At 61.5% G+C, this 56125-nt stretch carries 58 protein-coding genes (2 of these 58 cut by a window edge); 30 read left to right on the forward strand and 28 right to left on the reverse strand.

Annotation, left to right across the window (positions count from 1 at the left end; genetic code table 11):
- The 3 genes in view from FFI94_RS25790 to FFI94_RS25800 are tightly spaced (at most 30 nt apart) and all read right to left on the reverse strand, a layout consistent with a single transcriptional unit that may run on beyond the window.
- Positions 1–397, reverse strand: partial view of a PaaI family thioesterase gene (locus tag FFI94_RS25790; protein WP_138870309.1) — the 5' portion only. Its footprint begins 167 nt before the window's first position; the window shows 397 of its 564 coding nt (coding positions 1–397); the start codon lies at positions 395–397; its stop codon lies off the left edge, out of view.
- Positions 375–992: a PaaI family thioesterase gene (locus FFI94_RS25795; protein ID WP_185993321.1), complete on the reverse strand. Its 618-nt coding sequence runs from the start codon at positions 990–992 to the stop codon at positions 375–377. Before FFI94_RS25795 ends, FFI94_RS25790 begins: the two co-directional genes overlap by 23 nt.
- 30 nt (positions 993–1022) lie before the next feature.
- Positions 1023–1949 (reverse strand): TIGR03564 family F420-dependent LLM class oxidoreductase, encoded by a 927-nt coding sequence (locus FFI94_RS25800; protein WP_138870311.1) that lies wholly within the window; start codon positions 1947–1949, stop codon positions 1023–1025.
- A 199-nt stretch (positions 1950–2148) separates the two neighbouring features.
- Here FFI94_RS25800 and FFI94_RS25805 point away from each other — a divergent pair, with 199 nt between their 5' ends.
- On the forward strand, positions 2149–2742 hold the full coding sequence (locus tag FFI94_RS25805) for a nuclear transport factor 2 family protein (RefSeq protein WP_138870312.1): 594 nt from the start codon (positions 2149–2151) through the stop codon (positions 2740–2742).
- Positions 2743–2802: 60 nt separating this feature from the next.
- Here FFI94_RS25805 and FFI94_RS25810 read toward each other — a convergent pair whose 3' ends face one another.
- Genes FFI94_RS25810 through FFI94_RS25820 form a run of 3 tightly spaced genes read right to left on the reverse strand, consistent with a single transcriptional unit; the run spans position 2803 to position 5753 of the window.
- Positions 2803–3585, reverse strand: coding sequence for an enoyl-CoA hydratase (locus FFI94_RS25810; RefSeq protein ID WP_033236979.1), 783 nt, complete (start codon positions 3583–3585; stop codon positions 2803–2805).
- Between the two features lie 10 nt (positions 3586–3595).
- Positions 3596–4771, reverse strand: coding sequence for an acyl-CoA dehydrogenase family protein (locus tag FFI94_RS25815; RefSeq protein ID WP_138870313.1), 1176 nt, complete (start codon positions 4769–4771; stop codon positions 3596–3598).
- Positions 4755–5753 (reverse strand): acyl-CoA dehydrogenase family protein, encoded by a 999-nt coding sequence (locus tag FFI94_RS25820; protein WP_138870314.1) that lies wholly within the window; start codon positions 5751–5753, stop codon positions 4755–4757. Before FFI94_RS25820 ends, FFI94_RS25815 begins: the two co-directional genes overlap by 17 nt.
- Before the next feature lie 176 nt (positions 5754–5929).
- On the opposite strand from FFI94_RS25820, the gene FFI94_RS25825 reads away from it, so the two are divergent.
- From FFI94_RS25825 to FFI94_RS25835, 3 genes are read left to right on the forward strand one after another with little or no spacing between them, the layout of a single operon-like run.
- Positions 5930–6586, forward strand: coding sequence for a TetR/AcrR family transcriptional regulator (locus FFI94_RS25825; protein WP_230590427.1), 657 nt, complete (start codon positions 5930–5932; stop codon positions 6584–6586).
- Between the two features lie 55 nt (positions 6587–6641).
- Positions 6642–7469 (forward strand): acyl-CoA thioesterase II, encoded by an 828-nt coding sequence (locus tag FFI94_RS25830; RefSeq protein WP_138870316.1) that lies wholly within the window; start codon positions 6642–6644, stop codon positions 7467–7469.
- 42 nt (positions 7470–7511) lie between these two features.
- Positions 7512–8591 carry a dihydrodipicolinate reductase gene (locus FFI94_RS25835; protein ID WP_138870317.1) on the forward strand — a complete coding sequence of 360 codons (1080 nt, stop codon included), beginning with the start codon at positions 7512–7514 and terminating at the stop codon, positions 8589–8591.
- On the opposite strand, the gene FFI94_RS25840 is transcribed toward FFI94_RS25835, so the two are convergent.
- The 3 genes from FFI94_RS25840 to FFI94_RS25850 are packed head-to-tail and all read right to left on the reverse strand — an operon-like array spanning position 8588 to position 12102.
- The gene (locus tag FFI94_RS25840; protein ID WP_138870318.1) at positions 8588–9478 is read right to left on the reverse strand and encodes an ArgK/MeaB family GTPase; all 891 of its coding nucleotides are present in this window, start codon (positions 9476–9478) and stop codon (positions 8588–8590) included. The genes FFI94_RS25835 and FFI94_RS25840 overlap by 4 nt on opposite strands.
- Before the next feature lie 46 nt (positions 9479–9524).
- A complete protein-coding gene (locus FFI94_RS25845) occupies positions 9525–10664 on the reverse strand; it encodes a thiolase family protein (RefSeq protein WP_138870319.1) in 1140 nt (379 codons plus the stop codon).
- Positions 10657–12102 carry a class I adenylate-forming enzyme family protein gene (locus tag FFI94_RS25850; RefSeq protein ID WP_138870320.1) on the reverse strand — a complete coding sequence of 482 codons (1446 nt, stop codon included), beginning with the start codon at positions 12100–12102 and terminating at the stop codon, positions 10657–10659. The genes FFI94_RS25845 and FFI94_RS25850 overlap by 8 nt, the downstream gene beginning before the upstream one ends.
- Before the next feature lie 52 nt (positions 12103–12154).
- On the opposite strand from FFI94_RS25850, the gene FFI94_RS25855 reads away from it, so the two are divergent.
- A complete protein-coding gene (locus tag FFI94_RS25855) occupies positions 12155–12916 on the forward strand; it encodes an SDR family NAD(P)-dependent oxidoreductase (RefSeq protein WP_138870321.1) in 762 nt (253 codons plus the stop codon).
- 195 nt (positions 12917–13111) lie between these two features.
- Positions 13112–14005, forward strand: coding sequence for a TIGR03619 family F420-dependent LLM class oxidoreductase (locus FFI94_RS25860; protein ID WP_138870322.1), 894 nt, complete (start codon positions 13112–13114; stop codon positions 14003–14005).
- A gap of 61 nt (positions 14006–14066) precedes the next feature.
- Here FFI94_RS25860 and FFI94_RS25865 read toward each other — a convergent pair whose 3' ends face one another.
- The 4 genes from FFI94_RS25865 to FFI94_RS25880 are packed head-to-tail and all read right to left on the reverse strand — an operon-like array spanning position 14067 to position 18212.
- On the reverse strand, positions 14067–14834 hold the full coding sequence (locus tag FFI94_RS25865) for an enoyl-CoA hydratase/isomerase family protein (protein WP_138870323.1): 768 nt from the start codon (positions 14832–14834) through the stop codon (positions 14067–14069).
- A gap of 1 nt (position 14835) precedes the next feature.
- A complete protein-coding gene (locus FFI94_RS25870; RefSeq protein ID WP_138870324.1) occupies positions 14836–15924 on the reverse strand; it encodes an acyl-CoA dehydrogenase family protein in 1089 nt (362 codons plus the stop codon).
- Positions 15911–16816: an acyl-CoA dehydrogenase family protein gene (locus FFI94_RS25875; RefSeq protein ID WP_138870325.1), complete on the reverse strand. Its 906-nt coding sequence runs from the start codon at positions 16814–16816 to the stop codon at positions 15911–15913. The genes FFI94_RS25870 and FFI94_RS25875 overlap by 14 nt, the downstream gene beginning before the upstream one ends.
- Positions 16794–18212, reverse strand: coding sequence for a class I adenylate-forming enzyme family protein (locus tag FFI94_RS25880; protein WP_138870326.1), 1419 nt, complete (start codon positions 18210–18212; stop codon positions 16794–16796). Before FFI94_RS25880 ends, FFI94_RS25875 begins: the two co-directional genes overlap by 23 nt.
- Before the next feature lie 139 nt (positions 18213–18351).
- Between FFI94_RS25880 and FFI94_RS25885 the strand changes: the two genes are divergently transcribed.
- From FFI94_RS25885 to FFI94_RS25925, 9 genes are all read left to right on the forward strand, one after another.
- Positions 18352–19386: a ferredoxin--NADP reductase gene (locus FFI94_RS25885; protein ID WP_138870327.1), complete on the forward strand. Its 1035-nt coding sequence runs from the start codon at positions 18352–18354 to the stop codon at positions 19384–19386.
- A gap of 364 nt (positions 19387–19750) precedes the next feature.
- Positions 19751–20704 (forward strand): ABC transporter permease, encoded by a 954-nt coding sequence (locus FFI94_RS25890; RefSeq protein ID WP_138870328.1) that lies wholly within the window; start codon positions 19751–19753, stop codon positions 20702–20704.
- Positions 20701–21603, forward strand: coding sequence for an ABC transporter permease (locus tag FFI94_RS25895; protein WP_138870329.1), 903 nt, complete (start codon positions 20701–20703; stop codon positions 21601–21603). Before FFI94_RS25890 ends, FFI94_RS25895 begins: the two co-directional genes overlap by 4 nt.
- Positions 21604–21703: 100 nt before the next feature.
- A complete protein-coding gene (locus FFI94_RS25900; protein ID WP_138870330.1) occupies positions 21704–23272 on the forward strand; it encodes an ABC transporter substrate-binding protein in 1569 nt (522 codons plus the stop codon).
- 52 nt (positions 23273–23324) lie between these two features.
- Positions 23325–24323, forward strand: coding sequence for an ABC transporter ATP-binding protein (locus tag FFI94_RS25905; protein WP_138870331.1), 999 nt, complete (start codon positions 23325–23327; stop codon positions 24321–24323).
- 9 nt (positions 24324–24332) lie between these two features.
- Positions 24333–25352, forward strand: coding sequence for an ABC transporter ATP-binding protein (locus FFI94_RS25910; protein ID WP_138870332.1), 1020 nt, complete (start codon positions 24333–24335; stop codon positions 25350–25352).
- A gap of 39 nt (positions 25353–25391) precedes the next feature.
- Entirely contained in the window at positions 25392–26966 is a 1575-nt protein-coding gene (locus FFI94_RS25915) for an ABC transporter substrate-binding protein (protein WP_138870333.1), read from the forward strand.
- Between the two features lie 800 nt (positions 26967–27766).
- Complete coding sequence (locus FFI94_RS34645) at positions 27767–28123, forward strand: hypothetical protein (protein WP_313905559.1); 357 nt, start codon at positions 27767–27769, stop codon at positions 28121–28123.
- A 110-nt stretch (positions 28124–28233) separates the two neighbouring features.
- Complete coding sequence (locus tag FFI94_RS25925; protein ID WP_138870334.1) at positions 28234–28929, forward strand: TIGR00266 family protein; 696 nt, start codon at positions 28234–28236, stop codon at positions 28927–28929.
- A gap of 12 nt (positions 28930–28941) precedes the next feature.
- Here FFI94_RS25925 and FFI94_RS25930 read toward each other — a convergent pair whose 3' ends face one another.
- Genes FFI94_RS25930 through FFI94_RS25945 form a run of 4 tightly spaced genes read right to left on the reverse strand, consistent with a single transcriptional unit; the run spans position 28942 to position 32937 of the window.
- Complete coding sequence (locus FFI94_RS25930) at positions 28942–29994, reverse strand: CaiB/BaiF CoA-transferase family protein (protein ID WP_138870335.1); 1053 nt, start codon at positions 29992–29994, stop codon at positions 28942–28944.
- Complete coding sequence (locus FFI94_RS25935) at positions 29991–30947, reverse strand: LLM class F420-dependent oxidoreductase (protein WP_138870336.1); 957 nt, start codon at positions 30945–30947, stop codon at positions 29991–29993. Before FFI94_RS25935 ends, FFI94_RS25930 begins: the two co-directional genes overlap by 4 nt.
- Entirely contained in the window at positions 30932–31360 is a 429-nt protein-coding gene (locus FFI94_RS25940; RefSeq protein ID WP_095887999.1) for a cobalamin B12-binding domain-containing protein, read from the reverse strand. Before FFI94_RS25940 ends, FFI94_RS25935 begins: the two co-directional genes overlap by 16 nt.
- On the reverse strand, positions 31360–32937 hold the full coding sequence (locus FFI94_RS25945; RefSeq protein ID WP_033237029.1) for a methylmalonyl-CoA mutase family protein: 1578 nt from the start codon (positions 32935–32937) through the stop codon (positions 31360–31362). Before FFI94_RS25945 ends, FFI94_RS25940 begins: the two co-directional genes overlap by 1 nt.
- Before the next feature lie 70 nt (positions 32938–33007).
- Here FFI94_RS25945 and FFI94_RS25950 point away from each other — a divergent pair, with 70 nt between their 5' ends.
- Both FFI94_RS25950 and FFI94_RS25955 read left to right on the forward strand, forming a co-directional pair.
- A complete protein-coding gene (locus FFI94_RS25950) occupies positions 33008–33835 on the forward strand; it encodes an NAD(P)-dependent oxidoreductase (protein WP_138870337.1) in 828 nt (275 codons plus the stop codon).
- A 92-nt stretch (positions 33836–33927) separates the two neighbouring features.
- Positions 33928–34983 carry an alpha/beta fold hydrolase gene (locus FFI94_RS25955; RefSeq protein WP_185993322.1) on the forward strand — a complete coding sequence of 352 codons (1056 nt, stop codon included), beginning with the start codon at positions 33928–33930 and terminating at the stop codon, positions 34981–34983.
- 7 nt (positions 34984–34990) lie between these two features.
- Here FFI94_RS25955 and FFI94_RS25960 read toward each other — a convergent pair whose 3' ends face one another.
- Both FFI94_RS25960 and FFI94_RS25965 read right to left on the reverse strand, forming a co-directional pair.
- Positions 34991–36103 (reverse strand): hypothetical protein, encoded by a 1113-nt coding sequence (locus tag FFI94_RS25960; protein ID WP_260684331.1) that lies wholly within the window; start codon positions 36101–36103, stop codon positions 34991–34993.
- Entirely contained in the window at positions 36088–37212 is a 1125-nt protein-coding gene (locus FFI94_RS25965; RefSeq protein WP_260684332.1) for a phosphotransferase family protein, read from the reverse strand. Before FFI94_RS25965 ends, FFI94_RS25960 begins: the two co-directional genes overlap by 16 nt.
- A 161-nt stretch (positions 37213–37373) precedes the next feature.
- On the opposite strand from FFI94_RS25965, the gene FFI94_RS25970 reads away from it, so the two are divergent.
- The gene (locus FFI94_RS25970) at positions 37374–38018 is read left to right on the forward strand and encodes a TetR/AcrR family transcriptional regulator (RefSeq protein WP_138870339.1); all 645 of its coding nucleotides are present in this window, start codon (positions 37374–37376) and stop codon (positions 38016–38018) included.
- On the opposite strand, the gene FFI94_RS25975 is transcribed toward FFI94_RS25970, so the two are convergent.
- A complete protein-coding gene (locus tag FFI94_RS25975) occupies positions 38008–39255 on the reverse strand; it encodes a VWA domain-containing protein (RefSeq protein ID WP_138870340.1) in 1248 nt (415 codons plus the stop codon). The two genes, FFI94_RS25970 and FFI94_RS25975, sit on opposite strands and share 11 nt — an antisense overlap.
- 118 nt (positions 39256–39373) lie before the next feature.
- On the opposite strand from FFI94_RS25975, the gene FFI94_RS25980 reads away from it, so the two are divergent.
- From FFI94_RS25980 to FFI94_RS25995, 4 genes are all read left to right on the forward strand, one after another.
- Positions 39374–39877, forward strand: coding sequence for a MarR family winged helix-turn-helix transcriptional regulator (locus FFI94_RS25980; RefSeq protein WP_138870341.1), 504 nt, complete (start codon positions 39374–39376; stop codon positions 39875–39877).
- An 11-nt stretch (positions 39878–39888) separates the two neighbouring features.
- The gene (locus FFI94_RS25985; RefSeq protein ID WP_138870342.1) at positions 39889–40947 is read left to right on the forward strand and encodes an LLM class flavin-dependent oxidoreductase; all 1059 of its coding nucleotides are present in this window, start codon (positions 39889–39891) and stop codon (positions 40945–40947) included.
- An 8-nt stretch (positions 40948–40955) separates the two neighbouring features.
- Positions 40956–41519 (forward strand): FMN reductase, encoded by a 564-nt coding sequence (gene msuE / locus FFI94_RS25990; RefSeq protein ID WP_138870343.1) that lies wholly within the window; start codon positions 40956–40958, stop codon positions 41517–41519.
- Positions 41520–41581: 62 nt separating this feature from the next.
- A complete protein-coding gene (locus tag FFI94_RS25995) occupies positions 41582–41956 on the forward strand; it encodes a CD225/dispanin family protein (RefSeq protein WP_138870344.1) in 375 nt (124 codons plus the stop codon).
- Here FFI94_RS25995 and FFI94_RS26000 read toward each other — a convergent pair.
- Entirely contained in the window at positions 41953–43086 is a 1134-nt protein-coding gene (locus FFI94_RS26000; RefSeq protein WP_138870345.1) for a lipase family protein, read from the reverse strand. The genes FFI94_RS25995 and FFI94_RS26000 overlap by 4 nt on opposite strands.
- A gap of 181 nt (positions 43087–43267) precedes the next feature.
- On the opposite strand from FFI94_RS26000, the gene FFI94_RS26005 reads away from it, so the two are divergent.
- Complete coding sequence (locus FFI94_RS26005) at positions 43268–44731, forward strand: NAD(P)/FAD-dependent oxidoreductase (protein WP_138870346.1); 1464 nt, start codon at positions 43268–43270, stop codon at positions 44729–44731.
- A gap of 344 nt (positions 44732–45075) precedes the next feature.
- The gene (locus FFI94_RS26010) at positions 45076–45747 is read left to right on the forward strand and encodes an NAD(P)H-binding protein (RefSeq protein ID WP_138870348.1); all 672 of its coding nucleotides are present in this window, start codon (positions 45076–45078) and stop codon (positions 45745–45747) included.
- Here FFI94_RS26010 and FFI94_RS26015 read toward each other — a convergent pair.
- Together FFI94_RS26015 and FFI94_RS26020 are read right to left on the reverse strand one after the other, a co-directional pair.
- Positions 45725–46495: an ABC transporter permease gene (locus FFI94_RS26015; protein WP_138870349.1), complete on the reverse strand. Its 771-nt coding sequence runs from the start codon at positions 46493–46495 to the stop codon at positions 45725–45727. The genes FFI94_RS26010 and FFI94_RS26015 overlap by 23 nt on opposite strands.
- 35 nt (positions 46496–46530) lie before the next feature.
- Complete coding sequence (locus FFI94_RS26020; protein WP_260684523.1) at positions 46531–46968, reverse strand: GtrA family protein; 438 nt, start codon at positions 46966–46968, stop codon at positions 46531–46533.
- Between the two features lie 142 nt (positions 46969–47110).
- Here FFI94_RS26020 and FFI94_RS26025 point away from each other — a divergent pair, with 142 nt between their 5' ends.
- The gene (locus FFI94_RS26025) at positions 47111–47815 is read left to right on the forward strand and encodes a TetR/AcrR family transcriptional regulator (RefSeq protein WP_138870351.1); all 705 of its coding nucleotides are present in this window, start codon (positions 47111–47113) and stop codon (positions 47813–47815) included.
- A gap of 50 nt (positions 47816–47865) precedes the next feature.
- Here the strand turns inward: FFI94_RS26025 and FFI94_RS26030 are convergent, their stop codons facing one another.
- Positions 47866–49365, reverse strand: a complete 1500-nt coding sequence (locus FFI94_RS26030) for an MFS transporter (protein WP_138870352.1) — start codon at positions 49363–49365, stop codon at positions 47866–47868.
- 99 nt (positions 49366–49464) lie between these two features.
- Here FFI94_RS26030 and FFI94_RS26035 point away from each other — a divergent pair, with 99 nt between their 5' ends.
- Complete coding sequence (locus tag FFI94_RS26035) at positions 49465–50124, forward strand: TetR/AcrR family transcriptional regulator (protein WP_260684333.1); 660 nt, start codon at positions 49465–49467, stop codon at positions 50122–50124.
- A 9-nt stretch (positions 50125–50133) separates the two neighbouring features.
- On the opposite strand, the gene FFI94_RS26040 is transcribed toward FFI94_RS26035, so the two are convergent.
- Entirely contained in the window at positions 50134–50337 is a 204-nt protein-coding gene (locus tag FFI94_RS26040) for a PspC domain-containing protein (RefSeq protein ID WP_138870353.1), read from the reverse strand.
- Positions 50338–50540: 203 nt separating this feature from the next.
- Here FFI94_RS26040 and FFI94_RS26045 point away from each other — a divergent pair, with 203 nt between their 5' ends.
- Complete coding sequence (locus tag FFI94_RS26045) at positions 50541–51392, forward strand: alpha/beta fold hydrolase (protein WP_138870354.1); 852 nt, start codon at positions 50541–50543, stop codon at positions 51390–51392.
- Between the two features lie 21 nt (positions 51393–51413).
- On the opposite strand, the gene FFI94_RS26050 is transcribed toward FFI94_RS26045, so the two are convergent.
- The gene (locus FFI94_RS26050; RefSeq protein WP_138873425.1) at positions 51414–52166 is read right to left on the reverse strand and encodes an IclR family transcriptional regulator; all 753 of its coding nucleotides are present in this window, start codon (positions 52164–52166) and stop codon (positions 51414–51416) included.
- 196 nt (positions 52167–52362) lie between these two features.
- Between FFI94_RS26050 and FFI94_RS26055 the strand changes: the two genes are divergently transcribed.
- The 3 genes from FFI94_RS26055 to FFI94_RS26065 are packed head-to-tail and all read left to right on the forward strand — an operon-like array spanning position 52363 to position 54982.
- Positions 52363–53130 carry a CoA transferase subunit A gene (locus FFI94_RS26055; protein WP_185993323.1) on the forward strand — a complete coding sequence of 256 codons (768 nt, stop codon included), beginning with the start codon at positions 52363–52365 and terminating at the stop codon, positions 53128–53130.
- Complete coding sequence (locus tag FFI94_RS26060; protein WP_138870355.1) at positions 53127–53789, forward strand: CoA transferase subunit B; 663 nt, start codon at positions 53127–53129, stop codon at positions 53787–53789. The genes FFI94_RS26055 and FFI94_RS26060 overlap by 4 nt, the downstream gene beginning before the upstream one ends.
- Complete coding sequence (locus tag FFI94_RS26065) at positions 53786–54982, forward strand: acetyl-CoA C-acetyltransferase (RefSeq protein WP_138870356.1); 1197 nt, start codon at positions 53786–53788, stop codon at positions 54980–54982. The genes FFI94_RS26060 and FFI94_RS26065 overlap by 4 nt, the downstream gene beginning before the upstream one ends.
- Before the next feature lie 21 nt (positions 54983–55003).
- Here FFI94_RS26065 and FFI94_RS26070 read toward each other — a convergent pair whose 3' ends face one another.
- Positions 55004–55732, reverse strand: a complete 729-nt coding sequence (locus FFI94_RS26070) for a triacylglycerol lipase (protein WP_138873427.1) — start codon at positions 55730–55732, stop codon at positions 55004–55006.
- Positions 55733–56091: 359 nt separating this feature from the next.
- A protein-coding gene (locus FFI94_RS26075) for a helix-turn-helix domain-containing protein (protein ID WP_138870357.1) crosses the window boundary here: on the reverse strand, positions 56092–56125 show its final stretch. It continues 320 nt past the right edge of the window; 34 of the gene's 354 nt are visible here — the last part of the coding sequence; its start codon lies off the right edge, out of view; the stop codon is at positions 56092–56094.

The raw sequence follows: 56125 nt of genomic DNA on the forward strand, positions 1-56125 counted from the left end.
CCACCAGTTCCTCGATCTGGGTGCGTTCCTCCGGGTGTGCCAGGGCGAGTACGTGATCGAGCATCAGCGCCGACATCCCACCGTGCACAAGTCCTTGCGGCCCCTGGTAGGGCAGGCCAAGCGAACCGGTCGCCCTGACACTGCCGTCCGGCAATCTCTCCATCTTCAGAGGCGGCGCGAGGGCATTGCCTCTCCCACACACAGGGTCATGGAACTCCGCTGGTCCAGTGTTTCTCTCGAGCGCCTCCTCGATGCGGTCCAGTTCGTCGGCTATCGCGACCACGGCCGGCTCGTTCTCGTCCACACGCAGGAGAAGATCAGTCAATCGTCGCAGCCCGTCCGCCGTGTCGTCGATCAGCGACGGGGTAATACCTTCAGCCCTGTCGATCTTGGCCACGAGGTCCTCTTTCACGTGGAATGATGAACAGACCCTCTGCACTCACGCACAGGTCGTGTTCCCACCAGATTTCCCCACGGCACCACGACTTTCGGCCGTCGACATAGACGTGCCAGGCTCGCACCGTCAGGTCGCGGCCCACCGGCATCGGGTGATGGTAGCGAAGCGTCAACCCTGCTGTCATGGCGGGGACACCTGCTGCCATGTTCGCCTCCGCCAGGGCAACGTCGAGGACCATAGCAGCAAAGCCCTCATGCACTACTCCGAGTGAGCTCTGATACGCGGCCGAGAAATTGACAGTTCCCTCATTACCATCGCCGATGTGACGCAAGTGCAGCGGCGCGGCAAGCACATTGGCGGAGCCGACAACCGGACTGTATCGGATGATTCTGCCGATAGTGTTCATCTGATACACCCGCTCGGCGGCAGAGCAGGAGCGAGCCTCGAGATCATCGGCAAGAGCCCTGATCCGAGAAGCCACGGCGGAGAGTCCCGGCATGTCGGAGCGGGCGGTCGCTACAGCCGCCGTCAGCCGTCGCACGGACGCAGCAGCTCGGGCAACCTGATCCGACTCCTGCGGTGCCACTGTGTCCACGTCGCACCTCATCCGTTTCCTCTCAGACAGTTACGGTGTTACAGGGGTTGCCATTTCAGCGAGAAGATCGGTGGTGCGGCGAACGGATTCCTTCCGGTCCGCGCCGACGGGGAATACGGCAGCCCAGATATCTGTGGCGCCGGCATCCACCAGAGACTGCAACTGAGCGCGTACCGATCGAGCGTTGCCGACAATCGCCACATCCGCCGGGCTGCTTGCGCCGCCGGCATCGAGAACCCTTTGGTAGTTCGGCATTCCGGCATACGCGGTGGCGTTTGCCGCAACAGCGGCACGAGCTTCGTCGGCATCGTCGTGAACTGCCACCGGCAGCCCGGCAACAATTCGAGGCGTTGGGCGACCCGCAGATTCCGCAGCAGCATGTAACGCGGGAGCAATGTGGGAATCGATCACCTTGCCCGACGCCATCCATAGCACCGTTCCGGCGGCGTATTGCCCCGCCACCCGCAACATGCGGGGCGACATGGCGGAGAGCAGCACCGGCACGTCGTGGACGACCTTGGCCATCCGGCCGGCACTGCGCGTCGACCAGTCCGCGCCGCGGAAGTCGACGTCTTCACCGCGAAGCAGTGCGGTGACGATCTGTACATATTCTTCGGTATTGCGCCCCGGGCGATCGTAGGACAAGCCGTACACGTCCCGGACCAGCGATTCGTGCGAAGGCCCGAGTCCCAATGTGAATCCCTTGCGTCCCATGGCCTCTGATACGGCTGCAACGCGATTCGCCTGCAGCAGCGGATGGCACGGATAGGTCTGCAGAACAGCAGTTCCGAGCTCGATCGACGTCGTGGCCCGCCCCGCTACCGCAAGGGCGGTCAGCGGATCACCGGCGACTGTGCTGGCATACCAGAGTGAGGTAAAACCGTCTGCCTCTGCTCGTTGCGCTTGCTGGACGATTTTGTCGGTGGACGAAGCGCCGCCGGTCAATCCGATTCGCATGATTCCTCCAAGGTTGGAGTGGCTGATCCTGGCCGCCTTCTGGCGCGAATCATGCTGCCAGAGAATTGGGTTGGCCTCGACGGAGAAAGATGTCCGCCGGTTGAATCACGCCACGATTGGACTATACAACTGTATAGTCCAATACGTCTATCGCGGCAGACTTCCCTGCCGACATCACATCAGCTGAAATGAGCAGAGGATGACCCTCGACAACTCCCCCGAGACCCAGCAGTTCGAGAACCAGCAATTCGAGACGCTGCAGAAAGATGTCCGCTATCTCATGGATCGCACCGCGATTCTGGACTGCATCAGTCGGCACGCCCGCGGATGCGATCGTCACGACATCGATCTCATCACCGCCGCGTACCACGACAACGGCGTCGACGAACATGGGTTCGCAACCAATACGGGCCCCGAATACGGCGATTGGGCGAACACTGCCCACGCCGAAACCTCGAAGGTACACACGCACAACATCACCACGCACTCGTGCGACATCGACGGCGAGGCCGCACATGCCGAAAGCTACGTCATCGTTGTCCTCGTCGGCAGTGACGGCAAGAGCGCGCAATTCATCAGCGGACGCTATCTCGATCGCCTGGAACGGCGAGAGGGGCAGTGGCGCATTGCAGTTCGGCGATCAACCGTCGAGGCAATGTTCGTCGCCGACGCACGGGTGCTGCAATCACCCTTCTTCACCGAGAAGGGCTACCTCGTCGGCACCCGCGACCGCGAGGATTTGTCGTACGAACGTCCGTTGACGTTGGAGAAGCCGGCGCCCGCAAGGTGGTAATGACCCTGTGCGCCTTTCCGGTAGCTCGAACTACCAGAAAGGCGCACAGGGCAGAAGGCCCTACTTGATCTTTTCCTTCATCTCGTCCAGCTTCACCAGGATCGGGTAGCCCGAAACGCTCAGAGCGTTACCGTGACCGGTCTGGTGGATGTCGAACACCGACTGAACGGCAGCGTAGAAGCCCTGCACGTCGAGTGTCTGGTTGACTGCGCGCTTGGCCTGACGGAGGCCGAAGGACGGCATCTCGGCGATCTGCAAGGCCATGGCGCGTGCCTCGGCGTCGAGCTGATCGCGCGGCACCACCTTGTTGACCATGCCGGTCTTCTCAGCCTCTTCGGCCGTCACCGGACGACCGGTGAAGAGGATTTCCTTTGCCTTACGGGCGCCGAGTTCCCAGGTGTGACCGTGGTATTCGACGCCGCCGATTCCCATGAGCGCAACCGGATCGGAGAACAAGGCGTCCTCGGACGCAATGATCAGGTCGCACGGCCAGCACAGCATCAACCCACCCGCGATGATGCGGCCCTGAACAGCCGCGATCGACGGCTTGGGAGTGTTGCGCCAGCGCAACGTGTATTCCAGGTATCTACGGCTTTCGGCGCGGTAGATCCATTCCAAGGTGATCTCCTTGGGCGATGGCCAACGATCATTGAGGTCGTGACCGGCCGAAAAGTGCTTGCCCTCAGCACGAACCACGATCACCGCGACATCGTCGTCCTCGGCCGCACGGGTCCAGGCTGCGTCGAGTTCGTCGAGCAACTGCATGTTCTGGACGTTCGCAACTTCGGGACGGTTGAGGGTGATGGTCGCAATCTTGTCGGCCACCTCGTAGAGAATGTACATGTCAGGCTCCTCAGCTTCGGGGAAGGCCGAGCACTCGCTCGGCGACAATAGTGCGCTGGATTTCGGAGGTTCCACCGGCGATCGTGCCGGCGAAGCTTCGTGCATAGCGTTCGAACCAACTCGAACTGAAGGCCTCGTTGTCCATCGGGTTGTACGCCGATGTCAAAGCCGGATGAACCAATCCTTCAGGCCCGGCAGCGATCAGGGCCTCTTCCGAAGAGCGTTGTACCGCTTCGGAACCGAGCAGTTTCAGTATCGACAGGGCGGCCACGTCCTGCTCGCCGCGAGCAGCGCGCGCCAACGCCGCCGAACCGAGCAGACGCAGCGCCTGATGGTCCATCACGAGCGTCGCGTAGTGATCCCGGTCGATGTCCGTCGCCGGATGGAAGTCCGCGATCAGATCTTGCAGGCGATCGGCAAAGCTGAGCCACAACAGGTTTCGCTCATGTCCGAGCGAACCGGTTGCCACCGACCACCCCTTGTTCAGTTCACCGATCAGGTTTTCTGCCGGAACTTTCACATCGGTGAAGAACACTTCGTTGAAGTCGAGATCATCGTCTGCGCAGATGGATGCAAAGGGCCGGCGAACCAAGCCGGGCGAGTCGGTGGGGATCATCAGCACGCTGATGCCCTGATGTTTCGGAGCGTCGGGATCGGTGCGGACGAAAGTCAGGATCACGTCGGCGTCATGCGCGCCGGATGTCCAGACCTTCTGGCCGTTGACCACAAAATGGTCACCGTCGCGGTCGGCTCGGGTGCGCAGCGAAGCCAGATCCGAACCTGCGCCTGGCTCGCTCATGCCGAGCGCAGCGGTGATCTCGGCACGCAATATCGGTGCGGCCCACTGCTTTTTCTGCTCCTCGGTTCCGAACGAGAGCAACGACGCGGCAATGATGCCCAGCCCTTGTGGGTTGAAGCTGTGGTAGATCCGCCGCTTCGACAGTTCCTCCAAATGCACGTACTGCTCGAGGATCCCGGCGCCCCGCCCACCGAATTCCGGCGGGTTGCCCGGCAACAGCCAACCGTTGTCGAACTGCAGGCGCTGCCAGGCGCGAGCCCACTGCGGAATATCCGCGCTGGATCCGGCGCGCTCCGCGGCCTGCGCCTCGCTCGGAAGATTCTCGTCCAGGAAAGCGCGGAACTCGGCCCGGAATTCCTCGACATCGGCGTCAAAGTTGAGTTGCACGGTACTCCTCGGCGATCAGCGCCCGATGCTGTGCCGCACCGCCGAGCAGTAGCTCACCGGCTTTGGCACGCTTGAGCGCAAACTGTAGGTCGTTTTCCCAGGTAAAGCTCATCGCTCCGAACAGCTGCATTCCGTTGCGGAACACCAGAGATTGGCACTCCCCTGCTGCAGCCTTGGCCATGGACGCGGCTAACCGTCGTCTCGGGTCGTTCTCGGCAATCGTCAGCGCCGCGTAATACGCGAGAGCGCGGGCGCGCTCGATGGCAATGTGCATGTCGGCAGCCTTGTGCTGAACAGCCTGGAACGATCCGATGAGGGAGCCGAACTGCTTCCGGTTACGCACATGGTCAAGCGCCAAGTCGAGGATGCGCTGACACGCTCCGACCGTCGTGAGCGCCATTCCGGTGAGCGCGAGGTCCATTGCGCGTGCCGGATCTGCGCTACTGCGCTGGTCGACGCCGACCCGGACACCGTCGAACGACACTTCCGCAACGTGAAGCACCGGATCGAAAATCGGACTGCGCGTCGTGGTGACGTCCGCGGCCGGAACTACAAAGACTCCTGCCGATGTGACAACGGCCAACTTCTCGGCGCGATCACCGTCGAGTACGCGGTGCGCCGTGCCGTTCAGCCGCCACCCATCTCCGTCGCGGCTGGCGCTGATGCCCTCGAATATTGCCGTTCCCGGCTGCTCAGGATCGATCGACTCGCTCGAAAGTGGGGCAAAGTGTGTCATTGTCGCCAGGTAGGGAGTGGGGTCGGTCGCTCGGCCCAACTCTTCCAGCACGATTGCCAATTCAACTGCGGTATCAGGATCGGTCAACTCGGTCCAACCGAGTGAAACGTAAGTTTTCCAAATTTGTACGGGGTTGGCGTCGTTGTCGACGACGTCCCGGATCAGCGCGGACGGGCATTCCTTCGCCGTCACTTCGCGCACGGTGTTTTGCCATAGTCGCTGATCGGAGTCGAACTCGAAGAGCATCCCGAACTGCCTCCCTGTCGGAGCTGCGGTGCATTATCGATTGAGAATACCATTCTCGATTAGCGAAAGTAAGAGTCTCTAAAATGTAAATAACACTTGGTCATTCCACTGTGGCGCTTACATCTCCGGTACAGTGCAAACATGTTTTTGACAATCGGAAGGGGGCTGGTGCAGTGGTGACCACGCCCAGCGAAGAGCCGGCCTGGAAGCAACGGTCGGTCGAGCGTTCCATCAAGACCGCAAAGCTTCGCGCAGAGCAACGCGTGCAGCGATTCCTCGATGCGGCACAGTCGATCATCACCGAAAAAGGCACCACCGACTTCACCGTCCAAGAGGTGGTCGACCGGTCGAAACTGTCCTTACGTAGCTTCTACCTCCAATTCGACGGTAAGCACGAACTACTGTTGGCATTGTTCGAAGACGCTCTGAGTCGCAGCGCCGAACAGATCCGCGCAGCGACGGCCGGAACGTCCGAACCGATGGACCAACTCAAGATCGCCGTCGAGCTTCTATTCGAGTTCTGCCGTCCCGACCCGGCGGCGCAGCGACCGCTGTTCACCGATTTCGCCCCACAATTGCTTCTGTCACATCCGGCCGAGGTCAAGGTTGCGCACTCCTCACTTCTCGCATTTTTTGTCGAGTTGATGGAAAAGGTGAGCGAAGCAGGCCAGTTGCGCGAGGGCGTCAACCCCCGCCGAATTGCCGCCATGACCATGCAGACGGTGATGTTCATTGCGCAGTCCAGCGGCGCTCCGGACGACGCGACCGTGCATCCCATTTCTTCCGATGAGGTCTGGGCCTTCTGTTCTCAGGGGTTCGCACACAAGGGCTGAAAACAGGATTGAGAACTTCATTCTCAATTGAGGAAATTTTATATACACTCGGCCAATGTCCGAGTTATGGAACGACCTCCTCGCCTGCCTCGACCTGCAACCGCAGACGACCGGACGAACTGATACCAACAAGAATGCGACCACCCTCGTTTTCGAGGGCCCTAACTTGCATTTGACGTACCACCGACTCTTCGGCGGGCAGATTCTCGGTCAGTTCGTCCGCGCGGCCGAACTGACCTGCCCGAACAAAAGCATCAAGTCCCTTCACTCCCTGTTTGCCCGGGAAGGTAGCGCCGACGAGACCGTCCGCTACGAAGTGACGCGTCAGCACGAAGGCCGTTCCTTCGCCACACTGACCATCGTGGCGCGCCAATCCAAAGGCGTCATCGCTACATCGCTGATCTCGATGCACGCTCCCGAGGACGGCCCGGATCGGCAGTCCGAGAACATCATTGCGCCGCTACTCGGCGAAGAGTTCCGGACCGACGTCGACCTGATCCCGTGGGAAATACGCACCGACGTCGACCTCAACTCCACCGACATCGGTGCACCCGATTTCGAGATGTGGATGCGCACACCACAAGTGGGCAAGAATCTTGCGCCCGCCCTCGCTACCTACGCCACCGACCTCACGCTGATCGGCACGGCCCTGCGCCCCGTCGACGGCTTGAGCCAACTCGGCAACGGAACCACCTTCACCTCCGCAGTCACCTCACACAACCTGTGGTTCCACCGACCCTTCACGACCGACTCGTGGCTACTACTGCGCCAGCACAGCCCCGTCACAGCTCACGGCCGTTGCTTCGGCCGCGGCGACGTGTTTTCCGAGGACGGCAACCTCGTTGCCTCGTACGCGCAGGAAGCTTTACTTCGCCTACCGTGACAACCTTTGCTCGGTAGAATCGACCGACCTTCGAGGTGTGATATGAGTTCGACTACCCTGTCCGACAGTACTGTTCAGGAAACTACCGTGCCCCGGCCCTATCGGGTGGTTCAGTGGGCCACCGGCAACATCGGCACACGCTCGCTGCGCGGCGTCATCGAACATGCAAATCTGGAATTGGCCGGTGTATATGTACATTCGGCCGACAAAGCCGGTCGCGACGCCGGTGAACTGTGCGGCATCGACGACGCCGGGGTGCTGGCCACCAACAGCATCGACGACGTCATCGGGTTGGGCGCGGATTGTGTGCTGTACATGCCGCGCCAGTTCGACGCCGACGAAGTATGCCGCATCCTCGCCGCCGGCTCGAACATCGTCACCACCCGGGGAGAATTTCACTACCCCGCCGGAATGGACCCAGCGCTGCGCGAACGTATCGAAGCCGCGTGCCGAACCGGAGGAACGTCGATCCACAGCACCGGCAGTAGCCCCGGATTTGTGACCGAGGCGCTCCCCCTGGTGTTGAGCTCGATTCAACGTCGCCTGAACCACCTGACAATCAGTGAATTTGCCGATCTCTCCCAACGTAATTCACCCGGGATACTTTTCGACGTCATGGGATTCGGGCTCGCCCCGACCGATTTCGACGAGAACCGGATCGCACACGTGAAGTCCAACTTCGGTCCGTCACTGCAGATGGTCGCCGAATCGATCGGCCTGCCACTGGACTCCGTGGACGCCCACGGCGAGCTGGCCACCACCCCAACTTCGGTCCAGATCGCAGCAGGAACCCTGGAAGCAGGCACCGTTGCCGCGCAACGAATCACGGTAAGCGGCACACATGCCGGCCGAGAACTTCTGAGCTTCTGCGCAACGTGGTACTGCTCGAGCGAACTCGACGTCGACTGGAAGATTCGTGACACCGGCTGGCATATCGACGTCGACGGGGATGCGCCACTCGACATCGATCTACGTTTCCCCATCCCGCTGGAGAGGATGAGCGAGACTGCCCCGGCCTACACGGCCAACCGGGCAGTCAACGCCATCCTCTCTGTCTGTACTGCGGCTCCGGGAATCCGTACGACACAAGATCTTCCGCAGATTATTGCCGATCTGATCTAGTCTGAGCCCGACGTTCCGAGCAGTCGCGCAGCAGCGGTGTATGCATCGCTGCTGCCGGCTGCGACGGCATGGGCCAGATCGTCAAGTTCGGGGTGGGTGCGCAACTTCGACTGCGCGAGGGACAGAATCTGGACTCGCGCTCGCGCGGTTCGCCGTGCAAACGTGTCCGATCGCTGGTGAGCGTCGATCACATCCGCCAGTTCGGTGACACCCTCACCGCGCGATGCGATCAGTTTGAGGATGGGAACTCCGGCCTCCGCACGCAGGTCGCGGACCGTCTGATCGGCACCCTCACGGTCGGCTTTGTTTACCACGAGAATGTCGGCCACCTCGAGCAACCCGGCCTTGGCAGCCTGAACAGCATCTCCCGCACCGGGATTGAGGACAACAACCGCGGGATTTGCAATAGCGGAAATCTCGATTTCCGATTGCCCGACGCCCACCGATTCGAGCAGAATCAGATCGTAGTCCAGCGCCGCGAGGAGGCGGATCGCTGCCGGCACGGCAACGGCCAGACCGCCCAGGTGACCGCGGGTGGCCACCGAACGGATGAGCACATCGGCGTCGTCGATGTGCTCTGCCATCCGTATTCGATCGCCCAACAATGCGCCGCCGCTGTACGGCGAGGAAGGATCGACTGCAAGAACGGCAACCCGCAGTCCGCGCTGGCGATACGCCCGCACGAGAACTGCGATGGTGGTGGACTTGCCCGCGCCGGGTGGGCCGGTCACCCCGACCACTCGCACCGGTCGCGAGCCGACGATGTCGAGAACTTCTTCTCGCCTGCTGCTTTCGACCAAACTCAACAGGCGGCCCGCGGCGCGCAGTGAACCTGAGCGCGCCGCGGTGACAAGATCCTCGATCGTTGCAACAGTAGTGAGCGTCATCGAGTAATCGAATACCTCTCGGTGCCAGTCGATATCCCAGTCGACATCACGGAGCCGGAACCTCGATGACCGTCGCCGAACCCATACCGCCACCGGCGCACATGGCTGCAACACCGATTCCGCCGCCGCGGCGTCGCAGCTCGTGCACCAGAGTCACCAGCATGCGCGCACCGGTGGCTGCCACGGGATGCCCGAGAGAACATCCGCTGCCGCTGACATTGACGCGGTCAGCGTCGATTCCGAGCATCTTGATCGTCGCCACGCACATCGCCGCGAACGCCTCGTTGATCTCGAACAGATCCACGTCGGCCAGCGACATTCCCGCGCGTGCCAACGCCTTCGGAATTGCCTCGACCGGAGCCAGACCCGTGAAGGCGGGATCAACCGCGACAGATGCCCACGACTTGACGGTTCCCAATCCCGGCATTCCCAGATCGCTGCTGGCGATCGTGAGAACCGCAGCAGCGTCGTTGGCGCCGCTCGCATTTCCGGCGGTGATGCTGAATCCTTCGATCTCGGGGTGCAGCACCTTGAGCGAGCCGAGCTTCTCCAGGCTCGTCTCGCGGCGCGGATGCTCGTCGACGGAGAAGAGTCCGTGAGGTGTGCTGATGGGCACGATCTCTTCTTTGAACCGCCCCTCGTCGATGGCGCTCACTGCCTTCTGGTGCGAGAGCAGAGCCCACGTGTCCATGTCCTCGCGCGAGACTCCGGCCTTCACTGCGGCATTCCAGCCCACCGTGATCGACATGTCCTTGTTCGGTGCATCGGGGCGATCCGGGTGCGTCGGGGACATCCACGGCACAAATTCGCCGTCGACGCGGAACAAGGATCGCGGACTGGTCGACGCGGAGTTGACGCCACCGGCGATGATCAGCTTGTCCATCCCGGAGCGGATGGACCCTGCAGCGGCCTGCACGGCACCCAGGCTGGCCGCACAGTGCCGGTTCAGTGCCAGGCCTGGCACTGTGGTCAGGCCTGCGGTAATTGCCGCGTGGCGGGCGATCACGCCGCCGCCGTACAGGCCCTCGGCAAGCATGACGTCGTCGATCTGGCTGGCATCGAGAGTTTCTGCTGCCGCCGCAACGACATGGTGAGCGAGGTCGTGAGCGGTGGTGTCGCGCAACGTTCCCTTACCCGCGGTACCGATGGGGGTTCGCAGTGCGGAGACGATAATTGCTTCAGGCATGGGTGTTCTCCAATTCGGCCAGCAGAACGCGGCGCAGTAGTTTTCCGGTTTCGGTCTTCGGGAGTTCGTGTCGGAACACGACGATGTCGGGAGTCTTGGACGATCGCAGCCGTTCCTTGACCCACGCCTTGATCTCTGCTTCATCGACATCGCCGACGAGGACGGCAACTATCCGTTGTCCCCATTCAGGATCCGGAACGCCGATCACGGCAGCCTCGACAATGGCGGGATGCGCAAGAAGCACGTCCTCGATTTCTGCGGGGGCGATGTTCTCACCCCCTCGGATGATGGTGTCGTCCGCGCGTCCTTCGATGAACAGGAAACCCTCGGAGTCGAGTCGACCGAGATCACGCGTGGCGAACCAGCCATTCTCGTCGAGCACACTCCGGTTGCCGTATTCGCCGGAAATCTGCTCGCCCCGAACGAATACCAGGCCGGTGACGCCGGCCCCGACCGGATCGCCGTCCTCGCTGCGCACCTCGATCTCGATGCCCGGCAGCATTTTTCCGACGGACCCGAGTCGGTCACGCACTGCCGGATCGGCAGAGGCAAAGGCAATCCGGTGATCGTCGGGGCCGAGAACTGCCACCGACGACGCTGTCTCCGTGAGGCCGTAGGCATTGACGAATCCGGTATCCGGGAAGCTTCGCAGCGCGTGCTCGAGTACCGGTCTGGGTGTTCTCGATCCGCCGTACGCCAAACTTGCCAGCGAGGGAGTATTTGCATCGTTCTCCCCCAACTCGGCGACAACACGCGCCAGCATCGTAGGAACGAGCATCGCGTGCGTGACGCTTTGGCCCCGGACGGTGTCGAGCCAGATTTTGGCGTCGAAAGCAGCCAGATAGACGATCCGACGCCCGGTGTAGAGGTTGGAGAGCAGATTCGTCAGACCTGCGATGTGATAGGGCGGAACAGCGACCAACGATGCGTCGTTCTCGTCGGCCGACGAGAACTCCATGGTGTTGAGCACGTAGGCGAGTAGATGCCGATGCCGGAGTATCGCAGGCTTGGGATCAGCGGTGGTTCCGCTGGTGTAGATGATTGCGGCGACGCTGTCACCGTCCCACTGTGGAGCCGGGGCATCGGATTCGGCCGAATCCTGCTGTATCGCTTCGATGTCGATCAGATCGTCGAGATCATCGAGACGCAGCACCAGTGCACCGGGGTGGCGGTCGATCAGGGCAGCCAACTGCTGATCGCCCAGTCTGTAGTTGAGTGGCACGAACGGAACCCCGGCCATCGCGGCGCCGAACAGCGCGACGGGATACGCGAGGTGGTTGGTGCCGAGGTAGAGCACGGCAGGGTACTGCCGGAATCGGTCGGCGGCGCGGCGGGCAAGGGCAAGGAGTTGCGCGGCGGTCAATGACCGATTTTCGACGGTCACTACGGCCCGATCGCAACTCGATGCGGCCATTTCTGCAATCATGGTGATGTTCATGAGAACATTATTCTCTCAACAGAGATCAATACTTGCAAGAAGGGAAATCAAAATGCAGATCAACGGTTGTTCCGCCATCGTCGTCGGTGGCACCGGAGGGCTCGGCGAGGCTACGGTTCGCCGTCTCCACTCGGAGGGAGCCAAGGTCGTCGTGGCCGACGTGGCCGACGACAAGGGCAAGGAACTCGAGCGCGAACTCGGCGTTCGATACGTCCGCACCGATGCCGGTGACGAAGACAGCGTTCTTGCCGCAATCGCCGAAGCCGAATCGCTGGGTCCGCTGCGCATCTCGGTCGACTGCCACGGCGGCCCCGCCGGTGGCGGCCGGCTGGTCGGCAAGGACGGCAGCGCCATGAGCCTCGAGGCGTTCACGACCACGATCAATTCGTACTTGATCTCGGTATTCAACGTGATGCGTCTGTCGGCAGCGGCGATGGGCCGCCAGGAGGCTCTCGAGACCGGCCGCGGCGTCATCATCAACACGGCATCCATCGCCGCGTACGAAGGCCAGATCGGCCAGCTCCCGTACTCCGCAGCCAAGGGCGGCGTTGTCGGCATGACTCTTGTTGCCGCACGCGACCTCTCGCCGCTCGGCATCCGAGTCGTGACGATCGCGCCCGGCACATTCCTGACGCCTGCATACGGCAAGGCCGGCGACCAGCTCGAGGCGTACTGGGGACCGCAGGTTCCGCATCCCCAGCGTATGGGCCGCTCACCGGAGTACGCCACGCTGGTCTCCTCGATCGTGGAGAACGACTACCTCAACGGCGAGGTCATCCGCCTCGACGGCGCACTGCGGTTCCCCCCGAAGTAACTTGCCGAACCGCGACGCCCGGGGGCGTCGGCAGCAGTACGGCGCCCCCGACCCGGTCGCGAGATACTACGAAAAGCGTTGTTCTGCAGACACAATCGAAGATTCTGGTTCTCCGATAACTTGAATCGCATTCCCATACTGTGTCCGCATGACTTCCACATGTTCGACAATCAGCCGTCAGCGCAGGGCAGAAGCATGAAATTCTGGACCGGCACGGCCTTCATGAACACCGCCGAGATGCCCGCCGTCGCAAAGATGCTCGACGAGAACGGCTATCACGGCGTCCTCGTATCGGACCATCTCATCTTCCCGCGTGAACTCAAAACCCGTTATCCTGCAACGGAAAGCGGGGTTCCGTACTGGCAACCCGACACCGAATGGCCCGATGCCTGGGTCCTCATCGGTGCAATGGCCGCAGTAACCGAGAACCTGCATTTCGGCAACAACGTCTACATCGCGCCCGCGCGCCCTATCCTCGAAGTCGCCAAACAGGTGGGCACCGCGGGAGCACTGTCCAACGGCCGGGTGTCCATTGGACTCTCTGCCGGCTGGATGCGCGAGGAATTCGAACTGCTCGGCCAGGACTTCGACAACCGCGGACCTAGACTCAACGAGATGGTTCAGGCTCTGCGAGCATTGTGGAAAGGTGGCTGGGTGTCCTGGAAGGGCGAGTATTACGACATTCCTGAAATGATGATCGAACCGCACCCGCCCGCACCGGTCCCTATTCTCTGCGGCGGCGAATCTGCTGCCGCCCTCAAACGTGCAGCGCGCTACTGCGACGGCTGGGTCGGTACTGCATACACGCTGGAAGAAGCCACAGTATGGATCGACCGAATCAAGGGTTACCGCCGCGAATACGGACGCGAAAACGAGCCTTTCGAGATCATTCTCGGATTGTTCGACGAACGGACACCTGACCTCTACAAGCGGGCAGAAGACATCGGCATCACCGGTGTGATGTGCTCACCCTGGGCCAACTGGGATCTCCAGCACAGCGGCGACCACTCACACTTGAAGGGAAGCGCGGAGCAGTACCGAGCCCCGATCGAGAAGTTCGCCGAAGAGATCGTCTCCAAGTGCATGTGATGTGAAAAGAAGAGGCTGGGCACAGATCCCCCGGTGCCCAGCCTCTTCCACTTTCTCCGAATCAGCTCTTCACTGCGGTGAGCTTCGCGATGTTGTCCCGGAAATCCTCGCTCTGGAAAGTCAACTCTTCGGCCGTCGTCGCAAAGTCGAGTGTGGCAAGAATCGCCCGCTCGAGGTGCATGTTCAGCAGTCGCTTGGTGCTCTCGACGGCCTGACGCGGCTGCGAGGCAATCTTTTTCGCGCATTCGACGGCGTCGGCGAGCGGATCGAGAGACACATGGTTGGCCAGGCCGAGCGTGCAGGCCTTCTCAGCTCCGATGCGCGTCCCGGTCAGTGCGTATTCCTTGGCCAGCAGCAGACTGATCTGCAGCGGCCAGGTCAGCGGTCCGCCGTCGGCGGCAACCAGTCCGACCTGCACGTGCGGGTCGGCCAGGTAGGCGGATTCTGCGATGTAGACGATGTCGCTCAGTGCAACGAGGCTGCATCCCAGGCCGACGGCCGGGCCGTTGACAGCCGCGATCACCGGAACCCGGCACCGAGCCATTCCGAGCACCAGATCACGACCGTGCGCGATTGTGCGAGCCCGCATTTCGGAGTCTTCGGCCAACTCCGCGAGGTAGGAAAAATCGCCACCCGCCGAGAAAGCCTTACCGTTGCCGGTAAGCACCGCGGCACGCGCGTCACGATCCGCGCTGAGCCGCGGCCACAACTCCGCCAGGCCCGTGTGCAAGCTGTCGTTGACGGCGTTGAGCGCGTCCGGTCGATTGAGAGTGATGATCCGCAGCGAGCCTTCTGCGCGGACGTCGATCTCTTCGGGCATGTCGTACATGTCAAACTCCCAATCCGAGAATGCGCGAGGCAATGATGTTCTTCTGAATTTGTGATGTCCCACCCATGACGCTCTGGGCGCGGCTGTACAGGTACGACCCGAGCATCTCGGTGTCGCGGCTACCCGCCTCCGTCAACGCTGCGTGTCCGACGGCTTGATCAACCCAGGTCATGAGGAGCTTGTCGAGCGAACCCTCCGAGCCGTGGGAGAGTCCGTCCAGCTGCTCCGACAGCCGGCGACGCACGTGCAGCCGCAGCATTTCCGTTTCCACTGCAGCCCAGGCCAATTCTGTGGACGGCGGTCCGTCGCTCCTGGCTGCGAGCTGGCGGACCAGTTTGCCGTAGCGCGCCGCGTACCCCAGCGTGGACGGTTCACGTTCGTGCCCGACAACGGTCATGGCCAATGCCCAGCCTTCACCGGGAGCGCCGACCATCTGATCGACCGGCACACGAGCACCGTCGAAGAGCACCTGGCCGAACTCCTTGGTGACACCGTTCATCATCTTGAGCGGACGCTGCTCAATACCGGGCTGGTCCATCGAGACGATGAATGCGGTCAGTCCGCGGTGACGCTTTGCGTCGGGTTCTGTCCGTGCCAAGAGCAGGCACCAGTCGGCGACATCGCTGTAGCTGGTCCAGATCTTGTGGCCCGCGATGACGTACTCGTCGCCCTCCCGCGTGGCGGTGGTCGTGAGCGAGGCAAGATCCGAACCCGCACCTGGCTCACTGAATCCCTGGCACCAGCGTTCGGTGCCGTTGATCATCCCGGGAAGGAATCGGCGCCGAAGATCCTCACTGCCATGCCTGCCGAGTCCATGTACCAGGTATCCGAGACTGGGCCGAGGCGGAGCACCGGCGATAGCAAGTTCCTCGTCGACGATGACGTCGTAGACAGGTGGCAGTTCTTGTCCACCATATTCTTTGGGCCACGAAGCGCCGAAGAATCCACCGCTGTACAGCGCCTGATGCCACTCACCCTGCCGTGCCCAGTACTCGTCCCCCGAACTGGGGAATGCTTTTGCCCGCTCAGCTGCCCATGACCTCAGTCGGTCTCGGAAAGCGGCTTCTTCCGGCGAATCACGAAAGTCCAAGGTCGATCTCCTCCAGCCTTACGGGAAACAGTTCGGTGGACGTCAATGCCCGCCGCAGGTACACATGCACGAGGCACTCCCACGTGTTACCGATTCCGCCGTGCACCTGCACTGCGGTTTCACACACGGTTCGAGTTGCCCGCGCGCAGTAGATCTTTGCGATCCGCGCTGCCGCGATCGCCTCGGCGGGCGGCAGTTCGTCCACGGCCCACGCCGCATACCGGAGCACACTCACCGATCCTTCGATCAGCGCGAGACCTTCGGCCAGCAGATGCGCAACAGCCTGGTACGACCCGATGGCCGTGCCGTACTGCTCACGGACCTTGGCGTACTCGGTCGCAACATGGTGGGCGCCTCGTGCTGTGCCGACAAGATCGGCGCAGGTAGCCACGAGCGCAAGTGCCTCCCACCGCGTCACATCGTCAGCCGAGATTTCGCCGAGCGAATCCCCATCCTCGAGCAACTCGGCAAAACCTCGAGTCAGATCGGCGCCGGCAGCTACCGATCCGACTCGGCCCGCGAAGGCCTTGTTCTCGCGCAGGACAAGAGCATGTTCGAGGCCTGTTGCGTCGACCGCCTCGTCACCGACAGCTATCGCCCACGTGAGCTGATCGTCGGCGACATGGCGCCGTAGATCGTCGGCAAGCACCGGCCCGAGAAACGGAACGTCGACCAATCCGCGGCCGAATTCCTCTGCGACGATGGCAACTTCGACACCAGACGCGCCGTCCGACCGGAGCGAACGCCAGCCGGTAATGGCTACCGCCTTCTCCAGACGAGCATTCCGGGTGGCATCTTCCAAATCGAGGACCGAGCCCGGCCCCAGATCGTCGGCCAGTTTTGCGGCAGCGTCACGCAGCTGCCGCTGTTCATGAGTCAGACGTACGTCCATAGCGCTCCTTGAGTTCTCGGCGCAACACCTTGCCGGAGGGCAGGCGAGGAATTTCGGGCACGAACACCACTCGCCGTAGGCGTTTGTAGCCGGCCATGCGGCCCGCTACGAGTTCCATCAGTTCCGCTTCACCGATCGAACCGTTTGTCGCGACGGCCGCGACAATCGCTTCCCCGTCTTTCGGGTCGGGAATGCCGAACACCGCGCAATCCGCGACGTCGGGGTGTCCGTGCAGGACTGCTTCGATCTCGGCCGGCGCTACCTGGAAGCCGCGTACCTTGATCATTTCCTTGAGGCGGTCGGTGATTCGCAGCCAACCGTCATCGTCGAGATGTCCGACGTCACCGGTTCGGTACCAACCGCCGGCGAACGCGCCGGCGGTTTCCTCGTCGGGAAGATAGCCGGCCATGACCGATGCCGACAGGGCCTGGATTTCTCCGGTCTCGCCAGGGCCGAGCACATCACCGGTTTCGGTAGACACAATTCGAAGGCTCACGCCCGGTGCCGCACGCCCCACGCTGTCGAGTTGCGCACCCTCGACGGGGTTGCACGCGATGACGGGGAGCTCACTGGCACCGTACGCCGGCATCCACCCGACACCTGTTCGCCGAGTGACTTCTTCGGCGACGCTCGGTGTCACCGGCGTTGCACCCCACATGATGTAGCGCAGCGACGACAGATCGTACGATTCGAGCTTCGGATGGGAAGCGATAGCCAAAGCGATGGGCGCAACGGCCATTTCGACGGTAATCCGGTCTACCTCGATGTGGTGCAGCATCGCGTCGAGATCGAATCGGCGGTGAAGTCGCAGCCACGCACCGGACTCGAGAGCCGTGACGATGTTGAGCAGACCGAGTATGTGTGAAGGCGGAGTCACGATCTGCATGCGATCGCGTTCCGTCAACTCCAGCACGTCTCGCCACTGATCGACGGCAACAGCAAACGACGCGTGAGTGTGCCGGACCGCCTTGGGTAACCCGGTTGTTCCCGAACTGAAGACGAGAACGGCATCCGACGCGGGATCGGGCTCGCCGAACGTTCCGGTGCCGCGTGTGTCGGTGCTGCACGAGACCGACTCGTCAAGGCTCAGCATCGGCATCAGTTCCGCGAGCACCGGATTGTCGCCGATCGCGTACACGGGGCTTGTCGTCGCCAGTGCGTGCGCCACCTCGACGCTCTTCCACGCCGGACTGATGAGCACGACAGCGGCACCGACGCGCCAGATCGCGAGTACCGCGACAACGAACTCCGGACGATTCGACGACATGAGAGCAACGCGTTGACCAGCCACGACGCCGTCCCGAACCAGCCGCGATGCAAGTCCGTCGGCTAGCGCTTCGAGTTCTTCTCGGCTGTATTTCTGTTCGTCGAACACAAGGACGCTCTGGCCGTTCATCCTTGGCTCCTCACCGGGGGATGGGGGCTAGCGCATCCCCCGTCTCGCGTGTACAAATGCTTCATTGAGAAGATCCTATCTCGTTTGAGAGAATAGTATTCTCAAACTTATAGAATCTCAATATCAGCAGGAGGTAGCCATGGCGAGACCACCGTTGTTCCAACGAGCGACCGTCACCCGAATCGTCAAAGAGAGCTCCGACGCACGTACGTATGTTCTCGCTCCGACCGACGGTCCGTTCACCTACAACGCCGGGCAGTTCTGCACGTTCCGCGTCGAGGTCGACGGCACCGAACTGTTCCGCTCCTACTCGATGTCGAGTTCACCCGACACCGACCACGAATTGATGACCACCGTCAAACGTGTTGCCGGAGGCAAGGTCTCGAACTGGCTGCACGACAATGTCTCCGAGGGCGACGAAGTAGTCGTCACCAGGCCCGCCGGCACGTTCTGCCTGCGTGAGTCGCAGGCGCCGCTGCTCGGTTTCAGCGGCGGCAGCGGCATCACCCCGATCCTCTCGCTCGCCAAGACCACCCTCGCCACCACCGATCGCGACGTTCACCTCCTGTGCGCCGATCGTGATCACGACTCGATGATCTTCGAGCGCGTTCTCTCGGAACTGGTCGACCGCTACCCCGGCCGACTGACCGTCGCACGCCACCTCGATGACAAGAACGGCTTCCTCGACAAAGCCGCAGTACTCGAATTTGTCGGCGAACACGTGGGCGCCGACAGCTACCTGTGCGGCCCCGAACCCTTCATGGATCTGATCGAATCGGCGTTACCCGGACCGGGCCGCATCTTCAGCGAACGGTTCGGCAGTGCGGCCGAACCGATTAACACGGCCGAACCCATTTCCACCGGCGAATCTGCCGCTACCGAAACAACTTCCACCGAGGTCACCGGAACCGTGACCATCGTTCTCGGACGAAAGAAGACCTCGGTACCACGACACCCCAACGAGACGTTATTGGAAAGCGCTCGGCGAGCAGGACTTACACCGCCGTTTTCCTGCGAAGCCGGAAACTGCGCAACGTGCATGGCACATGTGACCTCAGGAAGTGCCGTGATGAGAATCAACGACGCACTGACCGAGGAAGAGGTGTCGGACGGCTACGTTCTCACCTGCCAGGCAGTACCCGACTCCGAGTCCATCACGGTCAAGTACGAGTGAGACGGGAGAAGACAATCCAAGATTCGTTGTAAAACAACATCATTGACGCTTTCGATCAAAGGCGTCAGCTCGGCGACACGAGCAACATCGTCGCGCCCGATTTCGGCCACAGCACTCGGGCGCAGCTTCGGCGACCCTCAATCCTGTTGATTTACAGTCCATTTACCGGCAACCGTCGGATGTCGAAATGCACCGACAAGAGTTCTATCCAGGTTTCTCTTGCTATTCGCAGTGATCATTGAATATATTACAACAAATCCAGGTGCGCCAAGAGTGCGCATAATCACACGCAAGCTTCGTAACAGTCCAAAATCTCTGCGTACAAGGAACTTTGGCCGCGCTTGCATGATGAAAGTCGAGTTGGATGATTCTCACAATTACGAGACGTGTAGGCCGCAGCTTGGTGGTCGTCTTGTTGGTAGCGGCAGCAGCTGTTCTACTGTTGAGCCTGGCGCCCGGGTCTGCCGCCGAGGTGATCCTGGGTGAAAACGCTACCCCCGAGGCCGTTGCGGCGATGGAAGCAAAGATGGGACTCGACGTTCCCGTCTGGACTCAGTACTTCAATTGGCTCGGCGACGCATTCCGCGGAGACTTCGGAACCTCACCGCTCACCGGGCAGTCAGTCAGCGAGGCGATCGTCGAGCGCCTCCCGGTCACTCTGCAGTTGGCCGCCATGGGTCTGATCATTGCTCTGGTCGTTGCCGTCTTGATGGCCGTCGCTTCCGCGTCGCGCCCGGGAAGCAAGCTCGACCGCGGCATCAATGTCGTTTCGGCTGTGTGCCTCTCGGTTCCCGCGTTCATCGCCGGCCCGGTCCTGATTTACTACTTCGCGATCAAATTCCAGCTCTTCCCGGTGACGGGCTGGTCACGCATGAGTGAAGGGCTCGGCGCAAACCTCCAGAGCGCACTGTTGCCCGCCATCGCAATCGCGTTGACCGAGATCGCCGCATTCCACCGACTGCTCCGCACCGACCTGATCGGAACCCTGCGTGAGGATTACGTGGCCGCGGCCCGGGCCAAGGGCATGCCAGGCTGGTACGTGATGTTCAGGCACGCGCTCCGACCGTCGTCGTTCTCCCTGATCACCGTTGCCGGCATCAGCCTGGGCCGACTCATCGGCGGCACCGTCATCGTCGAAACACTGTTCGGTCTACCCGGTTTGGGACAGCTCATCTCCTCGTCCATCACGTCACGCGACGTGATCATGGTCCAGGGACTCGTTGTCTTCATCGCCATCGTGTACGTGGGTATCAACACCCTGGTCGACCTCAGCTACGGATTGATCGACCCACGGGTCAGGAAGGTTGTCGGAGCATGACGCGATCAGTTGTCGAAGACCGAACCGGCTCACAGGACGAGCAACCGTCCGACCCGGCGTTGCCTCTGGTGCCACCGGCAAAGAAGTCACGATCCATTCTGGTGTACTTGTCTTTCGGATGGCTCGTCGCAGTACTTCTCGCCGCTGCGCTCGCGAACATCCTGCCCATTGCTCCCTACTCCGTTCCGATTGGCGCACCGCGCCTTTCACCGTCGTTCGAGTCTCTCGATCTACTCCTGGGGACAGACACGCTCGGGCGTTCAATGCTCTCCCGCATCATCTACGGTGCCCGTGTCTCGCTTCTTGTAGGCACTGTAGCCGGATTGATCGGTTTTGTGGTGGGCTCCTTCATCGGCCTGATCGGCGGCTACTTCGGTCGACGTCTCGACTCCGGTGTCACACTCCTCGCCGACGCGATGCTCGCATTCCCACCGCTGATTCTGCTGCTGGCGCTGGCGTCCGTCCTGACCCCCTCGATTCCGACAATGCTGCTCGGACTGACCTTGGTCGTGATCCCCGGTTTCATCCGTCTCGCACGAGCCAACACAATGTCCTGGAGCTCGAGGGAATTCGTACGCGCCGCAAGGAACATGGGCGCCGGACACTGGCGAATCCTGTTCAAGGAGATCCTGCCCAACGTCCTCGCTCCCCTGGCTGCGTTCCTGCCGATCATCATGGCCGCTCTAATCGTCGCCGAAGGCTCACTGAGCTTCCTCGGCCTGGGAATCCCACCGCCACAGCCCAGTTGGGGCGGAATGATCGGCGACGGCAAGAACTACATTGCCGACTACCCACACTTGGTCTTCGTTCCTTCGTTGGCGATCTTCTTCACGGTGTTCGCCCTCAATCAGGCAGGTGACTTCCTCCGCAACAAGTTCGACCGCACTCTGCACGACTGAAACGCTGCACGACCGGCACTCGTCACAACCGAACGACCAAGACCGTTTTCCCGCTCGACCCGACGTACCCGTTTCCACGTTCCACCTGAGAGGGCATTCCATGATCCGAAAAAGACGCTTACTGACAGCGGTCGCGATGGTGTGTACCGCAGCATTCGTGCTGACCGCCTGCGGCTCCGATTCCGGCAGCAGCAACGAGGGCACTACGGCGGCAGGCGATCCCGTATCCGGCGGTGCCGGCCGCGCGATCATGGCGGGCGAGCCGCGGTCCCTCGACCCCGCCACGCTGTCCAACACCTGGGCACACCAGGGCATCCTCGGCAACTCGCTGTACGGCACGTTGATGATCAACGACACCAAGACCCTCGATGTCACGTACACCATGGCCGAGGACTTCTCGACTACCGACGGTGGCGCTTCGTTCAACCTGAAGCTTCGCCCTGACGTGAAGTTCTCGGACGGAACTCCCCTCGACGCCGAAGCGGTCAAGTTCAACTGGGAGCGCCTCAAGGACCCGGCTCTCGGTTCGACATCCGCTCGCTACGTCGCACAGATCGCTAATTTGAGCGTCGTCGATCCGGCCAACCTCAACGTCACGATGGTCATGCCGACTCCGCACTACGCGCAGACCCTCATCGCCAGTTCGATGAACTGGATCGCCTCACCGGCCGCTTTGCAGAAGGGTCAGGCCGGGTTCGACGAGAACCCGATCGGCGCCGGCCCGTTCACGCTCACCAAGTGGGCACGGCAGGACTCCATCGAATTGGCAAAGAACCCCACGTATTACGACGCGCCCCGTCCGTACCTGGATACCCTCACCGTTCGCGTGGCTCCTGACACCAATCAGCGTTACAACACACTGTCGACCGGTGGCGCTGATCTGATCAGCGAATCCAATTGGCAGACGCTGGATACGGCCGAGACTGCCGGCTTCCCCACCGATATCGTTCCGATGGGCGGCGGCCAGTACCTGTCCATGAACTTCCGGCGCGCACCATTCAACGACGAGCGTGCCCGTCGCGCGGTGTCGCTCGCAGTTGATCTCGATGCTCTGAACACCGTCGTCTACAGCGGCAAGGGCGAGGTTCCGGACACTCTGTTCCAGGAATCCTCCCCGTTCTACGCAGACATCCCGCTCGCGGAGTACAACAAGGCCGAAGCGCAGAAGCTCTTCGACGAGCTGGCTGCCGAAGGCAAGCCCGTGTCCTTCACCTACACGTCGTACCCGACGGCCGAGAGCAAGACCGCAGGTGAGGCACTTCAGGCCCAGTTGAGCGCATACAAGAACGTCGAGGCCAAGGTCGATGTTGTCGACTACGCCGCCGCCACCGCCAAGATGGGTACCAAGGACTTCGACATGGTGGTCTCCTCCGCGATCATCCAGGATCCGGATTCCATGTGGTCGACTTTCCACAACAAGTCCCCGGGCAACATCATCGGCGTCGACGATCAGGAACTCAGTGACGCACTCGACGTCGGCCGCACCTCACAGTCACAGGACGAGCGCAAGGCCGCGTACACAACCGTCCAGGAGCGCCTCGCCGACCTCACCGTCGGACTCTGGTACATCCGCGCAGCACCGTCGACCGTGACGGGCAAGGACGTACAGGGCGTCACCATGTACGGCTCGGGTTCGCCTCTCACGGACGGTATGTGGATCGCGAAGTAGCCGAAAGCAATTCGACGCAGTAGCCGACTACAGATCAAAGGGCCGGATCACCATGAACTCTCAGCCACTCCTCGAAGTGAGGAACCTACGTGCCCATATCGGCACACCACGCGGAATCGTGCGTGCCGTGGACGACGTCTCCTTGACCTTGGACCGAAGTCAAGCACTGGGAATCGTCGGTGAATCCGGCTCAGGCAAGTCCGTCATGGCACGGGCCATCATGGGCCTGATGCCCCCACGTTCGGGCCGATCAGGGGAAGTCACCTTCCAAGGACGCGACCTACTGGCGCTGACGAAGAAGGAAAAGCTCGAGATCTGGGGCAACCAGATCGCCATGGTCTTCCAGGATCCGGGCAGATCCCTCAACCCTGTAGTCAAAGTGGAACGACAGATGACCGAAGGGATGCGCCGCCATCTCGGAGTCAGCCGTTCCGAAGCTCACAGTCGGGCCCTCGACCTCCTCACGGAGGTCGGGGTGCCCGACCCCGAACGGCGTCTGAGCAACTACCCCCACGAAATGTCCGGCGGTATGCGCCAGCGTGTCATGATCGCGATCGCGCTCGCGTGCGAGCCGGATCTGTTGATCGCCGACGAACCCACGACGGCATTGGACGTGACCATTCAGCGCCAGATCCTGGACCTGCTGCGCCGCATCCAGCGTGAACGTGGCACCTCGATGCTGCTGATCAGCCATGACCTGGCCGTCGTCGCCGGCCGAACCGACCGCGTCTCCGTCATGTACGCGGGAAAGATCGCCGAAATAGGTTCCACCCGAGAAGTATTCGACGAGCCGCGCCACCGCTACACCCACGCTCTTCTGGGAGCAACGCCCACCATCGACCACGAACGCCACTCACCGTTGCGGTTGATCGACGGATCGCTCCCCGATCCCACGTCCCCGCCCGAGGGTTGCCGCTTCGAGCCACGCTGCGGTCAGGCCGTCGCAGAGTGTTCCACCCCCGGCCTGCAGTTGGAATCAGTTGGCGCAGACCATGATGTGGCGTGCCTCAACCCGGTCGCCGTCCCGGCGTCGGCAATGTCCGGAAGGTAAGAGAATCTCATGGCTGGTAGTGGTAGCGCTCACCTACGGGGCGACGACGCTCTCCTGAGTGTTCAAGATCTTGTCGTGGAATATCACACAAGTTCCGGAACCGTTCAGGCCGTATCCAAGATCAGTTTCGACGTCCTGCCCGGCGAAACCCTCGGCATCGTCGGTGAATCCGGTTGCGGGAAGTCCACCACCGGACGCGCAGTTCTGCGTCTGGACCGAGTCACCGCTGGCCGAATCCGCTTCGGCGAGGACTGGATCGAAAACGCCGACGAATCGCAGATGCGTAAACTGCGCCGCGATATGCAGATGATCTTCCAGGACCCGGTAGCCTCACTGAACCCGCGTCGCTCCGTCAAAGACATCGTCGTCGAAGGCATGGCAGTCGCCGGCGCCCCCGCAGCCGAAAGAGTCACCACCTCGGCATCGGTACTCGAACAGGTCGGACTGTCTGGCACGCGGTTCGCAGAGATGTTGCCGCGCCAACTCTCCGGCGGCCAGGCGCAGCGTGTGGCGATCGCGCGCGCTCTCGCTCTGAGCCCACGACTGTTGATCTGCGACGAACCTGTCTCCGCACTCGACGTCTCCGTGCAGGCACAGATCCTGAACCTCATCGAAGTCCTCAAGAGCGAGTTCGACCTCACCGTTGTCTTCATCGCCCACGACCTTGGTGTGGTGCGAACCGTCAGCGACAACGTCATGGTCATGTACCTCGGCAAGGTATGCGAGTTCGGCGATTCCGTCGAGGTCTACGACGACCCCGCCCATCCGTACACGCGCGCACTGCTCGATTCCGTACCGCTGACCGATCCGGAGAAGGGTTTTGCCGGACCGGCTCTGGAAGGAGATGTGCCGTCGCCGCTTTCGCCGCCGAGTGGATGCCGGTTCCGCACCCGTTGCCCACAGGTCGAGGAACGCTGCGCCGCGGAGGAACCTGAGATGAGAGAGGTTCGTCCCGGCCAGTTCGCAGCATGTCACTTCCCCCTGGCTCCAGTGAGCAAGAACCTTCTGGTGGACAGCATTGCCGGGTGAACTCGACTTGCCAGCTGCATTACTTCTGAAAGGTCGACCATGATCCGAACGAGACGCGCAGTAACCGCGACTCTGGCCGCGGTATGTTCCGCGGCTCTGTTTCTCAGTGCGTGCGGCGCCAGCCCCGCAGAAACCTCCGGGAGCAATGCCGACGCCGGTGAACCGGTAGCGGGCGGCGTGGCACGTGCCATTGTCATCGGCGAACCCCGCACTCTCGACCCGGCTGGACTGGGTAATTCGTGGACGCGGCAGAGTCTCCTCGGAAATGCTCTGTACGGAACGTTGATGATCGAGGATCCCGCGACACTGGACATGAAGTTCACCATGGCAACCGACTTCTCCTCGGCTGACGGTGGATCGACGTTCACCCTGAAACTTCGCCCAGGACTGACATTTTCCGACGAAACACCGTTGGACGCGGCAGCTGTGAAGTTCAACTGGGACCGTCTGCGCGATCCCGCACATCCATCCGACTCGATCAGGCAGGCGTCGCAGGTGGCGTCCACCGAGGTGGTGGACGCGACGACCCTGAATGTGGCGATGGCCGCGCCCAGTCCGGTCTTCCCGCAGGCTCTCGTTACCGGCGCGATGAATTGGATCGCCTCACCCACCGCATTGCAGAAGGGACAAGCCGCCTTCGACGAAAACCCTGTTGGTGCCGGGCCGTTCATGCTGACGAAGTGGACACGCCAGGACGTCATGGAGCTGAAGAAGAACCCGTTGCACTGGGATGCGCCGAAGCCGTATCTCGATGGGCTGACTCTCCGAACGGTGGCTGACGCAACTCAACGCCTCAACACGATGATCGCGGGCGGTGCGGATTTTGCCATGGAAACGAACTGGGCGAGCCTGGCTCAGGCGCAGGACGCCGGTTTGTCCACCGACACAGTATCGTTCGGCGGCGGACTCTACATGGGCATGAACGCACGGCGCGCACCGTTCGACGACGAACGTGCCCGTCGGGCAGTCTCCATGGCTGTCGATCTCGAAGCAATCAACACCGTGATCAACGACGGTAAAGGGGTTGTTCCGCAGACACTGTTCCCGGAAACGTCACCGTTCTTCTCGGATATTCCGCTGACGACTCCGAACAAGGAGACAGCGCAAAAGCTCTTCGACGAGTTGGCGGCCGAGGGCAAACCTCTGTCCTTCACCTTCACCACCTATGCACTGCCGGAGAACAAGGCAACAGCCGAGACGGTTCAAGCCCAGCTGAGCGCGTTCAAGAATGTCTCCATGGATATCGAGGTTGTCGACGCCGCCACCGGAAACTCCCGCAATGCCACGCATGATTTCGACATGATCATTGCATCCGCGTTGTTCCAGGATCCCGATGCCGCACTGTGGACCGCATTTCACTCCTCGTCGCAGGGAAACATCACCGGAATCAGCGACCAGCAACTCAGCGACGCTCTGGACGCCGGCCGCGTCGGGAGGACCATCGAGGAACGCCGCGCGGCCTACGAAACCGTGCAGAAGCGTCTGGTAGCACTTAATCCCGGCGTTTGGTACGCCAAATCCGCACCGTCGGTCATCACGGCAAAGAATGCACATGGCGTTCAGATGTACGGCTTCGGATCACCACTGCCCGAGGAGTTCTGGATGACCAACTGATCTCTGACCCGGTCCTGAATGCACACAAGTCACCTCGCCCGGTCGCATCCCGCCATCTGCGACAGGGTTGTGTGCACTCAGGCACGGCGCAGCAGCGCAAAACCAGGCATCAGGTCACCGAACAGGCCGCCGATACCCGACCGAAGGCAAAATCCATGCCATAGTCCTTCCGAAAATCGTTGCACCCCAGAGAACTTGACAGTTCCTGACAGTGCCGATGACGCGTTCATCGGAACGTGCTCTAATTGGCCAGTGAATACATTCGCGCAGCTCTGGTGGCCGCTCTATCCGCGGCCCTGAACTGTGCACTTTCGGCCGCCTCACGCGCGGCCGACGATCCTCATCTGTACGACAGGTATCCATCCCGGCCGATGCAATGAGGTGGCCTCCTTACCGAGAGGACCACCCGTGAACTTCGACAACAACCCTCGTATCAACGGAATCGGCGACATTCTGATCAGTTCCCGCTCGCTCTGTGAATACCGGGCGATGTTCGCCCTCACCAACGACGATCTATCCCGCCGGATCCTCGACTGCCCCGGCGGCGGCGCCGGATTCACCAGCGAAGTAAGCAGTCTCGGCGGCGACGCAACCGCCTGCGACATAGCCTATTTCCACAACAGTGCCACAGATCTTGCCGCCATTGCGGTGTCCGAATCAGACCGTGGGAACCGCTACGTCCGCGCACACGCCCCCAATACGCGTGGACGTTCTTTCCCGGTCCCGACGAGCACCAGCGCGTCAGGCGTCACGCTGCCGAACAGTTCGCAACTCATATTCGCCGCCACCCCGACCACTACGTGCCCGGACGATTGCCGTCATTGCCGTTCGCTGATGCCAGTTTCGATCTGGTACTCAGCTCCCACCTGCTGTTCAGCTACACCGAGCGCCTCGACTACACCTTCCATGTCGACGCGATCACTGAGCTGATGCGCGTCACTTCCGGAGAACTACGCATCTTTCCGCTGGTAGCCGTGGGATCTTCGGAGCCCTACCCGCAACTCGCCGAGCTACTCGCCGACTTGAACGGGCGTAACATCATTGGCCGCGTAGTGGAGGTCGACTACGAATTTCAACGAGGAGCCGACCACATGTTGGTGTGCCGCCACAGCTCATCCGCGGCCCCCGGCACGACGCGCACCGCTCCCCGTCATTGACGGTCCGTGGAGCGCTGTACAACGATCGGATAGCGAACCTCCGCGAATTCGATCCGGACTAATCACCACAAGCGATAATTCACTCGAGAACCGGTACTCGAGAGGAATCCATGAAAACAGAAATCGTCTGCGGGCCTGCGTTCGCGCTGGCCGAGATCAGTGTCCCCGCGGGCGGATCAGTCCGCGTCGAAGCCGGAGCGATGGCGATGATGCGGGGCGACATCTCGATCACCACGTCGACCCGGGGTGGTTTCATGAAGGGTCTCCGCCGCTCCCTGGGTGGGTCGAGCTTCTTCGTCAACGACTTCAGCAGTGATCGCGGTGGTGTCGTAGGCGTCGCCGGCCCACTGCCCGGTGATGTGGTCGAAACCACCATCGATGAACGGACTGCTCTGCTCGTCCAATCCGGCTGCTGGCTGGCATCGGATGCGACCGTCGACGTCGACTCGAAATGGGGCGGCAGCAAGGGTTTCTTCAGCGGAGCCGGGCTTGTTCTGCTGCGGTGCAGCGGAAGAGGCGAGATCCTGCTCTCCAGCTACGGCGCCATCCGGCCGGTGACGCTCGGCGCAGAGGAAACCATGACACTCGATTCCGGTCACGTCGTCGCGTTCGACGAATCCGTCCAGTACCGCATTCGCAAAGCCGGCGGCTGGAAATCGATGATCCTCGGCGGCGAAGGCATCGTCACCGAATTCACCGGACCAGGCAGAGTCTGGATGCAAACTCGCAGCGCGACAGACCTCGTCGACTGGCTTCGCACCCGAATGCCGTCGAGCAGCACCAGTACCAGCAGCAACGACAGCTGAGCAGTCCGTCAATCAAATCCGAGCAGGAACATCCCCGTGCTCACCGAGCAGCGGCGGCGGGCCGTACTCGTGGTCGTAGCCGGCGACTCGGATGGGGCTCCCGACCAAGCGGTAGTCGCCGGCCGTCACGATCGCTTCCGGTGTCGCGTTCAGCGCGTCGGGTAGTGAACGTACGGCTGACGCGGGAACTCCCAACGGACGCAAGCGAGATTCCCAGTGAGCCGCGGTGTCGGTAGCCATTGCAGCAGTCACCGCGGCCAGAACCTCGTCTCGACGATCGGCCCGCTCCCCCATCGTGGAGAACCCGTCGATGCCGGCTTCTCCCGCAAACAGCTTCCAGAAGCCGTCGTGGGTGATGAACAGAGCGAGGTAGCCTTCCGCCGTCGGGAAAAGCTGCGCCGGAACGTAATACGAGTGTGCACCGTTAGGCATCCGACGCGGTTCGACCCCGTCGTTGAGGTAGGACGACGCTCGATAGTTGAGCTGCGAGAGCATGACGTCTTGCAACGACACCTCTACCTGACCCCCGTTGCCCGAGACGATCTGCGCCAGAAGGCCCAGTGCCGCAGTAAGTCCGGACGAGTTGTCTGCCGAGGAGTATCCGGGAAGCGTCGGCGGACCGGACGGGTCGCCGGTCAGTGAAGCAATGCCGGTTGCTGCCTGGATAACGTAGTCGAAAGCGGGATCGTCACCTGCCGCCAGACCGAATCCGGTGAGTGCGACGCATACGATCTGTTCGTTCCATTTACGCAGAGCCTCGTAGGTCAGCCCATACCGGTGAATTGCTGACGGCTTCAGATTCGCCAGAAGAGCGTCCGACTCCGCTACCAACTCGCCGAGACGCGCCTGCCCGGCCTCTGTCGTGAGGTCGATGCAGATACTCCGCTTGCCACGATTGAGGCTCGCGAAGTAGGAATCGCTGACCTGCCGCGATATGTCTCCGCTCGGCGGCTCGATCTTGATGACGTCGGCGCCGAGATCAGCCAGCATCATGGTCGCGTACGGTCCAGCGAGCATGTGCCCGATCTCGAGGATCCGGATGCCCGCCAGCGGCCCGGACGTCACCGGAACTCCGCTGCGATCTGTGCAATCACTTCGCGCGTCCGGTATTTGGAGGCGATCAACTCGTCCCGGTTGTCACCGATGGGGAGTAGCCGCATCGAAAGATCGGTAACCCCGGCGGCCTCGTAGCTACGGAATCCCTCGAGTATCGCATTCTCGTCACCCACAACGCACAGATCACCGATGTCCTTGGCGCCACCCTTTTCCAAGAGTTTCTGATAGTTCGGCGACACCTCGGCTTCACCGAGAATCCGGTTGGCTCGCTCACGCGCTTTGTCGACCTCGGACGGACTGCACAGACAGACCGGGATGCCGGCGATGATGCGCGGATCGGGCCGGCCGGCATCGGCTGCTGCCTTGCTGATCCGAGGAACAACATGATCTTCGATTGCGCGTTGGTCTGCCATCCACAGTATGGTTCCGTCGGCGCGCTCACCCGCGATCTTCAGCATGACGGGTCCGAGAGCGGCAACCAGAACTGGCATCGGCGACACGGGACCGATCTCGAGCGGGTTGTGCACGGTGTACGTCGAGTTCTCCACGTCAACCGGGCCAGGGCCGTTGAGAGCGGCGGCAAGGACCTCGAGGTAGTCGCGAGTGAGCCCGGCAGGCTTGTCATAGGGCAAGCCGAGCATGTCCTCGATAATCCAGTGATGCGACGGACCGACGCCGAGCGCCAACCGTCCGTCTGTTGCCGCGTGAGCCGAGAGTGCTTGCCGGGCCAGTGCAATCGGATGTTGTGCCTGCAGCGGAACCACTGCCGTGCCGATTTCGATTCTCGACGTCCGCGTGCCCATCAGGGACACAGCCGTCAACGCGTCGAAGTCGCTGGGAACCTGCGGCACCCAGACACTGTCGAGGCCGGCGGCCTCGGCCCACTCCACGTCCGCCATCATGCGGGCGACCTTCTTCGCGGAGTCGCCCCGCTCGGGGCCGATCATCACTCCGATGCGCACGGTTCCTCCAGATTTGCTGTTGCCGATGTTTCAGTCAATGCGCGTACTCCGCTTACCAACTCTTCCAGTGACGCGCCGGTGGGAAACACTGCCGAGGCACCGGCCTCGAGCAGGCGCGGCACATCCGACTGCGGGATTGTGCCGCCTACAACAACTTTGATATCCCCCGCGTCCGCAGCCCGAAGAGCCTCGACGGTTCGGGTTGTGAGCGCGACGTGAGCACCGGAGAGAATACTGAGTCCGACAACAGCCACGTCTTCTTGCAGTGCAATGGTGACGATGTCTTCGACCGTCCGCCTGATGCCGGTATAGATGACTTCGAATCCGGCGTCGCGCAACGCTCGTGCGACGATCTTGGCACCACGGTCATGGCCGTCGAGGCCTGGCTTTGCAACAAGTACGCGGGCGCTCATCAGAACACCACCGGCTGCTGGAATTCGCCCCATACTGCCTTGAGGGACGAAACCATCTCGCCGACTGTGCAGTACGCGTTGGCGCAGTCGATCAACTTGTGCATCAGATTGTCCGTTCCTTCCGCTGCTCGGGACAGTGCCGTCAGTGACCTCGCCACCTCGTCAGGATCACGGTCCGCTTTGACCCTCGCGAGCCGTTTCAGTTGCAGCTCACGCCCTTCGGCGTTGAGCTCGTAAGTCGAAATCTCCGGCGCGGGTTCCTCGGAGACAAACCGGTTGACACCGACAACCGGCTTTACGCCCGATTCGACGTCCTTGTGGAGTTGGTAGGCTTCGTCGGCGATCAGCCCCTGCAGGTAACCGTCCTCGATTGCTCGAACCATGCCGCCGTGCGCCTCGAGATCCGCCATGATCTCGATGAGTCGCTCTTCCGTTGCGTCCGTAAGGGCTTCGACGAAGTAGGACCCACCGAGCGGGTCGGCCACCCGCGTCACGCCGGTCTCGTAGGCGAGGATCTGCTGGGTGCGCAGGGCCAGCGTTGCAGACTCCTCGCTGGGAAGAGCAAATGGTTCGTCCCAGGCCGCGGTGAACATGGACTGGACGCCGCCGAGTACCGACGCCATGGACTCGTACGCCACACGCACGAGGTTGTTCTGCGCCTGAGGCGCGTACAGCGAAGCGCCACCGGCGACACAACCGAAGCGGAACATCGACGCCTTGTCGGTGGTGGCGCCGTAACGCTCCCGGACGATAGTGGCCCAACGACGGCGTCCGGCACGATATTTGGCGATCTCCTCGAAGAAGTCGCCGTGCGTGTAGAAGAAGAACGAAATCTGCGGCGCGAACTCGTCGATTGTCATGCGCCCACGCTCGACCACTGTGTCGCAGTAGGTAACACCGTCGGCGAGGGTGAAGGCCATCTCCTGGACGGCGGTGGCGCCGGCATCACGGAAGTGCGCTCCGGCCACCGAGATTGCATTGAACCTGGGCACCTCGGCGGCGCAGAACTCGATGGTGTCGGCAATCAACCGCAGCGAAGGCTCCGGGGGCCAGATCCACGTACCGCGGGAGGCATATTCCTTCAGGATGTCGTTCTGGATTGTCCCGGTGAGCTTCTCGCGCGGAACACCCTTGCGTTCAGCGGCGGCCACGTAGAACGCCAGCAGAATCGCTGCTGTTCCGTTGATCGTGAAACTGGTGCTGATCTTGTCGAGCGGGATGTCCTCGAACAACACCTCGGCGTCGGCGAGGGTATCGACTGCAACACCCACGCGGCCGACTTCTTCGGTGACCTCCGGGTCATCGGAGTCGTAACCGCATTGAGTGGGCAGGTCGAGGGCAACCGAGAGGCCTGTTCCACCTTGTGCGAGGAGATAGCGGTAGCGGGCGTTGGACTCTTCCGCGGTGCCGAACCCGGAGTACTGCCGAAAGGTCCACAAACGCCCTCGATATCCCGAGGAGAAATTGCCGCGGGTAAAGGGGTACGCGCCCGGTGCGGGCGGATCGACAGTCCTGTCCTCCGGTCCATAGACCGGAGCGAGAGGGATGCCGGACGAGGTTTCCGTGAAGTCGTTCATCGTTGAATACGGTACTTGCAAAAAATGAGAATGCCAATACCATTCCAGAGAACGAGAACTTAGGAGAACGATGCCCAGCCAGAACGCACTCACCGATCGCACCTTGGTCATTTCCGGCGGAAGCCGTGGAATCGGCCTTGCCATCGCCACCGCAGCAGCCAAGTACGGAGCGAATGTCGTTCTGCTCGCCAAGACCGGCGAACCACACCCGAGGCTTCAGGGGACCGTCCATACCGCAGTCGAAGGCATCCAAGCTACCGGCGGAAAGGCCGTCGCCGTTGTCGGTGACGTTCGAAAGGAAGAGGATGCCCGACGCGCCGTCGCCGTTGCGGTCGAGAATTTCGGGGGCGTCGACATCTGCGTCAACAACGCGAGTGCCATAGCTCTCGAAAGCACGGAAAACCTGCCGGCAAAGAAGTACGACCTGATGCAGGAGATCAATTCGCGCGGCACGTTCCTACTCACACAGGCCGCCCTGCCACACCTGCGCGAGTCGGAAAACGCCCACATCCTCACCATTGCACCACCGGTGAACATGAACCCGTACTGGCTCGGCGCACACCCCGCGTACACGCTCTCCAAGTACGGAATGAGCTTGCTCACCTTGGGTTTTGCGGCAGAATTTGCCGACGCCGGTATCGCCGCGAATTGCCTGTGGCCACAGACGTACATCGCTACGGCGGCGGTCGCCAACATGGCCGACGGCGACAGCCTGCTGTCCTCGTCACGTAGTCCGGAAATCATGGCCGACGCGGCCGTCGAGATCTTCTCCCAGCCGTCTACGAAGACCACCGGAAACTGCTTCATCGACGCCGATGTCCTGATCGAGTCGGGAATCACGGATCTGTCCGCCTACGGCGGCGGCGACAATCCGCAGCTTGATCTGTTCCTGGACTGATTCGGGCACACCGCGGCGGGTGTATGTGATTGCAGGTAACATACACTCGTTGCGGCCGAAGCACGGCTGCCGACTTCGAGGGGACAGCTGTGGTGGATACAAGGCGTTTGATCACGACTGCACATAACGCGTGGGGTCTGTCCTTCGGTGACGGCGTCGAGCAGCGCCGACGCACCCCGTCCACATTGATCTCCGAAGGTCGGCACCGCGACCTGTACCGCTTCGGAGAACTCCAGGGACGACCCGTACTCCTCGTACCCCCATTGGCTGTCCCCGCGTATTGCTACGACCTCCGGCCAGGTCAGAGTCTCGCCGCTCATCTCGTTCAAGGTGGACATACGCCGTACGCGCTCGACTACGGCACCATGCGATATGCAGATCGGCACATGGGATTTGAATCCTGGATCGACGGCATCATCCCCGACGCCATACGTGCAGTCTCCGAATTGCATGACGGCGCAGACATTTCCGTCATCGGATGGAGCCTCGGCGGAACCATGACGCTGCTGACCGCGTCGGCTCACTCCGACCTTCCGATAGCGTCGATCACCGCGATCGGCACCCCGGTCGACTACACCAAAATTCCTACTATCAGCCCACTTCGGCTGATCGGTGGATACACCGGCGATCGCCCACTCACGACGGCTACCGATCTGATCGGCGGACTTCCCGCTCCCCTGGTGCAAGCCAGCTACCGCGTGACCGCGCCGCAACGGGAACTGCTCAAGCCGTGGTTCATCGCCAAGAACCTGCACAACACCGAGACCCTTGCCCGCATGGAATCGATCGACACCTTCATGGCGGACATGCCCGGCTACCCCGGGCGAGCATTCCGACAGATCTGCAGACAACTCATTCTGGGTAACGGGTTGTACAAGAACACAATCGTTCTGGGTGGTCGAAGTATCGAATTGGCCGATCTGAATGTGCCGGTACTCGCGATCGGCGGAACCTCTGACGTCATAGCGCCCGCCGCCTCGGTGGCGGCGATCCAGTCTGTTCTGACCGGATCGCCGTCCGTTCGATTCGAGGAGGTGCCGGGAAGTCATCTCGGCATTCTGGCTGGCCCGACGTCAGAGAACTCCACCTGGACACACATCGATAATTTCTTGAAAGACATTACTCAACAGGTGGTTACGGCCCTCTAGAAGCGGTTCACTTCGCCATGTCAAGCCAACCCACAAAACCGGACGGATCGTGGCGCCCCATGACGGCGTGTTCGAACATGCCCCAACCCTGCGCCCCGTTGCACGTTGCCCGCGCGATGTGGTCGATCGTTCCGTAGGGAAGCTTCGCGACGATCGCCGGATCGGTGAGGTCGTACACCGACGACGAACTCCAGTTGCGGCCGCGCCATTCTCCATGCGTCCAGTCGCTGTCGCCACCGTAGCCGGCACCGACGTTGAGAGCGACAAATCCGATGGTGTCGATATCGACGACCAGAGGTTCGCCGGTCGGCGTGGTCAGGTGGATACGCGCACTCTCGGGATGCCTTGTTCCCGGCCGGTACGTGATTTCGGTACGCGGCCAACCCAATTGCTCGACTCTTCCGTCCGGGAAAGTCCGCGTCGCATGGCTCAGTGTGCGGTAGCCGTCGGGGCTTTCCTGCACGATGATCATCAGTGCGAATTCGTCGAAGCGTAGTGGCACATACGTCCACCAGTGACCACCAGGGGGCTCGTCGCCCATGCGGCCGGCTGGATCGGGCTCGCCCACAGGTCTGATCCCCCACGAACGATCACGACTTCCCGTCCACACTGCCGGATCGACGGCAATGTCGTTGCCGCGCACGCTCATCGTTCCGGACCAACTTCCCACCTGTGCAAAGCGGGTGGCGTCGAGAATCGCTCGCGGACCCGACATCAAGGTGTGGTGTTCCTCGAGTACCGAATCGAAGGCGCCTTCCCACGTCATGTCGAAGGAAAGGTCCTCGTGCTCGCAGACAAGCCGCAAGGTCTGCAGCGGCTTGATCACCTCGACACGGTACCCACCCACTTCGGCCTTGGTCGACGCACCGTCGTGCGCGTCCGAAAAGCGCACTGCTACTTGTGTATCACCGGTACGCACGGTGGCAAATGCATCGACGACGCCTAGGTTGGGATACACCCCGAGCCCGGTCACGAGGAAGACATCCCCGGTGCGATCGTGGGCATTGAAGTAGCAGCGGTCGTAGAAATTCCGGTCCGTGCTGGCAACACGTGCCATGGACAACGGCGCCTGGTGCACCGGGTATTCGTCCAGATCGATCGGCTTCATTTCTTGTCCCATTCGTAGGTTCCATCGATGAGGTCGGCAAGCATGCGGTGATGCAGTACGTATTCGTCGGGATTCTCCGGAGCCTCTATCTCCCCGAAGTGGATTCGGCGTCGAGCGATCTGCGACATGACGATTCCGTGCCGCAGTGCGGCGTACACCAGGTAGAAGTCGAGGTCGCGCACCGTCGCGCCCGTCGCTTTTTCGTATTCCGCGACCACGTCTTCGCGTCGGAACATCTGTGGGAGTCCGGGCATGGAGAACTGTTCCGCCAGGTCCTGGAACTGACGGTGGAAGAATACGAACCAGCCGAGATCAACTTCGCGCGGCGCCGCGGCTGCCGATTCCCAGTCGAGGACCGCTGTCGGAGTGGTTCCCTGGAACATGATGTTGCCGATCCGAGAGTCACCCCAGCACAACACATCTGCACTCGGCTCTTCCGGCCAGTGAGCTTCGAGCCATCCGAACGCGGCTTCCAACAACGGGATTCGTAGTCCGTCATCGCGGCGCGTCCATTCGTAATATGCGCGCTCACCCTCGAAGTGTCGACGCAAGCCTGACATGTCACTCAGAATGGGCAGTTGTGCGTCGATGCCGTGAATCCGCGCCAGAATATCTATGCTGTTCGACTGAACACGGGCCTGATCTTCACTGTTCGATTCCAGAAGCCATCCGCCGAACACATAGGGCGGGTTGTCCACGGGCACTGCGCCGCTCACTCGGTCCATGACCAGAAACGGAGTCCCGAGGGCTTCCGGCGATGTCTCGACCCAGCGAACGCGCGGGACCGGCACGTCACTTCGCTCGCGGACAGCGGTCAAGACATCGAACTGATACTGGAGGTCGTAAGTCGGAAAGACCGGAAACGCCGAGTCCTCGGGCGCCAGACGCGCAACCAGCTGCGCTGTGTGCGGAGCGCCCTCCTCCGTCCAATCCAGGTCGAACAGCACTGAGACACTGGACATTCCAGAATGAGCCGGCCTGCTCAGGTTGTACACACGCACATCGGTGGCGGCGGCGAGTGTTCTGACCAGCCACTTTTCGAGTTGCGCCGAGACAACCTCGAGGTCGGTCTCCGTCGTGGTGATCGACGCTTCCACGTCGTCCGGCATGCTCGTTGTCACAACAGGTAGCCTTCCTTCACTAGATTCACGTTCGCGCCACATCTTCGACTACGCGAAATCACCGGCAGCGTCGAAAGTTCCGCGATTGGGTTAAACTTTCTGTACTGCAGGCCAAATATAGACTCAAGTTCAGTTTTGTGGAAGGTTTTCGGGAGAATTTGATGACCGACGAACAAATGCCGCTCTCACGCCGCGAGCGCAACAAGTACGAGACACGCAAGCGACTCCTGAGCGCGGCCCGCGCATTGTTTGCCGAGCGGGGTGTAACAGGTACCACCATCGACGACCTCGCCGAAGCTGCCAACGTCTCCCGGGCGACGTTCTTCAATTACTTCCCCACCAAGGACGCGGTGGTCTCAGCGCTACACGACGGCCACATGCAGAAACTGGGCATCCTGATCGACGGACTGCTCGAGCGCGAGATGACAACACACGAACGGATTCGCCTCGTCTTCGAAGACATCACCGACGCAACACACAGATTCAGGGAGTACCTGCGCGCCGGTGAACTCGAACGAGACCCGGCGCGCGATCAGATCAGTCCTGAACGCACCGAGCAGTTCCATGATTTGATCCGTCGACTGCTCGATCGCGGAATCACCGACGGTGACGTGCGCACAGACTACTCAGCCCGTTTTCTCGCTCAGACCGTTGCTGCCGTGTATATCTCATCGGTTCAGTACTCGCGGCCACTGTCACCCCAAGACACAGACAGCCCTGATACCGACAGCCAAGACACCGACAGCTTCGACGACGCTATGCGATTCATCGCCGAAGCACTCGAACCGCGAGACCCTATCGCGTGATCCCGGCAGCGACGGCACTCTTGTGCCAGTCGGGAAATTCGCTCAACAGCCGTGAATAGAGCTCGGAGTCGGAAACGGAATCGATGTCGTCGAGTGCAAAGAACCCGGCGTTGTCGACCACTCGTCCGTCCATGTCGTCGAGCTTCTCGAGCACTCCGTACTTGGCCTTACCGATCCCGACGAACTGCCAGAACGCGGGAAGCGCCGACGCGTCGCGCATCAGCGCCGAGATTTCCCGACGCTCCGTGAATCCCCCGTCGGTGAAGAAGAGGACAAGCGTGGGCGCCGTTCCCGCGCGCAAGCCGGACACGATTTCCGTCATGATCGGAATTTCGCGATTGGAAGCACCGATCGCGTCGTAGTCGAATCCGCCGTGCAATCCACGCAGATGCAGGTATTCCTCCGACCAGGATTCGGCGTCGTGCACCGAAATCTCCGGAAGTTTGTGGAAGCCGACCGCATACAGATACGGCTCCAGTTTGCCGTCGTCGTCGAGCTGGATCGCGACGGGAACCATACGCTCGACGACGCGGTGCACCACTTTCGACTTGTACTGCTTGCTCATGCTTCCGGTTTTGTCGATCACCAGGATCACACGGGCTCGGATTCCGTTGCCACCCTTGGTCAACAGCACCTTCGCGACTTCACGCTTACGAAGGTCGAGCTTCTCACGCTTGACCATCGACAGCTTGGCCTCATCGGGAAGGCTGCGAATGCCATCCGTCGACGCTTCGGCAGGTTCCTCGTCTACCGAGACCCCGAAGGTTGTCACCAGATCCGCCAATCCGCCGTCCCATCCGGCTGAGACGTTGCGGATCTTCCACGCTTCACCGCGGCGGTAGATCTCGACGAGCACGGCCGCCCGCTCGGTGGTCAAACCCAGCGCGGGTGCAGCGATCTGTTCACCGCCGGCCTGATCAATCGTGGCCCCCAATTGCAGCACGTCGGCAAGAGCACCGGCCACATCACCGTCGAGCGCGACCGCAACGCTGAGCATCACGATGTCTGCGGGCACGGCCGCACTGTCGATCTCGACAACTCCCCCGGCACTCAGCCGTACCGCACCTTCCGGCGAACTCGGCTGGTTGAAGAAGATGAAGTCCGCGTCGCTGCGGACCTTGTTGTTGCCGCCCAGCTGGAAGACCATCAGATCGACACTGCCAGGGGCTGCGCCCGTCACCGCCACTCTCAGCGCATGCCCGTCGACCGTTGTGTTCGCTCCGCGTACCAACTCCATGCGGGAACACTATCGAGATCCGAACCTCGCGAAGCGTCCGGGAATAGATTCCGCCCTCACTGTGTAATAGTTGAGTAAGCAATACTTGCGTAAGCAAATAAATCGAGGAGCGACGGCGATGGACCAGGACAAACGGACGCGTGGCCGGGTGTGGCGCAATCTTGTCGTCGCACACAGCGTCATCCTCGGAAAAATGGAGACTGACCTGCGCGCAAGCACCGGGCTCACACTCGGCCAATACGACGTGTTGCTCCGTCTCCACGAAGCCCCCGAGAACACGTTGAAAATGGGCGACCTGGCCCAGCAGGTCCTCGTGACCACCAGCGGAGTCACCCGTGTCGTGGATCGATTGGTTGCGGCCGGACTGGTGGCGCGAGTACGCCCCGACACCGATCGACGGGTGGTCACCGTGACGATGACGCCATCCGGGCACAAGACACTACGCACCGCATCGGCGATCCACACCCGCGGGATCACGGAGTACTTCGCCGACCTCGTCGAACCGGAAGAACTGCCCGTCCTGGACCGCTTCTTCAGCCGCCTCGCGGCTCACCACACCGCCACAACTGACGCCTGTGACGTCGGCGGCACGCACCTCCCCATCACCCCCACAACACGATAGAGAGAAACACCATGGCATTCGAACTCGGCATCTACCATTTCGGCGAGCTCACTCCAGACCCCGAAACCGGCAAGACGATGAATCCCGGTGTCCACCTTCGACATTTGGTGGAACAGGCGACCGTTGCCGACCAGGTCGGGTTGGACGTCTTCGGAGTCGGCGAGCATCATCGGACGGACTTCGCTGTCTCGTCTCCCGCTGTGGTGCTGGCCGCGATGGCGCAGGCAACCGACTCCATCAAACTCTCCAGCGCTGTCACCGTGCTCAGCTCGGACGATCCGGTGCGCGTTTTCCAGCAGTTCTCGACGCTCGACCTTCTGTCCGAGGGGCGCGCCGAGATCATCGCCGGACGCGGCTCGTACACCGAATCGTTCCCGCTGTTCGGATACGACCTGTCCCAGTACAACGAGCTTTTTGCCGAAAAACTCGATCTGCTCCTGAAATTGCGGGACGAGAATCCGATCAATTGGGAGGGACACCTTCGTCCCAGCCTGGTCGACGGTGACGTAACGCCTCGGCCGGATCGCCAGATCCCGGTGTGGATCGCTGTCGGCGGCACCCCGGCATCGGTAGTTCGGGCGGCAAAGCTGGGACTTCCCTTGTCGCTGGCCATCATCGGCGGCAGTTACCAGCAGTTCGAACCCTTTGTCGACCTGTACCGTCGGGCCGCGGTGGAGTTCGGCCACGACCCGAAGAACCTGAAGGTTTCGGTCGCATCGCCAGGATTTGTCGACACGTCGAAGCAAGCCGCTCTCGATACGTCGTACCCGTACTTCCAGGCCGGTTGGATGCAGAACCACCACCAGCGCGGAAACGGAGTTCCCATGCCGCGCAGGGCATACGAAGCGCAGGCAACGACGGCTGGAGCGTTCTTCCTCGGCGGTCCGCAAGAAATCATCGACAAGACAATGGCGCAGTACGAACTGTTCCATCACGACCGGATCATGATCCAAATGGGATTCGGCAACGTTCCCCAGAAGGACATGCTCCGTGCCATCGAGATCCTGGGCACCGAAGTCGCTCCCGTCGTTCGCAAGGAAATCGAATCCCTGACATCATCCGAGAAGTAGGACTACTCATGACAACACCCCTGAAAGTTGTTGCAGTTGTCGGCAGTCTGTCCCGGCCGTCGAAAACCCGGGCACTGGTCGACCTCGTCATCGAGACGATGGGAGACGTCGAACAGGTCGACGCCCGGGTCATCGAGATCGTGGATCTGGTTCCCGGATTGGCCGGGGCTCCAGGTCGTGACCACGTCGACGCAGCCACTACCGACGCTCTGCACGCGGTGGAGAACGCAGACATCGTCATTGCAGCGTCGCCCGTGTTCCGCGGTTCGTACACCGGAATGTTCAAGCATTTCTTCGATCTCGTCGATCAATACGCACTTGCCAACACGCCTGTCATTCTTGCGGCAACCGGCGGAAGTGATCGCCATGCGCTAGTTCTCGATCAGGCACTGCGGCCACTATTCGCGTTCTTCCAAGCGTGGACCGCTCCGGTCGGCATCTACCTCAGCGCCGGTGATTTCGACGGTACGACCATCCTCAACCCCGAGGTGTTCGAACGTATCGACATGGCCGTCAAGGACGTTCTTCCGGTAGCTCGGTTGCTCGCGGATCGCACAGCAGTCTCCGCCTAGAGGCTGATTCTCGAGCCGAATCGCAGTAGCGTCGAGGGGAACCCTCATGTCAGGAGCCCATCATGACAAGTTCGGAACAACCCCCTCAGCCACAACCTACCGCTGCACAACCCAGCTCTGGGCAGCCCACCGCTGCAGCCTTCCCCCGGAACCCCGACCGCCCACCGGTCAATGCCGGGTGGGCAGTGGTGTCCTTGCTCTTCTTCTGGCCGCTGGCCTTCTCGGCTTTCAACCATGCCTTCAACGTGTACCCACTCTGGGCGGACGGGGATGCGGACGGTTCACGCTACGCGTCGGATCGGGTCAAGAGGCTTGGACAGATATCCCTGGTGATAGCGGGCGGGCTGCTCTTGATCTTCGTCATCCTGTACGCGATCGCGGCAATAGTGTGGTTCGCGCAGACCGGCGACAGCGATTTTCACCGCCGCATGCGCTAGCGCATTACCCGTTCCGTGAACTCGATCGTCTCATCCATCGACGCAATCACGGACTGACTGTGCGGCACTCCCTGGATTTCCTGATACTCGAATTGCGTACCTCGGGCATGTAGATCGACGAGTTGTGCCCAGGTGAACGGAATGGGCAGTGTTGTGTCTGCGGTAGATTGAACGATGCGCAACGGCCGGTCGTAACCGTCGACGGGAACCTGAAGCATTGCCCGCATCAGTTCGTAAATGTGTGGCGTCCACAGTGATTGAGAGAAGAGAGAGCCCAAGGGAACTCGTTCGCTGGCGATGGTGCGACCGATTTCGACAGCACACTGCGACGCGGCCTTCTCCATCCACGAAATTCCCAGTGGCGAAAGATACTGGCGAACATTCTCTTCCGGACGCTGATCATCGATCCCGCCGAGAAGATAGAGAGCGTAAACCACGAGACCGGGAATACCCAACTCCGGGAACAACGGGCCCCCGAGCGGGAACAATCCCTCCAGGTGAGTGGGACCGGCAACAACCACGGTTCCCCGGAAATCCAATTCGGGTGCGCGGGAACTCGCTTCATGGCCGGCGAAGTAGGCAGCCTGCCCACCTTCCGAAAGACCCGCCACCATCCAACGTTCGTCCAGCACGTCGCCGTACACCTCGTGCGCGGCACGGACGATGTCGATTGCGTTGGCGCCCGCCGCAGGGCCGTCGAGATAAGCCAGAGCGCCCTCGGTGCCCAGTCCGGAGTAATCCGTCGCCACAACGGCGTAACCCTCCGCCAACCATCGCTCGATAGGGCGTCGTTCGGTCTCGTAGAAGCCCGCCACCGAGGGCGCGCAGTAATCAGCGCTGCCCACTGTTCCGTGCGCGTACGAGATCACGGGCCATCCACCGGTCGGAGGTGTCCCCTCGGGCAGGAATATCGAACCGGACGAGATTCCATCCCGATCGGCCGTGCGGAGAGTTCGATAGACAATCTGCTCGGAAACGGCGGCTCCAACCGGTAGCGTCGCCGCGGCGAGTGGCATGTGCGAGACAACCGATCCCGCGACCGGTTCTTCCGAGTGCGCAACTGTCGTATTCAGCGACAACGCTGTGCATACAACCACGAGTGCCGCAGCGACCCGACTCGAACAACCCATATTTACTTTTCTCCCACATTGCCGGTGACGCGTACTCAGGCCTCCATCATCTGACATGACAGCCGTGAATTGGTGAGCTTCGCGGCGGAGCCTTTCCGACTTCGATCGCCCGCACATCGGTCAGTAGGCTGGGTTCGAGCACCTTTTACCGGGATTGCGCACTCGAACGGAGTTGGAAACGATGAGCACCGAACACCTCGACGTACTGATCGTCGGTGCCGGCCTGTCCGGTATCGGTGCTGCGTATCGCCTTCAAACCGAGCTTCCCGGAAAGTCGTACGCCATCCTCGAGGCTCGTTCGAACAGCGGCGGAACCTGGGATCTGTTCAAGTATCCCGGCATTCGCTCCGACTCCGACATGTTCACACTGGGGTATCCGTTCCGCCCGTGGACCGAGGCCAAGGCAATAGCCGACGGCCCGTCGATCCTGCAATATGTCCGGGACACTGCCAGTGAGAACGGTATCGATCGGAAGATTCGGTACAACCAGAAAGTGACTGCGGCGTCCTGGTCTTCGGACACCTCGGTCTGGACACTCACCGTCGCGAACGAGGATCGAGAGCACACACTCACCTGTAATTTTCTCTACCTCTGCAGCGGCTATTACAGCTACGACGCCGGCTACACACCCGATTTCCCCGGCTTGGAGACGTTCGGCGGAACCGTCGTGCATCCGCAGTTCTGGCCGGACGATCTCGATTACGCCGGCAAGAAAGTGGTGGTGATCGGAAGCGGCGCTACCGCAGTAACTTTGGTTCCTACGATGGCCAAGAGTGCCGAGCACGTCACGATGCTGCAACGGTCGCCGTCGTACATTCTCACGTTGGCATCGAAAGACAAGATCGCGGATTCCTTCCGCAAGTACCTGCCGAGCAAGGTCGCGCACAGCGTATCCCGATGGAAGAGCGTCCTGGTTAATCTCGGCTTCTACCAACTGTGCCGTCGCAGCCCGGCACGCGCAAAGAGGTTACTGAGTTTAGCTGCCAATCGGCAACTCCCCCATAATGTCCCGATCGATCCGCACTTCACGCCCACCTACGATCCGTGGGACCAGCGGCTGTGCGTCGTACCGGACGGAGATCTGTTCAAGGCTCTGAGATCCGGAAAAGCGTCGATCGAGACCGATCGCATCGACACATTCACCGAGTCCGGGATTCGTCTGACGTCCGGCACCGAACTTGATGCAGACATCGTTGTCACAGCAACAGGATTGAGGATGGAAGCCTGTGGCGGAATGTCCCTCGACGTGGACGGCGAACCGGTATCCCTGGGAGATCGATACGTCTACAAAGGAATGATGATCAGCGGCGTTCCCAACCTTGCGATGTGCGTCGGGTACACCAACGCATCGTGGACGCTCCGCGCAGACCTGACGTCGATGTACGTGTGCCGACTACTCGCCGAGATGGACAAACGCGGATACTCGACATGCATTCCGCAGGTAACCGAAGACATGGATCAACGTCCCATTCTCGATCTAGAGTCGGGATACGTGTTGCGTGCCGTCGAACAATTTCCGAAGCAGGGATCGAAGTCGCCCTGGAACATGCGTCAGAACTACATCCTGGATCGCTTCCACTCGACATTCGGGAGCATCAACGACCACATGTCGTTCTCGAAGAACAACTCACGCGCAAGCAGGTAAAGCAGTCGGGTAAATCCGATGACCATGCCGATGAGAAGGCACAACACGGAACCTCCGACAACGGCACACAGCGCGCCGAAAACGGCGATGGTCGATGCCTCTATCCATCGACCGGCGGACTCCGACCCGAGCACGTGTAGCTCGTCCCCCACTTCGTCCATGCACTCATCCTCGCCCTACCGTCCAGACGGTTTGTAGGGACTTTGGTCGCAATTTAGATAAAAGAGACCAGTCGTCGCAGGTCAAGCGTTCAGATGACGCTCCGGACGACTCCGAGCCGAGTCCGTTCCGTAATGTCTGCGCTGAATTCGACACGCAGAATTCGACAACGGGGGGTAACACAGATGAAGGTCGTACTTTTCGGAGCCACCGGAATGGTGGGCAACAGCGTTCTGCGCGAATGCCTGACGGATTCGCGAATCGACACGGTCGTGACCGTCGGCCGCAATGCCATCGCTATCGGCGACGCAAAAGTAGTCGACATCGTTCATCGCGATCTGCTTGATCTCACGAGCATCGAGGGAGACCTCGCCGGCGCCGACGCCTGCTTCTTCTGCCTCGGGGTCTCGTCTGCAGGGATGAACGAAGCCGACTACACCCGCGTCACCCGTGACATCACGCTCGCTGCTGCGACGACGCTAGCGCGGCTGAATCCGCAGATGGTGTTCGTGTACGTGTCCGGCGAGGGTGCCGACTCCACCGAGACCAGCAAATCGATGTGGAAACGAGTTCGGGGTGCAACCGAAAATGCGTTGCTCGCGCTGCCGCTCACGGTCTACATCCTTCGACCCGGGTTCATCCGTCCCCGCCCCGGATCACCCTCGAAGACCTGGTGGTACAAGGCGTTCTACCAAGTGTCATCCGGGCTGTACCCGCTGCTGCGCATTGTTCTGCCAGGAAGCGTGACTACAAGTGAGAGCATCGGAACGGCCATGATCACACTCGCCTCGAACGCCCCCGACTTTCCCGATCGTGTCCTACGTAGCAACAAGATCAACGAACTCGCCCAGCTCTGACAGCTTTGCCTCGCACGACAAAACCGCGGGCCACCAACTCGACGGCAACTGCTACCGAGCAGGTTTGTGCCAACAGCAGCCCCGCCAACACAAGAATCTGCACGGCACCTGCCTGCACAGCGGATCCTGTTGCAAGCAGAACACCGACAAACGCACCGGGCAGAGTAACGAGGCCGACGGTTCGCGTCTGGTCGACTCCGGGCAGCAAGGCGTCGGCGGCCGCGGTTCGCGCCACCTCCCACCGGGCGTCGCGCTGCGAAAAACCGAGGCTGAGGGCAGCTTCGACCTCGCCGTATCGAGAGTCGACTGCATCGAGTCCACGTTTGGCAGCCATCGACGTCGCCGTCATAGCGCCGCCCATCACGATCCCGCCGATCGGCACGAGCGCGACCCCCTCCAAGGGAACCACCCCTGACACGAGCATGAGCGGGAGCACAACGGCGATACCCGCGAGCAGAGCGACACTCAACCAGGCACCGGAACGACCGGACTTGGATCTACGCGCCGCCGTGAACGACGCTGCCGCAAACATCCCGATCAGCACGAGTACCGCCGACCACAGGTGAGCCAGAGCAGCAGCCAGTATCAAGGAAATCGCGGCCAACTGGATAGCGCCACGCACCAATGCGCCGGGAACGACGCGAACGCTGCCGATGCGAGTGAAGCGATAGACGAGCGCCGCCAGTACCGCCATCACCAAGCAGAGCAGTCCCAGCCGGATGCCTGAATCGGCTATCGAAATGCTCATGCCTCACAGTGTTCCGCACGCTGCGACTGTTTCGGTCAGAACACCCATCCACGGAGCGCGACAAAGCGTAGGCCTCCGACGAGTGCGCTGACTCCGATCACGAGCCCGGCTTGAATAACGCCGGTAGTGCCAGGAAAAAGGAATCCCAATGCGCTGATGGCAGCTGAACTGGCGAGCAGTCCGACCAGGGCCAATCCACCGCCTTCCCACTGCGCGGTGAACCAATTGACGCGATCGGCAGCGTGGAAGGTGAGCCGTCGATGAAGTTCGTTGGCCAGAATTGTGCTCAATACCGCGCCCACGGCGTTGGCGACAAGAACTCCGTCGCCGTGCAAGGCCAGGAACGCGGCGAAGTAGAGGATGTTGCTGATTCCGCCGACAAGAGCGAAACGAATGAGCTGGATGAACGCACCGTCACCGGAGAGAGCCCGCAGGGCACGGCCCGAGAAGCCGATCTTCCGCGTACCCATCATCGAGGTCGTTTTACTCCCGACCCAGATGTCAGACGTGCTCATAGAAGGCTTCTCTCGTGAAGTTAATCGGAACCAATCGTTCCGCTTAGCAATATAGCACTAGCGGAATGTCGCGTTCCGCTTAGTGTCGTAGACTGTGAGGATGCCGACAACAAGCCCCGATCCACGTGTGGGACCGTCGGACAGCTGCGCACAGCCCCGGCTGCGCGCCGACGCCCAGGCCAACCTCGAACGCATCCTCTGCTCCGCACGGGAAGTTTTCGGCGCCCAGGGTCTCGATGCCACTCTCGCCGACGTCGCACGCCACGCCGGCGTCGGAGTCGGCACCGTCTACCGACGATTCGCCAGCAAGGACGAGTTGATCCAAGCCCTGTTCGATTCCCGCTGCGCAGAGATCGAATCCCTTGCGGCAACGTCACTCGAAATACCTGACGCGTGGGAAGGACTCGTGCACTACCTGGAGACCATTTCACTGCGGATGGCGGACAGTCGCGGCTTCGGAGATCTGCTCATGGACGCCCGATTCACCTCCGATGCGTTCACCCGCGCCCGAACCAGCATCACGCGCAGCACCGCCGCTCTCGTCGACCGCGCCAAGCAAGAAGGCACCTTGCGCAACGACTTCGAAATCAGCGACATCCCCTTGCTGATGCACACCATCAAGCTGTCCCAGAATCTCACCGGCGACGACGCCCCGGAGTCCTACCGCCGCGTGCTCGGCTTCATCATCGACGGCCTTCGCGCGTCACGAACTACCCACCGCGAACTCCCCGTTCCGGCTCTCACTACCGAACAACTCGACCACGTCATGCATCGCTACGGAACCAGCGCAGACAGCCCCTGCTGAGTCGAGAAGATCGGGGCCGCCACCTACCGGCGGCGACCCCGACACTTTCGTCAGTGCACCAGAACCGGTTCGTTCTCGGGCGCTGCCGGGAGCAGTCCGCTCCGGACAACCAGCCCTGTCAGCACAGCGCCGACGGCAAAAATCGCCGCGGCCCAGTAGAACGTCGTGGTGTAGCTTTCGACCGCTGCCTGCGCTTGAGTGAGCGGGTTCAATTCACGACCCACGAGGTAGTTGGTCGATGCCGACGCCGCAATAGTGCTGAGCAATGCGGTTCCGATGGAACCACCCACCTGCTGCATCGTGTTGACCGTGGCTGACGCGACCCCGGCGTCTTCGTAGCGCACACCCGAGGTTGCACCCTGCATCGACGGCGCGAAGATGCTGCCCATACCGAGACCGGTGACAACGAGCCCCGGCAGGATGTGAACGGCGTACGTGCTGTCCACGGAAATCTGCGCCAGAATGATCATTCCGATTGCAGCGATGACCATTCCACTGGTGATCAGGATGCGAGGCCCGAACCTGGGCAGAAGAACCGCCGTCGACAGTGTTGCCGCAGTGACGATTCCGAACACCATGGGCATGAAGGCCAGCCCGGTCACGATCGGTGTGTATCCGAGGATCAACTGCATGTAGTAGGTCAGGAACAGGAATACCGCGAACATGCCTGCACCGGAAAGGAAGATCGCCAGATACGAGCCGGCACGGATCCGATCGGTGACCACTCGCAGTGGGAGTAGCGGATGGTCGGACTTGGTCTGCCAGTAGATGAATGCGGCCATGAAGACGACACCCGCGGTCAGCCACGCGATGGTAGAACCGGCACCCCAACCGTTCGATTCGGCCTTCGAGAACCCGAAGACGATACCGAAGAGGCTGATCGACACCAGTACTGTTCCGGGAATGTCGAGCTTGGGTCTCGCTCCGGTAGTGACGTGTGGCGCAAGCAGAAGCACCGCCCCGACCAACGCGATTGCCGCGAAGAACAGGTTCACATAGAGGCACCAGCGCCAGTCCACCCACTCGGTGAGCGCGCCACCGAGGAGCAATCCGATAGCGCCGCCGCCGCCTGCCACTGCACCGAAGATGCCGAAGGCCTTGGCCCGTTCCGCCGGATCAGTGAAGGTCACCGACAGCAGTGACAGTGCCGCGGGAGCAAGTAGCGCGCCGAAGACACCCTGGCCTGCACGTGCGGCGACAAGCATTTCGAAATTGACCGCCGCGCCACCGATTGCGGAGGTAACCGCAAATCCGATCAGCCCGACGATAAAGGTGCGCCTGCGTCCGAACAGGTCGCTCAACCGGCCCCCGAGCAGCAGCAAGCTACCGAAAGCCAACGCATATGCCGTGATGATCCACTGACGATCGGAATCACCGAACTCCAATGAACGCTGCGCTGCAGGCAGCGCGATGTTGACGATGGTGGCGTCCAAAACCACCATGAGCTGCGCAATTCCCAGAACCGCGAGAATCAGCCACCGTTTTGCGTGGTTGTCCCCTGAAGGCGCCGGGGACTTCTCGATTTCAGTCCACTCAGCAGTTTCTGACATGTTCCCTCGCCCGAGCTATGCGGAGACGGCTTCTCCGGTTAGCAAAAACGCTACACCAAAATGGAGACCACGTCTCCACTTGATGAGTAAACTGGACATATGAGTACCGCAATGGGGCGCCCACTTCGCGCCGACGCCGCCCGCAACCGGCGATTGATCATCGACGCCGCGCGCGAGCTGTACGCGGAAGAAGGCATCGATGTCACGCTCGACGACGTCGCTCGCCGCGCCGGTGTCGGCGTCGGCACGGTGTACCGGCGGTTCGCAAACAAAGAAGAGTTGATCGACGGAGTCTTCCAGCAGAACTTTGCCGACATGGCGGCTGCTTCCGAGGCGTCGCTCGCCAATCCGGATCCTTGGGACGCCTTGGTGACATTTGCCGAATTCGCCTGCAGCCGTATGTCCGTCAATCGTGGACTCAAAGATGTCCTCAACGGAACGGACGACGGGTGCGAGCAGATCGCGAGTCAGCGATCCATCGTCGAACCTGCCGTCGAAGAGATCTTTCGGCGAGCCCAAGACGCCGGGATGCTCCGCGCTGATGCAGTGGCCACCGATTTCTTCGGACTCATCTTCATGGTGGGGGCGCTCACCGAGTTCGTCCAACCGGTCAACCCGACGGTATGGCGCCGATACCTGTCGGTGATGCTCGACGGACTCCGCGCCGAGGGCAAGCACCGAGACCCATTACCTCTACCCCCCTTGTCGCCGGACGAGTTGCACGAGGCAAAACAACTACTCAAGTCCCGCAAACGCTGAACAGCGGGCTCAAATCTTCTCGCGCGGAATGAAAATCCACATCACGAGATAGATCAGGAATTGCGGTCCGGGCAGCAGACACGACAGCACGAACAGCAACCGAACCGTCGACGCCTTCCACCCGAAGTAGCGTGCGATCCCGGCGCACACCCCACCGAACATTGCGCCGGACCGTGCGCGAGTGAGCTTGCGGGTCTTCATCGGTGACGTCATGGACAGACCTTTCCTTGCAGCGCCGCGGCGACTTTCCGCGTCAGCTTCAACTATCCGCCGAGTCGGGGCGTCGCGCATCAGGGCTTGGACCCATCTTTCCGGCCGTGGTTCATCCCCAGGTATCAGTGTCACCCCGAATGACATCAGGGTTGCCCCCTACGAATACCTACACTCACAACTGGAACGTGTTCTAGTATTGCGCCATGGACGCGAGTTACGAGGAGACCAAGAGAGAAATCGCCACCTCCAAGGGAGTGCTGCGCTATCACGAGGCGGGCGACGGTGAACCTCTGATTCTGTTGCACGGCTCCGGAATCGGAGTCAGCGGATGGCGAAACTACCGCGGCAATCTGGGCACCTTCGCCGAACACTTTCATTGCTACGTACTGGAATTCCCCGGCTTCGGCATCAGCGATCCCGTCGACGGACATCCCGTGGTCACGGCCAGTTCCGCAGTCATTCGATTCATGGATGCACTGGGCATCGAATCTGCTGCGATGATCGGCAACTCGATGGGCGGTGTCGTCGGGTCCACCGTGGCAATGAGGCACCCCGAGCGAGTGAAGAAACTGATCACGATCGGCGGAGTTGGTCCCAACATTTTCAGCCAGAACCCGAGTGAGGGCACTCGATTACTTCAGGATTTCGCCGACGGCCCCACTCGCGAAAAATTGATTCGCTGGCTTCGATGCATGGTGTACGACCCCAGCCTCATCACCGCGGAACGTATCGAGGAACGCTGGGAAAGCGCCAAGGATCCCGAATCCCACAAGAGCCTTGCAGCGATGTACGGGTCCACATCCTTTGCAGCGCAGCAGAAGAAGATGATCGATTCGAACCTGCCACCGTACTGGTCCATGATGCACAACGTGCAATGCCCCGCACTGCTTACCTGGGGTCTCGACGACCGTCAATGCCCGCCGGACATGCCGATGATCCCGATGCGGCTCATACCGAACGCCGAGTTGCATATCTTCCCGAACTGCGGACACTGGGTCATGATCGAAGCGAAGGAAGCATTCGAACGAGTCACGATCGAGTTCCTACTCAGGTAGACAGGCCGCGATCTGCGAAACCTACGGCACGGTATGGGTTTTGAGCCGGGTTGTCAGAATATGTGCCTGCTCGAGCAAGAGTTTTCCCAATTCGGGGATCCGGTCCGGGCGGAACCGAGTCTCGACACCCGTCAAGCTCAGAGCCCACGCCGGCCGTTCCCGCCGGTCGAAGACGGCAGCGCCGATTCCCCAACTCCCCTCGACAAGGAGGGCGGGATTGACCGCATAGCCGACGGCGCGGGTCAGGCTGATTCGACGGCGAATGGACTCCGCACTGTGGTCCTCTCCCCACTCCGTTGTGAGGTTTTTGCGCGCCAGATAGCTGTCGACCTCGTCGGCCGGTGAGTGACTCAGGATCGCCAGACCGGCCGATGCGACACCCAACGGAAATCGTTTTCCTTCATGGAGCACGTGCGATCGCAGCGGAAAGCTTCCCTCTTGCCGCAGGACACATACCGTCTCGTCGCCTCGGCGGGCAGACAAGAAAGCACTCTCTCCCGTGAGACGGGCCAGGTCTTCGAGAACGTCGCGCGCATAGTCGGTGATGTCGTATCGACTTCCCGCGGCAGTTCCCAGCAGATACAACTCCGGTCCCAGCGACCAACGCCCACTCTTGGCGTCGCGGTCTACCAGGCCTTCCTCCGCCAACGACGTCAGCAATCGGTGCGCGGTCGGGCGAGCGAGATCGGCCGTCCGGCTCAATTCGGTAGTCGACGCGCCGTCTGGTTCCGACGCCGCCACCGCACGCAATACCGCTGCCACCCGAGCCACCATGTGCGGCGCTTGCTCCCTGGACTCCACGTGGCCATCATAGCGTTCACTGAGTGAACGTATTTGAAGGGATTGCTCGCCCACCGACCAATTTCCATCGTCGGTCCCCTCAACATTGATTGCTGGAACTGCACATAGTTGAATTCACCCAGAGTAAAGCAATGCGTTCATCAGATGAACGCAAGATGGGGAGATGACGATGGCAACAAAGGTGTACGAGTCCGCGACCGAAGCTGTCGCCGACATCACCGACGCCGCAACCCTGGCTGTCGGAGGATTCGGACTGTGCGGAATCCCTGACGCCTTGATCGAAGCGATCGCCGCAACCAGCGCACGAGACCTCGAAGTGTTCTCCAACAACTGCGGTGTGGACGATCACGGACTCGGAATCCTGCTGGCTGCCGGTCGAATTCGGCGTGTGACAGCGTCGTATGTCGGCGAGAACAAGGAATTCGCGCGTCAGTACCTAGCTGGTGAACTCGAAGTGGAACTGACGCCGCAAGGAACACTGGCGGAACGTCTGCGCGCCGGCGGAACCGGAATCCCGGCGTTCTTCACGCCGGCGGGCGTCGGTAGCCCCATCTCGGACGGCGGCATGCCCTGGCGCTACAACACCGATGGCTCGATCGCAATTGCGTCGCCGCCCAAGGAAACTCGCACCTTCGGCACCAAGCGTTACGTGATGGAAGAAGCAATCACAGCCGACTACGCGCTGGTTCACGCGGTCATGGGCGATACCGAAGGGAACCTCGTCTTCGACAAGACGGCGATGAACTTCAACCCCCTCGCCGCGATGGCGGGGCGAATCACCATCGCCCAGGTCGAACGACTGGTCGAGCCCGGCGAGATCGACCCGGCCTCGGTTCATCTTCCCGGGGTATTCGTCCAACGTGTTGTCCACACCGGACCCCAGAACAAACGAATCGAAAAGCGAACCGTCAGCGCGTCCGAAGGAGCATCACGATGACCGCATCAATGGCAGTGACCGGTTGGACCCGTCACGACATGGCTGCCCGTGCCGCCGCCGAGATGATCGACGGCGAATACGTGAATCTCGGAATCGGTCTCCCCACCTTGATCCCCGGGTACCTCACTTCGGACGTCCGGGTAGTTCTTCACTCGGAAAACGGGATCCTGGGCACCGGCCCGTACCCCACCGAGGACAAGGTCGACCCGGACCTCATCAACGCGGGCAAGGAAACTGTCACCGTCAATCCCGGTGCGGCATACTTCGATTCCGCTCTCTCCTTCGGCATGATCCGCGGCGGCCACATCGACACAGCAGTTCTCGGTGGCATGCAGGTCTCGAAGACCGGCGACCTCGCCAACTGGATGGTCCCCGGCAAAATGGTCAAGGGTATGGGCGGCGCGATGGACCTCGTCCACGGTGCCCGCCGTGTCATCGTGGTCATGGAACACACCGATCGCGACGGCAACCCCAAGATCGTCGACACGTGCACCCTGCCTCTGACCGGCCAGGGCGTCGTAGATCGGATTATCACGAACCTCGCGGTCATCGACGTCACCGACGGCGGCACACTCACCCTGCGTGAACTGGCCCCCGGCGTCAGCGTCGACGATGTTGTCCGCTCAACCGGAACCGAATTGAAAGTAGACCTGACATGACCAGTTCTGTGATTGTTGCCGGAGCCCGGACCCCGATGGGTCGATTGATGGGTTCCTTGAAGGATCTGTCCGGGTCCGATCTCGGTGGCATCGCCATCAAAGGCGCCCTGGACAAGGCCGGCCTCGCACCCGAGCAGGTCGAGTACGTCGTCATGGGTCAGGTTTTGACCGCCGGCGCCGGCCAGATGCCGGCCCGCCAAGCCGCCGTCGCCGCGGGCATCCCGATGAGCGTTCCCGCCCTGAGCATCAACAAGGTATGCCTCTCCGGTGTCGACGCCATCGCCCTGGCCGATCAGATGATCCGCGCCGGCGAATTCGACATCGTCGTCGCCGGCGGGCAGGAATCGATGTCCCGCGCACCGCACATGCTCGAAAAAAGCCGCGAAGGCTTCAAGTACGGCGACGTCACGATGCGTGACCACATGGCCTACGACGGCCTGCACGACATCTTCACCGACCAGGCGATGGGACTGCTCACCGAGCAGGTCAACCAACACGACGACACCCACATCACCCGCGCCGACCAGGACGCGTTCGCCGCAGCCTCACACCAAAACGCCGCCCGCGCCTGGAAAGACGGCCTCTTCGACAACGAAGTCGTCCCCGTCTCCATCCCGCAACGCAAAGGCGATCCGATCGTCTTCGCCCAGGACGAAGGCATCCGCGCCGACACCACCGCCGAATCCCTCGGCACACTGCGTCCCGCGTTCAGCAAGGACGGCACCATCACCGCCGGATCGGCATCGCCGATCTCCGACGGCGCCGCCGCCGTCGTCGTGATGAGCAAAACGAAGGCCGAAGAACTCGGCCTGGCCTGGATCGCGGAAATCGGTGCGCACGGTGTCGTCGCCGGACCGGATTCCACCCTGCAGTCCCAGCCGGCGCGGGCCATCGCGAAGGCCTGCGCGAAGGAAGGCATCACCCCCACCGATCTCGATCTCGTCGAGATCAACGAAGCGTTCGCCGCTGTCGGTATCGCCTCCACCCGCGAACTGGGCCTCGATCCGGCGAAGGTCAACGTCAACGGCGGCGCCATCGCCGTCGGGCACCCCCTCGGGATGTCCGGTGCCCGCATCGCCCTGCACCTGGCACTGGAATTACAGCGCCGCGGCGGCGGAATCGGCGCGGCCGCACTGTGCGGCGGCGGCGGGCAGGGCGACGCCCTGATCATCCGCGTCCCCAAGGCTCAGTAGGCGCGGCTCAGCAAGCGCAGTTCAGCGCGGATAAAGCCGCCGCAGATGCCTGGGAACGACAAACGGTTCCCAGGTATCTGCGGCCTGCGCGAGTCGATCGGCCACAGCCCACAGCGCCGACGGATTGTGCGTCAAACCCATGTGGCTGCCATGCACCGCAACACTTTCCGAACGATCCGAGGGAAAGTCACGGCACACCTGCCAGGGAACCACACCGTCTCGCTTGGAGTAGAGCGCCGTTGTCGGAACGGGTAGCGGGTGCCCGAGTTCCCACTCGATACCGTTGACGGGTGGGAGAATCGCATGGTTGCCGGACATGCGCGAATACAGCGCACCGACGCGTGTCTGCTGCAGGTTACTCAGCCCGAACGGACTTCCCAGAGTGATCACTTGGCGCACGGCGTGCGGGAGATCCCGCGCAAGTTGGCGGCCGTAGATGCCGCCGAGGCTCCACCCGATCACGGACACCGGGTTGTCGTAGCGATCTGCGAGCTCCGCGAGGACCTCAGGCAGGCCGTCGACAACCTGGGGCGTCGGCCCGGTATTGATACCGAGGTTCCAGCCGTGGACTCGGTACCCGAGAAAACGCAGGTAAGCGCGCATTGCCAGAGTCGACGCGTCCGAAGCCAACAGCCCGGGCAGCACCAGAACTGGATGTCCGTCGCCGCGCGGTGAACGCAGCAACCACGGTGCTGCCAATACCAGCGATGCAATGTCCGCGAGCCCGCGCGGCGGTTCGGTCAGGCACATCGCCAACGATGGCCGGCCAGGAAGAAGCGCGGGACAGGTTTCGGGTAATTCCGACCAGCCAAGTTCTACCGCTGGAGCATCCGCCGCGAGGGACACCAGGACTCCTTGTCGTCCGGTGTCCGGGCGGTTCGCCCTGCCGCTCCGGCGGGGCGGTTCCGTGGGCTGTTTTCTCAACCCACGGAGCCTTGTCCGTATTCGCCACCGGTAGCGAGCTTGGACCGATACTGCGCACCGATTCACGAACTGCAAATTCGGTGTGATCCAGAACACTATTGCGGTGCACGTTGCAACCACGTTGCGTGCCTGTCCGGGAAGCGTGCACGAATCGGATCAGTCGGGCTGGGACTTCGGATCGACAGTCAGCCAGAGCAGTCGGTGACCGGCAGATTCTCG

The sequence above is a fragment of the Rhodococcus sp. KBS0724 genome (assembly GCF_005938745.2).
In the GTDB taxonomy this organism is placed as follows: Bacteria; Actinomycetota; Actinomycetes; order Mycobacteriales; family Mycobacteriaceae; genus Rhodococcus_F.

Excerpts from the sequence above, each read along its gene's own strand:
- FFI94_RS25800 (WP_138870311.1), bottom strand. The coding sequence starts at position 1,949 with ATGCGAATCGGATTGACCGGCGGCGCTTCGTCCACCGACAAAATCGTC.
- FFI94_RS25855 (WP_138870321.1), top strand. The coding sequence starts at position 12,155 with ATGCAGATCAACGGTTGTTCCGCCATCGTCGTCGGTGGCACCGGAGGG.
- FFI94_RS25885 (WP_138870327.1), top strand. The coding sequence starts at position 18,352 with ATGGCGAGACCACCGTTGTTCCAACGAGCGACCGTCACCCGAATCGTC.
- FFI94_RS25860 (WP_138870322.1), top strand. The coding sequence starts at position 13,112 with ATGAAATTCTGGACCGGCACGGCCTTCATGAACACCGCCGAGATGCCC.
- FFI94_RS25875 (WP_138870325.1), bottom strand. The coding sequence starts at position 16,816 with ATGGACGTACGTCTGACTCATGAACAGCGGCAGCTGCGTGACGCTGCC.
- FFI94_RS25915 (WP_138870333.1), top strand. The coding sequence starts at position 25,392 with ATGATCCGAACGAGACGCGCAGTAACCGCGACTCTGGCCGCGGTATGT.
- FFI94_RS25985 (WP_138870342.1), top strand. The coding sequence starts at position 39,889 with ATGGCATTCGAACTCGGCATCTACCATTTCGGCGAGCTCACTCCAGAC.
- msuE (WP_138870343.1), top strand. The coding sequence starts at position 40,956 with ATGACAACACCCCTGAAAGTTGTTGCAGTTGTCGGCAGTCTGTCCCGG.
- FFI94_RS26065 (WP_138870356.1), top strand. The coding sequence starts at position 53,786 with ATGACCAGTTCTGTGATTGTTGCCGGAGCCCGGACCCCGATGGGTCGA.
- FFI94_RS26045 (WP_138870354.1), top strand. The coding sequence starts at position 50,541 with ATGGACGCGAGTTACGAGGAGACCAAGAGAGAAATCGCCACCTCCAAG.
- FFI94_RS25925 (WP_138870334.1), top strand. The coding sequence starts at position 28,234 with ATGAAAACAGAAATCGTCTGCGGGCCTGCGTTCGCGCTGGCCGAGATC.
- FFI94_RS25880 (WP_138870326.1), bottom strand. The coding sequence starts at position 18,212 with ATGAACGGCCAGAGCGTCCTTGTGTTCGACGAACAGAAATACAGCCGA.
- FFI94_RS26005 (WP_138870346.1), top strand. The coding sequence starts at position 43,268 with ATGAGCACCGAACACCTCGACGTACTGATCGTCGGTGCCGGCCTGTCC.
- FFI94_RS26030 (WP_138870352.1), bottom strand. The coding sequence starts at position 49,365 with ATGTCAGAAACTGCTGAGTGGACTGAAATCGAGAAGTCCCCGGCGCCT.
- FFI94_RS25980 (WP_138870341.1), top strand. The coding sequence starts at position 39,374 with ATGGACCAGGACAAACGGACGCGTGGCCGGGTGTGGCGCAATCTTGTC.
- FFI94_RS26055 (WP_185993323.1), top strand. The coding sequence starts at position 52,363 with ATGGCAACAAAGGTGTACGAGTCCGCGACCGAAGCTGTCGCCGACATC.
- FFI94_RS26000 (WP_138870345.1), bottom strand. The coding sequence starts at position 43,086 with ATGGGTTGTTCGAGTCGGGTCGCTGCGGCACTCGTGGTTGTATGCACA.
- FFI94_RS25820 (WP_138870314.1), bottom strand. The coding sequence starts at position 5,753 with ATGCTCTTCGAGTTCGACTCCGATCAGCGACTATGGCAAAACACCGTG.
- FFI94_RS26035 (WP_260684333.1), top strand. The coding sequence starts at position 49,465 with ATGAGTACCGCAATGGGGCGCCCACTTCGCGCCGACGCCGCCCGCAAC.
- FFI94_RS25910 (WP_138870332.1), top strand. The coding sequence starts at position 24,333 with ATGGCTGGTAGTGGTAGCGCTCACCTACGGGGCGACGACGCTCTCCTG.
- FFI94_RS25840 (WP_138870318.1), bottom strand. The coding sequence starts at position 9,478 with ATGACGCTCACTACTGTTGCAACGATCGAGGATCTTGTCACCGCGGCG.
- FFI94_RS26070 (WP_138873427.1), bottom strand. The coding sequence starts at position 55,732 with ATGTGCCTGACCGAACCGCCGCGCGGGCTCGCGGACATTGCATCGCTG.
- FFI94_RS26025 (WP_138870351.1), top strand. The coding sequence starts at position 47,111 with ATGCCGACAACAAGCCCCGATCCACGTGTGGGACCGTCGGACAGCTGC.
- FFI94_RS25975 (WP_138870340.1), bottom strand. The coding sequence starts at position 39,255 with ATGGAGTTGGTACGCGGAGCGAACACAACGGTCGACGGGCATGCGCTG.
- FFI94_RS25845 (WP_138870319.1), bottom strand. The coding sequence starts at position 10,664 with ATGCCTGAAGCAATTATCGTCTCCGCACTGCGAACCCCCATCGGTACC.
- FFI94_RS26040 (WP_138870353.1), bottom strand. The coding sequence starts at position 50,337 with ATGACGTCACCGATGAAGACCCGCAAGCTCACTCGCGCACGGTCCGGC.
- FFI94_RS26020 (WP_260684523.1), bottom strand. The coding sequence starts at position 46,968 with ATGATGGGTACGCGGAAGATCGGCTTCTCGGGCCGTGCCCTGCGGGCT.
- FFI94_RS25850 (WP_138870320.1), bottom strand. The coding sequence starts at position 12,102 with ATGAACATCACCATGATTGCAGAAATGGCCGCATCGAGTTGCGATCGG.
- FFI94_RS25970 (WP_138870339.1), top strand. The coding sequence starts at position 37,374 with ATGACCGACGAACAAATGCCGCTCTCACGCCGCGAGCGCAACAAGTAC.
- FFI94_RS25950 (WP_138870337.1), top strand. The coding sequence starts at position 33,008 with ATGCCCAGCCAGAACGCACTCACCGATCGCACCTTGGTCATTTCCGGC.
- FFI94_RS25805 (WP_138870312.1), top strand. The coding sequence starts at position 2,149 with ATGACCCTCGACAACTCCCCCGAGACCCAGCAGTTCGAGAACCAGCAA.
- FFI94_RS25865 (WP_138870323.1), bottom strand. The coding sequence starts at position 14,834 with ATGTACGACATGCCCGAAGAGATCGACGTCCGCGCAGAAGGCTCGCTG.
- FFI94_RS25940 (WP_095887999.1), bottom strand. The coding sequence starts at position 31,360 with ATGAGCGCCCGCGTACTTGTTGCAAAGCCAGGCCTCGACGGCCATGAC.
- FFI94_RS25890 (WP_138870328.1), top strand. The coding sequence starts at position 19,751 with ATGATTCTCACAATTACGAGACGTGTAGGCCGCAGCTTGGTGGTCGTC.
- FFI94_RS25945 (WP_033237029.1), bottom strand. The coding sequence starts at position 32,937 with ATGAACGACTTCACGGAAACCTCGTCCGGCATCCCTCTCGCTCCGGTC.
- FFI94_RS25960 (WP_260684331.1), bottom strand. The coding sequence starts at position 36,103 with ATGGGACAAGAAATGAAGCCGATCGATCTGGACGAATACCCGGTGCAC.
- FFI94_RS26015 (WP_138870349.1), bottom strand. The coding sequence starts at position 46,495 with ATGAGCATTTCGATAGCCGATTCAGGCATCCGGCTGGGACTGCTCTGC.
- FFI94_RS25895 (WP_138870329.1), top strand. The coding sequence starts at position 20,701 with ATGACGCGATCAGTTGTCGAAGACCGAACCGGCTCACAGGACGAGCAA.
- FFI94_RS25830 (WP_138870316.1), top strand. The coding sequence starts at position 6,642 with ATGTCCGAGTTATGGAACGACCTCCTCGCCTGCCTCGACCTGCAACCG.
- FFI94_RS25835 (WP_138870317.1), top strand. The coding sequence starts at position 7,512 with ATGAGTTCGACTACCCTGTCCGACAGTACTGTTCAGGAAACTACCGTG.
- FFI94_RS26050 (WP_138873425.1), bottom strand. The coding sequence starts at position 52,166 with ATGGTGGCTCGGGTGGCAGCGGTATTGCGTGCGGTGGCGGCGTCGGAA.
- FFI94_RS26060 (WP_138870355.1), top strand. The coding sequence starts at position 53,127 with ATGACCGCATCAATGGCAGTGACCGGTTGGACCCGTCACGACATGGCT.
- FFI94_RS25905 (WP_138870331.1), top strand. The coding sequence starts at position 23,325 with ATGAACTCTCAGCCACTCCTCGAAGTGAGGAACCTACGTGCCCATATC.
- FFI94_RS25900 (WP_138870330.1), top strand. The coding sequence starts at position 21,704 with ATGATCCGAAAAAGACGCTTACTGACAGCGGTCGCGATGGTGTGTACC.
- FFI94_RS25995 (WP_138870344.1), top strand. The coding sequence starts at position 41,582 with ATGACAAGTTCGGAACAACCCCCTCAGCCACAACCTACCGCTGCACAA.
- FFI94_RS26010 (WP_138870348.1), top strand. The coding sequence starts at position 45,076 with ATGAAGGTCGTACTTTTCGGAGCCACCGGAATGGTGGGCAACAGCGTT.
- FFI94_RS25810 (WP_033236979.1), bottom strand. The coding sequence starts at position 3,585 with ATGTACATTCTCTACGAGGTGGCCGACAAGATTGCGACCATCACCCTC.